The organism is Pseudomonas sp. IAC-BECa141 (assembly GCF_020544405.1).
In the GTDB taxonomy this organism is placed as follows: domain Bacteria; phylum Pseudomonadota; class Gammaproteobacteria; order Pseudomonadales; family Pseudomonadaceae; genus Aquipseudomonas.
Map to the genome: position 1 here is coordinate 2,352,474 of NZ_CP065410.1, position 55,640 is coordinate 2,408,113.

Genomic DNA, 55,640 nt, shown 5'->3' on the forward strand with positions numbered 1-55,640 from the left:
TGGTCGAGGCCCCTATGGGAAGATCGGGAGGAAAAGGACTTTCACTGGCCAGGAGGCTCTATACATCGCGAACCCTCGGGCTGGTCCTGGGGCTATTGTGCGTGAGCGTCGCGATGTACCCACTCGTCCCGCCGACCTGGGTCTGGGCGCTGATGCTGTTCAACGGCCTGGTCTGGCCGCACCTCGCATATCAATGGGCCCGCCGGGCCAAGGTTCCCTATCACGCCGAACACCGTAACCTGTTGATCGACGCTTTCCTCGGTGGCTTCTGGGTCGCCGCCATGCACTTCAATCCCTTGCCCAGTGCCATGACCATTTCGATGATGGCGATGAACAACGTCGCCATCGGCGGCCTGCGTTTTCTGGTGGCAGGGGCGGCGGCACAGTTGCTTGGCGTCGGTGTCGGGCTGGTGGTATTTGCGCCCGCGTTCGTCCCGATGACCACACCGGCGCAACTCTATGCCTGTCTGCCGCTGCTGATGCTGTATCCGCTGGCGCTGGGCTGGATCTGCTTTCGCCAGGCCTACACCCTCGGCCTGCATAAACGTGAACTGCTGACCCTGAGCCGCACCGACAGCCTCACCGGTCTGCTCAATCACGGCGCCTGGAAGGATCAACTGGAAATCCAGTTTGAACGCTGCAAACGTCAGCAGACCGGCGCGACGATTGCGCTGATCGACATCGATCACTTCAAGGCGATCAATGACACCTACGGCCATGTGGCCGGCGATCTCGTCCTGCGTCAGTTGAGCAAGATGCTCAAGCAGAACCTGCGCATGGCCGATGTGGCGGGGCGCTACGGCGGCGACGAGTTTTGCGTGATCCTGCCGGACTTGCCGCTGTTTAACGCGGCGCAGGCGATGGAAGCGTTGCGTGAGCGTTTTTCCTTTCTGGTGTACGAACAGAACCCGGCGCTGAAAGTCAGCCTGAGCATCGGTCTGGCGGCGCTCGATCCCGCCCACGGTGATGCGACACGATGGCTGGATGACGCCGATCAGGCGCTGTACGAGGCCAAGGCCGGCGGGCGTAACCGGGTGATTTGCTGCAGCGACGACAAGCCACTGCGCCAGGTATTCGATTCGGTCTGAACGGATCGGGTGTCGCATCCGGGATAGAGCCTTGGGGGGATGTGAGGTACGGTTCAGTACCCGACACGAAACAAGGATTGATTCATGACGTTCAAATTCCCCCGTTCCCTGCTGGCCGCCGGTCTCGGTCTGACCCTCTCTTTCACCACCGCAGGCGCCTTCGCCGAACCGCACAAACAAGTATTGGCCGACGCCGAGCAATACAAATCCGAAGCCCTGAAACTGCTGGAACGCCTGGTCAATATCGACTCCGGTTCCGGCGATGAAAAAGGCCTCAAACAAGTCAGCGAAATCGCCATCGATGAGCTGAAAAAGCTCGGCGCCACCATCGAACTGGTGCCCAACTCCCCGGAAAAGACCAACCATGTACTCGCCTCGCTCAAAGGCACCGGCAAGGCGAAGATCCTGCTGATGGCGCATATGGACACGGTGTTCAAGGAGGGCTCCGCTGCCGAGCGACCGTTCCACATCAAGGACGGTCGCGCTTACGGGCCGGGGGTGATGGACGACAAGGGCGGGATCGTCGCCGGCATCTACGCGCTGAAAATCCTCAAGAACCTCGACTTCAAGGATTACGCGCAAATCACTTTTCTGCTCGATGCCAGCGAAGAAACCGGCTCGGACGTCGCCACTGACCTGATCAAGAAAACCGCCAGGCTGCACGACGTGACGCTCAATCTCGAGCCGGGCCGTCCGGCAGATGGGCTGGTGGTGTGGCGCAAGGGCAGCGCCACCGCACTGGTCGAGGTCAAGGGCAAGGCTGCCCACGCCGGTGTGGCGCCGGAACTGGGACGCAATGCGGCGATGGAAGCGGCGCATCAGATCCTGCAACTGGGCAAGCTCGGCGATGAAGCCAGGAAAACCACCATCAACTTCACCGTGCTCAAGGCGGGTGATCGCACCAACGTGATCCCGGATCAGGCCACGGCCAAGGCTGACGTGCGGGCGGCAGTGCCGGAAGAGTTCGACCGGATCGAGAAGGATCTGGCGCGGGTGTCTCAGGACAAGCTGATTCCTGACACCGAAGTGAAGACTTCATTGCAACGCGGCCTGCCACCGATGCCGCAGACGGCGGAGTCGGATCGTTTGATGGCGATGGCTCAGGGGATCTACGGCGAGATCGGCCGCAAGTTGACTGAAGAAGGCAGCGGCGGGGCGGCGGATGCGAGCCTGTCGGCCGGGGTGGGTACGCCGACGCTGGATGGGTTCGGGATTGTTGGCGGCAACATTCACACGCCGGAGGAATATGCGGAGGTGGAAAGCGTTGCGCCGCGGATTTATCTGTTGTCGCGGATGATTATGGAGTTGGCGAAACAGTAACGGCAGCCAGCGGTTTTGCGGCGGGCGCCATGCGAGTGGGACTCGTAATGGCGTCGGGCCGCTCTGCCTCTTTGTCGCGTGTTGCGAGGTTACTCTTTGACGCTCATGTATTCCTTGGCCCAGAGGATGTATTCCTCAGGCTGGGTGTAGGTGTGGGTCAGCTCGGTGGCGCTCAGGTCCGAGGCCTGGGTGAAGATCTGGCGTTGTTCGCGCAGGCTGTCGTAAGTCGCCTTGATCGCCGCGAAGTAGGCACCGTGGCCGTCGATGGTCACTCGCACACCCAGTTCGGCCAGGCGTTTGTCGTCGCGCAGCGCCGGGTTGCCGTAGGTCACCAGCATCAGCGGCACGGTCAGGTGTTCGGCGATCTGCTCGAGCTGATCGAAGTCCTGAATCCCGACCATGCAGATACCATCAGCGCCAGCGGCCTGGTACTGCTTGGTGCGGCTGATGATTTCCTGATTCGGCAGGATGCCGGCGTTGGTTCGGGCGATGATCGCCATTTCCGAATCGACCCGGGCTTCCAGTGCCGCACGGATCTTGCCGACGCCTTCGGCGACGGTGATCAGGTCGGTGGATTTACGGCCAAATTGTGCTGGCAGCAGGGTGTCTTCAATGGTCAGCGCAGCGACGCCGGCGCGTTCCAGTTCGACGATGGTGCGCATCACGTTCAGCGCGTTGCCGTAACCGTGGTCGGCGTCGGCGATCACCGGCAATTGGGCGACGCGGCCGATGCGGGTGGCCTGTTCAGCGAATTCGCTGAGGGTGATCAGGGCAAAGTCCGGAGCGCCCAGAACCTGCAACGAGGCGACCGAGCCGCCGAGAATCCCTACTTCAAAACCCAGGTCAGCGGCGATGCGGGCGGACATCGGATCGAACACCGAGGCGGTGTGATAGCAGGTGTCGGAAGCCAGCAACTGACGGAAGTTACGGCGCAAATCTTGATGAGAAAGCCTGGTCATACGAGTTCCACCAATACAAAGGAATGGAAAGGCTTGAGCAAAGGTGTCAACGCCGAAGGTGAAAAGGCTATCACGCCAATGGGTCAAGGATCATGACGAATTAACGAGGAAGTTAACCAGGAAAAACCTGTTCAGGCTTTCTTGCTGCAGGCAGAGGCGCTCAGGCCGCCACTGCCTGCTGCTGTTGATTGGGCAGCGGCACCGCCCGTACGGAGTTGCCCGGCTGCAATTGCAGGCGTTTGGCGGTGAGGCGGTCAACCACCAGATTGCTGCCGACCCGGCGTCCCGGAGCGACGGTAATGCGGCAGTTTTCCAGACGCCGGTTGTGGATCAGCCACAGCGGTGCCTGTTCGTCCGGCGTGCCGATGCTCAGGGTCAGTTCCAGGCTGTCACGCACGGTGCGGATGCTGCCGATCGGTGCTTCGATCACCGGGCCGCCGTCGAAGATGTCGATGTAGCCTTTGTGGGCGAAGCCCTCGGACTGGAGGATTTTCAGTGCCGGTTCGGTGTTGGGGTGGGCCTGTCCGATCACGGCCTGGGCCTGTTCGGTGAGCAGGCAGGTGTACAGCGGCTGACGCGGCATCAGTTCGGCGATGAAGGCCTTGTTGCCCAGCCCGGACAGGTGGTCGGCATGGCTGAAGTCCATCTGGAAGAAGTGCCGCCCAAGGCTGTCCCAGAACGGCGAACAGCCTCGTTCGTCGGCAGTGCCGCGCAGTTCGGCGATCATTTTCTCGCCGAACAGGTGCGGGAATTCGGCGACAAACAGCAAGCGCCCCAGCGACAGCAGACGTCCATTGCTGCCGTGGCGCTGGTCGTGGCGCAGAAACAGCGAGCACAGCTCCGATTGGCCGGTCAGTTCATTGTTGAGGAACAGCGTCGGGATCTGCCGCTGAATGCCCAGGTCCGGCGCCGAGCTGACCGTCAGCCCGACCCGATAGTTGTACCAGGGCTCGCGCAGGCCGACAGCCCCGGCCAGGGCACTGACACCGACCACTCGCTGTTCGTCGTCTTCAAGCACGAACAGGTAATCGGCATCGGCCCGCTCGACCTGCTCGGCGAAGGTGCGCTGTGCCCAGCGTACCCGGTGGGCCAGGCGATCTTCATTGGCGGGCAGGGTGGTGAACCCCGGCCCGGCCTGTAGCACCAGTGTCATCAATGCAGGCAGGTCGCTGACTTGAACCGGACGGACAATCATGCTGCAACTCCTTTTGCGCGCCTGCTCGGGCACTGTCGTTGGGTAGAGGCGCGGTTCACAGGGCGATCACCCGGATCGTGCCGCCAGCGCGGACGTTGAGTGCCGCGCACAGGGCTGGGTCCAGTGCCAGGGGCTGATCGGGCTGGTAATCCAGCTCGGCGACCACCGCCCGAAAGCCATGCAGAGCATCGTTGCTCACCAGATAGTGGCCGCGTGCATCGATCAGGGGAGCTTCCTGAACCGTAGCGGTCTGGCTTTGCGCGATCGAACGGATGTTGGCGGTGCGTGCATACAAGGTCGGGCCCGCATCGAACAGATCGATGTAGCTGTTGGTTTCAAAACCCTCGCGCTCAAGAATGTCGAAGGCTTCCTGGCCGTCCGGGTGGACGCGGCCGATGCAGTCCTGCGCCGCCTGCGGCAGCATCGGCACGTAGATCGGGTATTGCGGCATCAGTTCGGCGAGAAACGTACGGCTCTGCAAGCCGCACAGGCGTTCGGCCTCGACGTAGGGCAGGTCGAAGAAATGTTTGCCCAGCGCATCCCAGAACGGTGAATGCCCTTGCTCGTCGCTGTAGCCGACGATTTCGGTAATCACCGCTTCGGCAAATCGCGGCGCGTGGGCGGCGATGAACAGCAGGCGTGCCCGCGACAGCAATTCGGAAAACGGCGTGCGGACCAGCGCTTCATCGATGTGAAAACCGCGCAGCAGCGTATGTCCGCTCAGGTCGTGGCACAGTGACAGTGCCGGCACGCCGTGCTCGATGTTCAGCTCTCGCGAAGCACTGGTGAAGTGGCGGTTGCGCAGGCTGTAGAACGGTTCGTCGTGGCCGGCGGTGGCGAGAATTTCGGAGCAGCCGACCAGGCGGCGGCTGTCCAGGTCTTCCAGCACGAAGAAGTAATTCTCCGGGCCCTGGACCGCCGCATCGCTGTCAAACGAGGCGCAGGACGCTGCGATTTTTTCGCCCAGACGCTCGCTGTCGTCCGGCAGGGAGGTGACGCCCACCAGGCTGTCGCGCGCCAATTGTTGCAATTGAGGCAGGTCGTTTGGCTCGACTGGACGTAAGACCAGCATGGATGCACTCCTGTATCAAAAAGGTTCGGCCCATTCGCCGAACCTGACTATCACTGTCGGTTTCCACGCGTTAAAGCGGCGGTCGCCTGATTTGTTGTCAGACGCCGCCCTTTTTCTTGTCAGCCATTGCTCGGGTCAGGCAGCGCGGTACTGGCGCCGAGTTTGTTCAGGAAGAACAGGTACACCAGACCCAGGGCGATCCAGATCAGGCCGAGTTTTTGTGCATCGACGCCCATGTTGTACATGATGGCCGCGACGATGATGAAGCCGATCACCGGGCAGATCAGGTGACGAATCACCTGGCCGGACTTCTGCCGGCGCCAGTAGTAATTGATCACGGTCAGGTGCAGCAGCATGAAGCCGCTCAGGGCGCCGAAGTTGACCAGCGAAGTCAGGGTGTCCACCGAATTGATGAACAGGTGGCAGATCACCAGCGACAGCACCGCCACCAGATAAATGCTCAGGTAAGGCGTGTTGTGTTTCGGGTGGACCTTGGCCAGCACCTTCGGCAACTTGCCGTCGCGGGCCATGCCGAACAGCAGGCGCGAGACCGCCGCTTGCGAAGTGATCGCTACCGCCACGCCCCAGGCCAGGGCCGTGGCCACGCCGGTCAAAGTCGCCAGCCAGCTGCCTGCGGCGATTTCGGCGATTTCATAGAACGCGGTGTCGGCGGACTTGAAGCCCATGCCGGCGGCCAGATCGGTGGCGATCCAGGTCTGTACGACGAAAATTGCGCCCATCACTACCAGAGTAATCAACGCTGCTTTGCCGACGCTGCGGCCCGGATCGCCCTTGATCTCTTCGGCGAGGGTGGAGATTGCATCGAAGCCGAGGAACGACAGCACCGCAATCGACACCGCTTTCATCAGCAAGGCGAAGTTGAAGGTTTCCGGGTGATACAGCGGCGCGAGGGTCAACTGACCGTTGCCGCCACCGTTGTGCAGGGCGTTCCAGGCGTAGAACAGGAAAATCCCCAGCACCACGAGCTGCGCCAGCAGGAACAGGATGTTCATGCGGGCGGTGAAGGTAATGCCGCGCAGGTTGACGAAGGTTGCGCTGACCAGGAACGCCAGAATGAAACCGACTTTAGGGATGTCCGGGTACAGGTGGTTGAGCGCCATTGCCGCGTAGACGTAAAGCAGCGGCGGAATCAGGAGGTAATCGAGCAGCATCAGCCAGCCGGCGATGAAGCCGACGTGTTGATTCAGGCCCCGTTGCGCGTAGGAGTACACCGATCCGGCAATCGGAAAGGCCCGCGCCATGCTGCCGTAGCTCAGCGCGGTGAAAACCATTGCCACCATGCCGATGATGTACGCCAGGGGCACCATCCCCGGTGCCTCGGCGTTGACGTAGCCATACACCCCGAACGGGGCAATGGGGATCATGAAGATCATCCCGTACACCACCAGGTCGGTGAGTGTCAGGCTACGTTTCAACTCCTGTTTGTAGCCAAACTCTTCTATTTCCATGAAGTGCAACTCCTTGTCAGCCAATCGTTCGTTTTAGTTGTTATGTCGGTCCGTCGTTTACAGCGTCAGCAGTGGTTACAACAATTCTTACAGCAATGGCGCCAGATAATTCGCCCAGCGGGTCACCGCTTCCGGGCTGCGCAGCAGGTCGTTGCGCACTTCGATCAACACCGATTCCAGGCCCCGCGCATCGCCGTGCACCGGCACGGTCATGTCGCCCAGCGGGTCGATCTTGTACGGCTGGTTACCGGCGACTTTCAGCGGGTGCTTGCCGAGACCGTCGAGCATCTGTCGGGCATAGGCCTTGGCCTGGCCGAACAGCACGCCGACTTCCAGCTCGCGCGGCTGGCCGTAGTACACCGGGGTGAAACTGTGAATGCCTACCACGCGTACCGGCCGACCTTCGGCCAGACGTGCATCGATCAGTTGCTGCAGCCGCGTGTGAAACGGCTTGAACAGGCACTGGCGACGGTATTCGCGGGTGGCCTCGTCAAGCTCGCGGTTACCCGGCACCTGATAGATCTCGCTCTGCGCCGGGATGCTGTCGGGTGCATGCCGGGGGCGGTTGAGGTCGATCAGCAGACGCGAATAGTTGGCGCTCAGCAGTGTGGCGCCAATTTTTTCCGACAGTTGCTCGGCCAGTTCCAGCGCACCGATGTCCCAGGCAATGTGTTCGCGCGCCGCGGTGTCATCCAGGCCCAGATTGTTCAGGGCCTCCGGGATGTAGCGGCTGGCGTGTTCGCACACCAGAATCAGCGGGTGCGTCGAATCTTCACGGCTCAGGTTGTAGACCGGTCGGGTGTACAACCCCAACTCGGCGGATTCAGTACAGGCGTGCATAGTGCTCACACAGGTCAGCGGGCGAGAGCTGTTCCGTCAGCGCCAGTTCCTCGGTTTTAAGGGCGAAAAAAGTCTCGAGCAACGCGCTTGGCAGCGCTTCGATCAGCGCTTCACTGCGACGCAGGCAATCCAGTGCCTGGGCCAGGGAGGCGGGCAGGGCAACGATGCCCCGGGCCTTGCGTTGTTCATGGTTGAGTGAATCGGGGATTTCATCGGTGATCGCGTTCAGTGCCAGACGCTGTTCGATGCCCAGGCGTCCGGCGATCAGCAGCGCGGCCGTTGCCAGATGCGGCGAGGCGGTGGCGTCCATGGCGCGGAATTCCAGGTTGTATTGCTTTGCCACGGGTTTGTTGCCCAGGCTCACGGTCGGGCAAATACGCAGCGCGGCTTCGCGATTTTGCTGGCCGAGGCAGGCGTACGACGCGCTCCAGTGGTGCGGCTGCAAACGCTCGTACGACACCGGCGTCGGTGCCGTGAACGCACACAGCGCCGGCAAATAATGCAGCACGCCCGCCGCCCAGTGCTGGCCGAGGGTCGACAGACCATTGCTGGTGCCGGCGTCGTAGAGCATCGGCTGACCGGCCGGATCGAGCAGGCTGACGTGCAAGTGAACGCCGTTACACACCGCGTCGGCGGCGGTCTTCGGCGCAAAGCTCAGATCCAGGCCCATTTGCCGGGCAATTTCGCGGGTGATCTCGCGCACGTTCACCGCGCGATCCGCCGCCGCCACACCAAGGGTCGGGCGGCAGGTGATTTCGTATTGGTGCTTGCCGTATTCGGGCAGGAACATCTCCGGCTCGACACCTCCGGCGCGCAGCGCGCTGAGCAACCATCCACCGAATTCGGCGCCCTGGCGCTGGGCTTCGAGCGAGAACGCCAGATGTTCGGCAAACCCGGCGTGCAGATTGAATTCGTGTTCGAACGCGGCGTTGACCTGCAAGCCGAGTTCATCGCGATAGCGCTCGACCTCGTTGCGCAACAGAGTGCGCGGGCAGGCTGCCCATGGTCGGCCGTCGGTCTCGCGGATGTCACCGTGAATGAAGTCCAGCGCCGGGGCGGCGGCGTCCGGGCCGTTGCCGACGGTGACGCGGCTGGCCAGATCGGGAATCAGCCGCAAATCGCCATAAGCGCCCCACGGACTGGTCGAAGCGATGATGTCCTGCGGCGTCAGCGCGCTGTTGGCAGGCACCCAGCCACAACCGGCCGCCTGATAGTGCTCCAGCTCATCGGTGGGAAACGAACGGCCTCGAGTGACGCCGATCAGATCGGTGGTGACGATGGTGGTCATCGGCAACGGCGACAGGCGTTCGCTCATGGCTGCATCTCCTGCAACCGGCCAAGCACGGTGTCGGTGTCGGTGATCCAGCAGTAGCCCTTGATCGCATTCAGGCAAGCGTCGTGGCGCGCTTCGGTGTAGGTCGCGCAGGCGTCGGCCACCAGGGTGACGAGGTAGCCACGGTCGGCGGCGTCGCGCACGGCCATGTCCACGCACTGGTCGGTGACGATGCCGGCGATGATCAAGTGGCGGGTTTCGAGGTTGCGCAGCACGTAGTCGATGTTGGTCGAGTTGAAGACCCCGGACGAGGTTTTCGGCAGCACGATTTCGTTTTCCGTCGGGGTCAGTTCAGCGATGACCTGTGCCTGCGGGCTGCCCTTGGGCAGATGCATGTCCGACAGTTTGTGATCCAGCGAGCGGTCGCGGCCATCGGCGGTCAGGCTTTCGATCAGGGTATGCAGTACGTTCTGCCGGGTGTCGCGGAAGGCGTTGAGCAGCCGAACCTGATTGGGCACCACTTGCGAGCGCGTGCGGTTGAGGAAGTACGCGGCGTCCGGGCCTTCGAGGTGCGGGTCGAACTGGGGCTCCAGCCAGGCTCGCTGCATGTCCACCAGCAACAGCGCGGTGTGGTCGGTGACAAACGGCAGGTCCCGTGGCGAGCGATGGGGAAGACTGAACATCCTTATTTATCCTCCAGCAAGTGGGTGTCGAAGTCGTTGCGCAGGGCATCGATACCTTCCAGGCGATCGGCCAGGTCCGGGCAGCGCAGGGTCAGGCAAGCGATCAGCGCTTCAACCTGAGCGAGCGCCGGAACCATGGTGTCGAACGGCGAAGCCGACTCCACCGGAGCGCTGATGATCATGTCGGCCAGTTCGCGCAGCGGCGAGGCATAGATGTCGGTGAACAGCACGACGCGGGCGTTGCCGTTTTTCGCGGCGCTGGCCACGCGCAAGGCCTGGGTCTGGTAGCGGCGATAGTCGAACACCAGCACCACGTCCTGGCGTTGCAGGTCGAACAGGCGATCCGGCAGCTGCGCGTTGTCCTCCAGCGCAAAACAGCCGGGGCGCAGCAGTCGCAAATGGTTGAGCAGGTAGGTCGCCATCAGACTGCTGAAGCGCCCGCCGAAGCAGTAGACCTGATGGCGGGTGTCGAGCAGCCAGTCGGCGAGGATCCGCACGTCTTCCGGTTGGGTCAGGGCCTGGGTTTCAGCCAGCAGGTTATGGCTGTGAGCCAGATAATGGCTCCAGGCATCGTCCTTGTTCTGATGCGAACGCGGCTGCAACAGCGTGCGCGGTGAGCGCAGTCGATGGTCCATATCGCTGAGCAGGGCGTCCTGGAATTCGGCGTATCCGCCGAAGCCGAGCTTTTTAACCAGCCGCACGATGGTCGGATCGCTGACGCCGGCATGTTCGGCCAGGCGCGCCATCGGGCCAAGCCCGTTGCGTGGATACTGATCGAGCAAGGCGCGAACGACTTTGCGCTCCGACGGCGTCAGATCAAGGCCGGGGTCGGTGATCAGGTCTCTTAGAGGGGGCATCCGGGCTCCTGCTGGATGGGGGGGTGTTGAATTCGCTTCATAATCCTTTAAAACAGTATTTATGTAACTGGCGCTACATGTCTAGCGAATTTTTTGGTGTTTAGACCGAGCCCCAAAATGGGGCGGGATGCCCGTAACGCAAGGGTTACACCGCTGTCGATCAGTCTTGTAGTCCATTGCCCATAGTGGTGTCAGACAATTGCACTTTCACACTTCAGGCCATCCGGTCGACTTGCTTGGAGCCTCCTGTTTTACGGCACAATTGCCGCTCCATCCGCGATTGCGTTGATGGTTGTCCTGTCTTCCAGCCGAGTGACTCCCCGTGCAGACCACCCGTTTGACATTGATCTGCCATGCCAGAACCGTCGCACAAAAATTGGCGTGTTTTCCTACGAACGAACCTGTTGAAGAAACGGAGTTGGCGTCCTGTTCGCTGGCTTCGCGTTTCGCCATGGCATCTCGTCTGATTTGTGGCCCGGAGCTGCGCAGCCGTCAGACGGCAGCGTGGTTTGGCCATGAAGCGCACGTCGATGAGGCCCTGCGTGATTGCGACTGGGGCCGGTGGCAAGGTCAATCGCTCAAGGACTTGCAACGAAACGAACCCGAGGCATTGCAAGCGTGGCTCGACGATCCGCACGCCGCACCCCATGGCGGTGAGTCGGTGGCACAGCTGCGTGAAAGGGTGGCCGCGTGGCTGGTTGCACTGCAAGCCACGCCGGGGCACGTGGTGGCGGTCACTCATCCGTTCGTGATTCGCGCTGCATTGATTCAGGTCGTGCAGGGCGAGGCGTTTCACAGCCTCGATGTCGAACCGCTGGCGGCGGTCGAGCTACGGTTTGCCGGGCGCTGGCGACTACGCTTGTCCGGCATGAACCTGGAAGGAGCAGAGCAATGAAGCGATTGCTGGTGATCGGCATCGGTGCCGGCAACCCGGACTACATCACGATGCAGGCGGTGAAGGCGCTGAACCGGGTGGACGTGTTTTTCCTGATGGACAAGGGCCAGAGCAAGGACAAGTTGATCGACCTGCGGCGAGAAATCTGCGAGCGCTATATCACCGATCGTACGTACCGTTTCGCCGAAGCCCACAGCCCTGAGCGCGAGCGCGGCGATGTGGACTACAACGCCAGTGTCGATGAGCTGAACCGTGCCAAGCAGCAAACCTTCGAACACCTGATCAATGACGAATTGCCTGACGGGCAGTGCGGCGGTTTTCTGGTGTGGGGCGATCCGGCGCTGTACGACAGCACGATTCGCATCCTGCAGGCGATTCTGGCCTCGGGGCGATGTGCGTTTGAATTCGAAGTCATTCCCGGCATTACCAGCGTTCAGGCCTTGGCGGCACAGCACAAGGTGCCGTTGAACACCATCGGTCGTTCGATTGAAATCACTACCGGCCGGCGCCTGGCAGCGGGGCAGGTGAGTGACACGGACAGTCTGGTGGTGATGCTCGATGCCGAAGATTCCTACCACCACGTGGCGGATCGGGAGACAGAGATTTACTGGGGCGCCTACCTCGGCACGCCGGATGAAATCCTTATCAAAGGCAAGCTCGGCGCTGTTGCCGATGAAATCGAACGGGTGCGCAAGGCTGCCCGGGCCGAGCATGGCTGGATCATGGACACCTATCTGTTGCGCAAGCCTTGACCTCCCGACCGAAGCGCTCGCGATACACCGACGGTGGCACCCCGACCACGCTGCGAAACGCCACACGAAAGCTTTCCACCGAGCGATAACCACAGCGCAGGGCGATCTGCTCGGTGTTCTGCGGCGTGCCTTCCAGCAACTCACGGGCCCGGGCCAGACGCTCGTGTTGCAACCAGGCCTTGGGTGACTGGCCGCTGGCCTCCGTGAATTTGCGCAGGAAGGTGCGTTCGCTCATCGCCGCTTCGCTGGCCAGATCGCGCACCTCCAGCGGTTCATGCAGGCGCTCGCGGGCCCACTGCATCACGCGCGACAGGTCGCTGCGCGGCGTCGGGCTGACTGGGGTGGGAATGAATTGCGCCTGGCCGCCGGTGCGCTGCGGCGACATCACCAGCCGTCGTGCCACCGCGTTTGCGATCTGGGTGCCGAAGTCCCGCGCCACCAGATGCAGGCAGGCGTCGATCCCGGCTGCACTGCCGGCCGAAGTAATCAACTGGCCGGAATCGACGTAAAGCACATCCGGGTCGACATCAATGGCCGGAAAGCGCTCGGCCAGTTCTGTGGTGTAGCGCCAGTGAGTGGTGGCGCCATGACCGTCGAGCAGGCCGCTGGCTGCCAGCACAAAGACGCCCGAGCAGATCGACAGCAACCGGGCGCCGCGTGAATGCGCATCACGCAAGGCTTCGAGCAAGGCCTCCGGCACTGGCGCACTGCGGTCGCGCCAGCCGGGAATGATGATGGTGCGCGCCTCTGCCAACAGCTCAAAACCGCCATCGGCCAGCACCTGAATACCGCCCATGGCGCGCATCGGGCCTTGATCGACCGCCGCAATGCAGTGCTCGTACCACGGGAAATCGAACTCCGGCCTGGCCAGGCCGAAGATCTCCACGGCGATACCGAACTCGAATGTGCAGAGGCCGTCGTAGGCCAGAATTGCGACCAATCCAGGTGAATCAGGCATTTGGCGGAAAATTCCCGGTGAGTGTCTTGTGCGCCACTGTAGCGGCAAGCGACGGCTCGATAAAGTCTGTTCATCCCCACAGACGAAGGAGTGATTCAACATGCCCAGCCTGGTTCGCGAAATTCCTGCAGCGCCTTCGGCCGTTGCCCTGATGCATTTCAGCAACCGTCTGACTTTCGAAACCGACTGTTCCGACGTCTTCAGCAGCCAGCAGGCTGGCGAGGTCGATTTTGTCCTGGTAGACGTGCGCGGGCCGCTGGCCTTCGAGCGTGGGCATGTGCCGGGGGCAATCAATATTCCCGGGCGTTTGCTGACGGCGGAGGGGCTGGTGGCCTACTCGAAAAACACGCTTTTCGTGGTCTATTGCGCCGGTCCCCATTGCAATGGCGCCAATAAGGCCGCGGTGAAGTTGGCGGCGTTGGGTTATCCGGTCAAGGAGATGATCGGCGGGGTGACCGGATGGCTGGATGAAGGCTTCCAGTTGAGTGTTGCGACACCACGCGCCGCCACCGCCCCGATCGCTTGCGATTGCTGATAATCGGAAAGTTGCCGCTTTGGCGGCAGCTTTTGTCGGCTTTGTCCTACAAGGCTTGCACCGCTCTGGCGCACGCTTTTCCCATGTGACGGCAGTCGCCGATTTTCTGTAAGTATTTGTCGCTTAAAAACAATTTGCCCCGTGCGCGCCGCCATAGACTGCCGGCCACTTCGGTTTCTTTGCGCGACACAGCCCAAGGCCGAACCTGACAATCGAAAGCTGCCAATAAAAGCCTCCGCACACGGGAGTAATAAATGAAAAAGCTGGTTATGTTCGGTGCCCTGGCACTGTCGATGTTGTCCCTGACCGCCGTGGCCGAAGACGCCAAACCGATCCGTATCGGTATCGAAGCCGGTTACCCGCCATTCTCGATGAAAACCCCTGACGGCAAACTGGCCGGTTTCGACGTGGACATCGGCGATGCGCTGTGTGAGCAGATGAAAGTCAAATGCACCTGGGTCGAGCAAGAGTTCGACGGCCTGATCCCGGCGCTGAAAGTGAAGAAGATCGACGCGATCCTGTCCTCGATGACCATCACTGACGACCGCAAGAAAAACGTCGATTTCACCATCAAGTACTACCACACCCCGGCGCGCTTCGTGATGAAGGAAGGCTCTGGCGTGAAAGACCCGCTGGTCGAACTCAAAGGCAAGAAAGTCGGCGTGCTGCGCGCCAGTACCCACGACCGTTACGCCACCGAAGTGCTGGTGCCGGCCGGCATCGAGCTGGTGCGTTATGGCTCGCAGCAGGAAGCCAACCTGGACATGGTCTCCGGTCGTATCGACGCGATGCTGGCCGACTCGGTCAACCTGAGCGACGGCTTCCTGAAAACCGATGCCGGCAAAGGCTTTGAATTCGTCGGCCCGACCTACGAAGACGCCAAGTACTTTGGTGGTGGCGCCGGTATCGCAGTGCGTAAAGGCGATACCGAGCTGGCAGAGAAATTCAACACGGCCATCAATGAAATCCGCGCCAACGGCAAGTACAAGCAAGTGCAGGACAAGTACTTCGACTTTGACGTGTACGGCCATTAATACGCCGTAGAAAAAGTGGCCCCGTTGACGCGGTGGCCACTTTTTTTTCGCCCGTGATTTATCCTGTCAGCACATTTTCAATGTGATCACTGCGTTGGCAGCGACCACAGAATTTCCGGAGTTCCCCATGCAACGCATCGACCATCTTCTGCCCTGGAGCCACCTGGGCAGCGAACGTTCCCTGAGCGTGTTCCGTTACGGCGCCGGCCCGCGCAAGGTCTACATCCAGGCCAGCCTGCACGCCGATGAACTGCCGGGCATGCGCACCGCATGGGAGCTGAAAAAGCGCCTGGCCGAACTGGAAAGCAACGGCCAGTTGCAAGGCGTGGTCGAACTGGTGCCGGTGGCCAACCCGATCGGCCTCGATCAGCATCTGCAAGGAAGCCACATGGGGCGCTTCGAGCTGGGCAGCGGCAAGAACTTCAACCGCTCCTTCGTCGAACTCAGTGCGCCGGTGGCCGAGCGTATCGGCGAGCAGTTGGGCGGTGATGCCCAGGCCAACATTGCGTTGATCCGCCAGACCATGGGCCAGATCCTCGACGAACTGCCAGCGCCAGCCTCGCAACTGGAAGCGCTGCACCGTCTGTTGCTGCGCCACGCCTGTGAGGCCGACATCACCCTCGATCTGCATTGCGATTTCGACGCGGCTATTCACATCTACGCATTGCCGCAACACTGGCCGCAGTGGCAATCCCTCGCCGCACGCCTGAAGGCTGGCGTGGCACTGTTGTGTGAAGATTCCGGCGGCAGTTCGTTCGACGAGTCCTGCTCCTCGCCGTGGTTGCGCCTGGCCCGGGCCTTCCCGAACGCTGCGATTCCACCGGCCAACCTCGCCACCACCCTGGAACTGGGCAGCATGGGCGACACCCGCGTCGATCAGGCTCAGGCCAATTGCGAGGCGATCCTGGGCTTTTTGGCCGAGCAGGGCTTCATCAGCGGCGAATGGCCGAAGGCGCCGCAAGCCTGCTGCGAAGGCATGCCGTTCGAAGGCACCGAATACCTGTTCGCCCCGCACCACGGCGTGGTGAGTTTCCTGCGCGATGCCGGTGAATGGGTCGAGCGCGGCGATGCGCTGTTCGAAGTGGTCGACCCGTTGAACGACCGCGTGACCACCGTGCGCGCCGGCACCAGCGGCGTGTTGTTCGCCATCGATCGCGGTCGCTACACCCAGCCGGGTATCTGGCAGGCGAAAGTGGCGGGGCGCGAGCCGATCCGGGCGGGCAAGCTGATCAACGACTGATACCCCGTCATCCGGATCACAGTGTTAGGCTCTGCCCCGAACCCTGCACTGTGTGAAGGAAGGCTTATGTTGAAGGTGTTTGCGCTGTTGACGCTGCTGGCGTCCACTGCTGTTCAGGCTCAGACCTCGCTGCAAAACGATCTGCCGCTCAACTACCTGGCCCAGGTGCACCCGGACGCCGAACAGCGTCCGCTGGTGATTTTCCTGCACGGCTATGGCAGCAACGAAGCGGACTTGATCGGCATGAAATTCCAGTTGCCCAAGCAGTTCAACTACCTGTCGGTGCAGGCACCGATGGCATTGGGAGAAGGGCGTTTCCAGTGGTTTCGCAAGAAAGGCGAAGGCGCCTACAACGGCGAGACCGATGATCTGAAGGCCAGCAGCCAGAAACTGCGGGCCTTTATCGCCGCTGCGGCGCAGAAATATCACGCGCTACCGGACAAGGTGTACCTGATCGGCTTCAGCCAGGGCGCGATGATGACCTACGAGGTCGGGCTGCGGCAGCCGGCGGTGGTGGCCGGCATCGCCGCGTTGAGCGGGCGAGTGTTGCCGGTGCTCAAGGGTGAGCTGAAGTCAGAGCAACAGCATCCGCCGCTGGCGATCTTCATTGGCCATGGCACGGCGGATGACCGCGTGCCTTACAGTGGCGCCACAGCGGCCAAAGAGCTGCTGGAGACGCTGGATTACAAACCGCAACTTCATGCCTACCCCGGCGTTGGCCACAGTATCAGTGCGGCCGAACTGCGGGATCTGAACGACTGGCTGCAGCAACTCAATCCCTGAGCATCACTTTTCCTTGAGGATGGTTTTCACCAGCGCCTCGTGACCGCTCTTGTCGCTGACCCGGGAAATTACCTGGACCAGCGCCATGCGCGTGCCGGAGCCGGCCAGCAATGTGGTGTTGAGAGTCTGGCCGCCGCCCTGGGTGGCGGTGCTGTCGACCTGACGCAAGCCCAGGCCATTGCCTTTGCGGGTCAGGCTCTTTTCGCTGAGTTTGTTGAAGTCGGGCATCGCCTTGTGCTGGGCATCGATGAAATCGGACACCGTGCCGTCGAGGAACGCGCTGTCGTTGTCCTTGACGTTTTTGCCTTCGGGAATCTGGTTTTCGGCGACGATGACCACAGTCTTGGTGGCGTCGTTGCTGTACATGGTGCCCTTGGCACCGGTCGGCCCGGCTGGCAGCGGGTCGCCGACGAAACCTTTGGGCAGAACAAAACTGAACTTGCCGTCGAGCATCGAGACTTTCTCGGTGACAGCCTTCTCTTTGGCCTTGGCTGCCTGAGCATTGACGGCGCCGAAACCGGCCACCGCCGCCAGCAACAGGACGACGGCTTTCTTGCTAAGCAATGACATTCGAATCTCCGAGGGATGGTCGCGCTTGGGCGGCGATCATCCCATGGAGCGTGCCCGGCACTCCAGCGCGGTTTGTCCGGTCGGGGTCAGTTCGGTGACGGTGCCGGCGCCGGTCTGGCCAACAGTTGCCGGGTGACGCCCAGCATCGCCACCGAAACGGCCACCGCCACCACGAAACCGCCGAAACCCAGGCTTGGAACCGTCAGCGCCAACACCAGACAAAACGCCGAAAACGAATACATCCCCGTCGCCGTCGCTCGCAACAATGCGGCGGTAAATGCCGGGCCCCGGGTCTGCTGGGAAAACACCGCCATCACGCTGCCCAACACCGGGAACACCGCGAGCAGACCGCTCCAGCGCTCGCCGACGGTACTGGCCAGCATCGTCACTACCAGCGTCAATGCCGCCCCGGCGATCATCCGCCAGACCAGTTTGTCCGACTTCGGCGCCGGACCGCCGACCACCGGTTGCACCTTGGGAAACAGGTAAGGCGCAGCAAGAAGGGCGGTCGCAGCGGCAGCGATGGAGAAGGGCAGCGACGCCGGAATCAGCGACAGGATCAGCGCCAACACGGCCCAGACCGATAAAGAAACAACCAATGCCAACGGCCAGTTGGCGCGCTGAGCAACCTGCGCGTAAGTGACACAAAACGCGATCATCGCAAACATGGCCGACAGCGCCGCAATCGCCGATTGCGCGGCGAACGCCGGTCCTTGCTCGATGGCGAGGAAAAACAGAATCGGCCCGACCACCACCGGCAATCCCGACAGCCACCCGGCGACACTGGGGCCCCAACGCTTGCCGGCGAGGGAAATCATCAGCAGGAAACCGGGAATCAGCAGCAGTTTGAGGATCAGCACGCAGGTCGCTCCATCGGGTCAATGGGGGCCACGTTAGCACTGTCGTTGGTGGATTGCTGCAAATGCATGCAATAAATGTATACAAAGTGTCGGGCGTAATCGCCGACTATGCTCTGACTATCAGGGTTTACCGGAGTCATTACCGCGATGAGCAGAACACCGAAGGTGTTGAGTGGATGTTGCGGAATCGGCTTGTGGGCGCTGTTGCTGACGCCGACCTGGGCCAGTTGGCAGGATGCGGTGCCGGGTGCGCAGATCATCGGCACCGGGGATTTCAGTGTGTTCGGTTTCGACATTTATAACGCTCGGCTGTGGAGTGCCGCGCGTCCACTGGCCGACGGTCAGCCCTTTGCCCTGGAATTGATCTACCGGCGCAACGTGTCCCGCGATGATCTGGTCAAGGCCAGTGTCGATGAGATCAAACGCCTGGCCGGTTCTTCCATCAGCCCGGCGCAATTGGCGCTCTGGCAGGCCCAGATGCAGCAATCGTTCGTCGACGTCCAGGCCGGCACGCGGATCACCGGGGTGTATCTGCCGGGGCAGGGCGCGCGGTTTTTTGTCGGTCAACAGTTGCAGCATGAAATCGATGATCCGCAGTTTGCCCGGGCGTTTTTCGACATCTGGCTCGACCCGCGCACGCGCAGTCCCCAGTTGCGCCAGCAGTTGCTTGGCAATGCGAAACCCTGAGCGCAGCACATCTGCTCTTGGGCACGCCGACTGAAACGTCTAAGCTGCGTCTTTCGACTTGTTTCTGGATGTGTGCGTGAAATTCAGCTTGCCCAAAATCGCCACGGCGCCGTTCTGCCCGCCGGAGGTGGCCGGCAGTGTCCCGGTCGACCCCAATGCCTCGTTCTTCAAGCGCGTGTTGCGTTTTGCCGGCCCCGGTCTGCTGGTGTCGATCGGCTACATGGACCCGGGCAACTGGGCCACCGCGATCGAGGCCGGTTCGCGTTTCGGTTACAGCCTGTTGTTCGTGGTGTTGCTGGCGAGCCTGTCGGGCATGGTCGTGCAATGTCTGTGTTCGCGGCTGGGTATTGCCACAGGGCGTGACCTGGCGCAGCTGTCCCGCGAGCGTTACAGCACTCCGACTGCGCGGCTGCAATGGGTGCTGGCGGAAATCTCGATCATCGCGACAGACCTGGCAGAAGTACTCGGCTGCGCGCTGGCGTTTCACTTGCTGCTGGGTTGTTCGCTGACATTCGGTATCGCGCTGACAGCGTTCGATACGTTGCTGGTGCTGGCCCTGCAAAACCGTGGCTTCCGCCGACTGGAAGCGATCATGCTGGTGCTCGTGGGCACCATCGGCGCGTGTTTCTTCGTTGAATTGCTGCTGATCAAACCGTACTGGCCAGACGTCGCCCGAGGTTTCAAACCGTCACTGTCGGCGATCAGCGATGCGGCGCCGTTGTATCTGGCCATCGGCATCCTCGGCGCCACCGTCATGCCGCACAACCTGTACCTGCACACTTCGATCGTGCAGACGCGGCTGATCGGCAAGGACCTTGCCAGCAAGCAGGACGCGGTAAAACTGGCGCGCATCGACACCATCGGTTCGCTGGCGCTGGCGTTGCTGGTCAACGCGGCGATCCTGATTCTCGCGGCGGCAGCCTTCCATCAGTCCGGGCACACCGATGTAGTCGATATTCAGGACGCCTATCACTTGCTCGACCCGCTGGTGGGCGGCGCGCTGGCCAGCGTGCTGTTCGGTGTGGCGTTGCTGGCTTCGGGGCAGAGTTCGACCTTCACCGGCACCATCGCCGGACAAGTGATCATGGAAGGCTATCTGAACCTGCGCATTCCCTGCTGGCAGCGACGCCTGATCACCCGCGGACTGGCGCTGATTCCGGCGTTCATCGGCGTATGGCTGATGGGGGACGGCGCGGTGGGCAAGTTGCTGGTGCTGAGCCAGGTGGTGTTAAGCCTGCAATTGCCGTTTGCGCTGTATCCGCTGATTCGCATGACCAATGACAAACAGCTGATGGGGCCGTTTGTGAACCGGTTGCCTACCAAGGTTCTGGCGTGGGGATTGTTTGCGGTGATCAGCGGAGCCAATGCGTGGCTGATTCTGCAAATGGCCGTCTGATTCGCTGAACCGCAGGCGAAAAAATACCCGGTGCGACGTGAGCCGTACCGGGTTTGTTGCCAACGGGCAGTGGATGTCGTGGATCCGCCGCCCGCTGTTGAACCTGTTTTGCGCTTACGCGCGTTCCAGCGCCAGGGCCACGCCTTGACCACCACCGATGCACAGGGTCGCCAGACCTTTTTTCGCATCACGCTTGATCATTTCGTGCAGCAGAGTCACCAGCACACGGCAGCCCGATGCACCGATCGGGTGACCGAGGGCGATGGCGCCGCCGTTGACGTTGACCTTGTCCAGATCCCATTGCAGATCCTTGGCCACCGCCAGCGATTGCGCGGCGAAGGCTTCGTTGGCTTCGATCAGGTCGAGTTGGCCGATGCTCCAGCCAGCCTTGTCCAGGCAGCGGCGAGTGGCGGAAACCGGGCCGATGCCCATGATCGCCGGGTCGACGCCCGCATTGGCGTAGGCGGCGATTTTCGCCAGCACCGGCAGGCCCAGGGCCTTGGCTTTTTCGGCGCTCATCAGAATGACCGCAGCCGCGCCGTCGTTCAGCGACGAAGCGTTGCCGGCGGTGACGCTGCCGTCCTTCTTGAACGCTGGACGCAGTTTGGCCAGGGATTCAGCGGTAGTGTCGCCGCGGGGCTGTTCGTCAACCTTGAACGCCACCGGATCGCCTTTGCGCTGCGGGATCAGGATTGGGGTGATTTCATCGACAAAACGACCGGTCTCGATGGCCGCGGCGGCTTTCTGTTGCGATGCGGCAGCGAAGGCGTCCTGCTGCTCGCGGCTGATCTCGTATTTCTCGACCAGGTTCTCGGCAGTGATGCCCATGTGGTAATCGTTGAACGCATCCCACAGACCATCGCTGATCATGGTGTCGACGATTTGCGCGTGACCCATGCGCAGACCGGTTCGTGCGCCCGGCATCACATAGTTGGCCAGGCTCATGTTTTCCTGGCCGCCGGCAATGATCACGTCCGCGTCGCCGCAACGGATCGCCTGTGCGCCGAGGTGCAGGGCCTTGAGGCCCGAGCCGCAGACCTTGTTCAGGGTCATGGCCGGAACGGCGTGGGGCAGGCCGGCCTTGATCGCCGACTGGCGCGCCGGGTTCTGGCCGGCGCCGGCGGTCAACACCTGGCCCATGATGACTTCATCGACCTGAGCACCGTCCAGACCGGTCTGCTCAAGCAACTGGCGGATGACCGCTGCGCCCAGATCCACGGCGGAGACGGTGGCCAGCGAACCCTGGAAACTGCCGATCGCGGTACGCGTGGCGGCAACAATGACGACGTCTTGCATTTTCGAATTCCTCACTCGGCAGCGAACTGCATTTCCGGTACGTGATCCGGGACGACAAGCTTACCAGCGGTTTTAGCGACGATTTCCTCGACGCTGACGCCAGGTGCGCGTTCCTTGAGGACAAAAGCGCCATTTTCGATTTCCAGGTACGCCAGGTCGGTCAGTACACGCTTGATGCAACCGGCGCCGGTCAGCGGCAGGCTGCACTGGCTCAGCAACTTGGACTCACCGTCCTTGGACGCGTGGGTCATGATCACGATGATGTTGTCGGCGCCGGCCACCAGGTCCATCGCACCGCCCATGCCCTTGACCAGTTTGCCGGGGATCATCCACGAGGCGATGTTGCCTTGTACGTCCACTTCGAACGCGCCGAGTACGGTCAGGTCGACGTGGCCGCCGCGGATCATCGCGAAGGATTCGGCGGAGTTGAAGATCGATGCGCCGATACGCGCGGTCACCGTTTGTTTGCCGGCGTTGATCATGTCGGCGTCGATGGTTTCTTCAGTCGGGAAAGGGCCCATGCCGAGCAGACCGTTTTCCGATTGCAGCATGACTTCCATGCCTTCGGGGATGTAGTTGGCGACCAGGGTCGGAATGCCGATGCCGAGGTTCACATAGAAGCCGTCCTGCATTTCGCGGGCGACGCGTTGAGCCATTTGTTCGCGGGTAAGTGCCATGTTCTTGTTCTCCGTCAGCCTGGATTATTTGCGGATGGTGCGTTGTTCGATGCGTTTTTCGAACGTGCCGCAAATGACCCGGTCGACGTAGATGCCGGGCGTGTGGATGTGTGCCGGATCCAGTTCGCCGGGTTCGACGATTTCTTCGACTTCGACCACGGTGATCTTGCCGGCGGTGGCGGCCAGCGGGTTGAAGTTCTGGGCGGTGTGGCGGTAGATGACGTTGCCGAAGTGGTCGGCTTTCCAGCCTTTGACGATGGCGAAGTCGCCGGTGATGGACTCTTCCATCAGGTACTTGCGACCGTGGAATTCACGCACTTCCTTGCCTTCGGCGACCGGGGTGCCGACGCCGGTGGCGGTGAAGAAGGCCGGGATGCCGGCGCCGCCTGCGCGCATTTTTTCGGCAAGGGTGCCTTGCGGGGTCAGGACGACTTCGATGTCGCCCTTGAGCAGTTGCTCTTCGAACAGTTTGTTTTCGCCGACGTAGGAAGCGACCACCTTGCGGATCTGACGGTCGGTCAGCAGCACGCCGAGGCCGAAGCCATCGACGCCGCAGTTGTTGGAAACGACGGTGAGGTCACGGGTGCCCTTGCGCTTGATCTCGGCGATCAGGTTTTCCGGAATGCCGCACAGGCCGAAGCCGCCGGCGATCACGGTCATGCCGTCTTCAAGACCTGCCATGGCTTCCTCGTAGGAATACACGCGCTTGTCGAAACCTGCCATATGCACCTCTTTTATTGTTTGTCGGGCGGCTGGCTAGCCGAATGGTTGGAGTGTCGCGCTGGAGGATATATTTGTTAAGTTGATTTTTAAGGTTGATTGATTGATAAAGCTCAATATTGGCCTCGTTGATCGTTCCCACGCTCTGCGTGGGAATGCCTCCGGGGACGCTCCGCGTCCCAGTGACGCGGAGCGTCACGGGCTGCGTTACCACGCAGAGCGTGGGAACGATCAATGAGGTGTTCAGCTTAGTCCCTTGAGTGAATCGTTCATGACCATCAAGCAGATCCGCGCCTTTCTCGCCGTGGCCCAGAGCCTGAGCTTCGCCGTGGCTTGCGAGCGCCTGCACCTGTCGCAATCGGCGTTGAGCCTGACCATCAAGGCGCTGGAAGAGGGGCTGGGCGGGCGTCTGTTCAGCCGCAACACCCGCAACGTGGCGCTGACCCCTGAAGGGGAATCGCTGTTGCCGCTGGCCCGGCGCCTGATCGCCGACTGGGACAACGCCGAAGACGAAATGCGCCAGCGCTTCAGCCTGCAGCGCGGGCGCGTCACGCTGGCGGCGATGCCGTCGTTTGCCGGCAACCTGCTGCCGCCGATCCTCAAGACCTTCCGCGCGCGTTATCCGAACGTCAACGTCACGGTCAACGACGTGATCAATGAGCAAGTGCTGGAAATGGTCCGTGATCGTCAGGTCGAACTTGGCGTGGCGTTTGAGCCGATGCAGAACACTTCGCTGAGCTTCACGCCGCTTTACCGGGATCGTTTCGTCGCGGTGGTGCCGCAGGATTCGCCGCTGGCGGGGCGCAGTGACATTGACTGGCAGACGTTGCTGCAGGAACCGTTCATCACCCTGCAACGACCGTCCACGGTGCGGGTGATGCTGGAAGAACACTTGCAGGCCCGAGGGATGAAACTGCCGGTGGAGTTTGAAAGCCATCAACTGGCGACGGTGGGGCGGATGGTGGCGAGCGGACTGGGCGTCAGTGCGGTGCCGGCATTGTGTGCCGGGCAGATGCGCGAACTGGGCGCGCATTGCCTGACCTTGCACGAGCCGGTGGTGGAGCGGGCGATTGGCGTGCTGACGGATTCGGGTAATGAATTGTCGGCAGCGGCTCAGGCGTTGTTCGACATCCTTAAGGCTGAGCATTGAGGCGTTGTGCCAATAGCGGCAGCAACTGTTCGCACGACCCCTCAATCTTCAAATCCAGCAACTCATCCGCCCGGGTCTTCCCCAGATTGATCGCAATCAGCGGTTTGCCCCGATCCGCAATCACCCGGCACAGGCGAAACGCCGAATAGGCCATCAGCGACGAGCCGACCACGAGCATCCCGGCGGCATTTTCCGCCAGCGCCATGGCCCGCGCCGCCGTCGGTTGCGCCACGTTTTCACCAAAAAACACCACGTCCGGCTTCATCCGTTCGCCTGCGCAATGCGGACAATGCGGCACCTGGAACCGCGCCTCGAAGGCCGGGTCGAGCAAGGTATCGCCGTCCGGTGCCTGCACGGCATCGACACCCGCCAGGTAAGGGTTCTGCGTTTCCATCAATTGCTGAATCGAGTCCCGCTCGCTGCGCTGGCCGCAATCCAGACATAACACCCGATGCAGGCTGCCGTGCAGTTCGATGACATCGTGACTGCCGGCCTGATCGTGCAGGGTGTCGACATTCTGGGTGATCAATCCGCCAATCCGCCCCTGGCTTTGCAGGCTGGCCAGCGCGTCATGGGCAGCGTTCGGCCGTGCCTGGCGCACGCGCGGCCAGCCGAGCATGGCCCGGGCCCAATAGCGCCGGCGCGATTGCGGGGCGGCGAGGAATTCCTGGTACATCATCGGCTGCCGGCCACGGCGCACACCGTCGGTGTCGCGGTAGTCCGGGATGCCCGACGGCGTGCTGATACCGGCGCCGGTCAGCACAATGAAGTCGCCGTCGGCCATGGCCTGTTGCAGATAATCGAGTGGGTCGACGAAGGGACGGTCGAGCATGATCAGCGCTCCGCAGGCTGTAAGTGCCTTGCAGGTTAGCACCGACGGACGCCTCTTTTCAGAGGCGTCCGCTGCCCGAGGTTACTTTCTCGCCTCCAGAATCAGGTTGAACGGCGTCTGCGTTGCCCGCCGGAAGTGTTTGAAGCCGGCTTCGGTGAACACTTTGCGCAAGCGCGACTCGCCCGCCTGCGCACCGAGGCCGAGGCCCACTTCCTGGGACAGCGAGTTTGGCGTGCAGATGAACGTTGAGGCGGCGTAGAACAAACGCCCGACCGGCGTGATGTTTTCGTCCAGGGTGTCGTTGGCAAACGGCTCGACCAGCAGCACCGTGCCGTCGTCCTTCAAACAATCGTAGGCATGCTTCGCCGCACCGACCGGGTCGCCCATGTCGTGCAGGCAGTCGAAATAACAGATCAGGTCATAGTCATCGCCGGGATAGCTTTTCGCCGTGCCCTGGAAGAACCGCGCGCGACTGCTGACCCCGCCTTCTTCGGCCCGTTGGGTGGCGACGGTGATCGAAGGCGCGTGATAGTCGAAGCCAACGAACCGCGAGTTGGGATACGCCTGAGCCATGATCACCGTGGACGCTCCGTGCCCACAGCCCACATCGGCGACCTTGGCGCCTTCTTCAAGTTTGGCCACCACGCCGTTCAGCGACGGCAACCATTCGGCAATCAAATGCCCCTTGTAGCCTGGCCGGAAGAAGCGCTCGGTGCCGGTGAACATGCACGGATGGTGATCGCCCCAGGGCAGGGCGCCGTTGCCGCGCATGGCTTTGACCAGTTTGTCCTTGTCATGGAAAAACGACGCCACCACGCCGAGCCCGCCGGCCACGTACACCGGCGAATCTTCCTTGGCCAGGGCCAGCGCCTGTTCTTCCGGCAGACGGAATTTGCCGTCGTGGTGTTCCATATAGCCGGACGCCGCGTGGGCGCTCAGCCATTCGCGTACCAGTCGCGGATTGCAGGTGGTTTTTGCAGCGAGGGACTCGGGACTGATCGGCTGACTGTCGGCCATTGCCCGGTAGAGGCCGAGTTCTTCGCCGACAATGACATTGGCCAGCATCGCCGCGCCACCCATGTCGTTGACCAGTTTGCCCATGAATTCGTTGAGTCTGGCCTCGTCCATTTCATGTGCTCCTTTGACAGGATCACAGTCCGGTGGCGGTGGGGTGTCGAGGCATTCACCACCGGGCGGTGGTCGTGGAAACGGGCAGGGCGACACTGCTGTCCTGCGGCCCCCTCGACTGGGTACTGATTGAGTCTAGCCGCTGTTGGAATCCGTGGTGGTCATGTATCGCTGTGTATCTCTGTGGCTGTTGGATACACAAGGTGCCAATTGTGCCGGCGGTCGAACACAGCAGCGACACAGTGGGCGCATTAACTGCAATGGTCAGTCGCTGATCTGGCGGCTCCCAAGCAGAGTACTTGCCCATGCAGATTCCCCATCCCACCTTGCAGGCCAGCGTCGGGCTCGGCCTGCGTCGCGGCCTGATGAAAGACCTGCAAGCCGCGCGCACCGGCGATTTTGACTTTCTTGAGGTCGCCCCGGAAAACTGGATCGGCGTCGGCGGAGCCCATGGCGCTGCACTGCGCGAGCTGGCCGAGCGATATCCGTTGTCCTGCCACGGGCTGTCGTTGTCGCTCGGTGGTTCGGCGCCGCTGGACGTCGGTTTCCTCCGGGAAGTGCGGGCCTTTCTCGATCATCACAAAGTGCCGTTGTACAGCGAACACCTGAGCTATTGCAGCGACGACGGTCATCTCTATGATCTGCTGCCGTTGCCGTTCACCGAAGAGGCGGTGCACCACGTCGCCGCGCGGATCCGCCAGGCCCAGGACATTCTCGGCCGGCGACTGGCGGTGGAAAATGTTTCCTACTACGCCGCCCCCCGGCAGGACATGAACGAAGTGACCTTCACCAACGCCGTGCTGCGTGAGGCCGATTGCGACCTGCTGCTGGACGTCAACAACGTCTACGTCAATTCGATCAACCATGGTTTCGACCCGCAGGCATTTCTGGCCGCCATTGAACCGGGCCGGGTCGTCGGCATGCACGTGGCGGGGCACTTTGATGAGTCCGACACGCTGAAAATCGACACCCATGGCGCCTCGGTCAAACCGGTGGTCTGGTCGTTGCTGGCCGACGCTTATGCCCGATTTGGCGCGCAGCCGACGCTGTTGGAGCGGGATTTCAATTTCCCGGCGTTTTCTGAACTGGTGGCCGAACTGCAAACCATCCGCCGCCTGCAAACCGAAGGAGCCCCGCGTGGATAATCTTCTGCTGCAACAACAGGCCCTGACCCGCTATCTGCGCGATCCAGAGCACGAAGCGCCGCCGGCCGGCATGAACGCGGCGCGGGTCGATGTCTATCGCGACCTGGTGTTCAACAACGTCTCGCAACTGCTGGGCAGCACGTTTCCGGTGCTGATCCGGATCATCGGCCAGGAGCGCTGGCGCACATTGATTCGTGGCTTCCTGCGGGACTACCGCGCGCAGACACCGAAATTCGGCGAGATCGCCGAGGAGTTCGTCAGCTATCTCGCCTCGGAACCTGCCGTGTTGAACGCGGGCGGGTGGCCGGCGTTTCTGGTGGAACTGGCGCATTACGAATGGGTGGAAATGGTGTTGCAGCAGTCCGACGCCGAAGCCTTGCCTGCGAGTGATCCGGCGCATTTGCTGGAGCGGTCGTTGCAGGTGTCGGCGCTGGCCTGGCCGTTGGCTTACACCTGGCCGGTGCAGATGCTCGGGCCGGACTATCAACCGGCCACGCCGCCGGCTCAACCGACGCTTTTGCTGGTGCGGCGCACGACGGACTGGAGCGTGAAATTTTCCGAGTTGAGCCCGCTGGCCTGGCGGTTGTTGCAGCGGATCGAGGAGTTCCCGTTGCTGAGCGGTCGCGAGCAACTGCAAGGGTTGGCGCTGGAGGCGGGATTGCCGGGAACGGTGTCGTTCATGGACAGCGGCCTGGCGTTGTTGCGGCAGCTGCATGAAGACCGGGTGATCGGCATTGTCTGAGTCAGTCGCGAGGTTGCAGCCAGCGCGGCGGATCGGGATGAAGGCGATAGAAGTGACGAAGTTGTGCCATGTCCTTCTCGAACCAGTCGCCCAGCCATTGGCTGTATTGCCTCTGAGCTGACGATTGCACGGAGGGCCGCCCGACGCAGTCGTACACCGCCTGCGCGGCTTGCATTCCGGTCATCAAGGCCTTGAGTACGCCATGGGAAGAGGCCGGGTCGAGCTGACTGGCCGCGTCGCCGACCGTAAAGTAGCCGTCACCGGCTGCTGCCGTGCTGATGCGCCACGTCACATCGGCGCCGTGGAGGGGGCCGTGCATGGGCAAGTGTTGCAGCGGTTGGGGAACGGCCGTGGAGTGCACGTCTGGCGCGTCGAATGTCAGATGCGTCCAGTGCGTCAAATGCGCTTGCACTTTTGCTATCCACGTCCATCCATTGGGATCCGCCGATAGGTGCGGCGCGTTCTGATAAACGGACGGACAACCCCGGACATAACCGTAGCGCGCAATCAGACGTGGCGAACAGTGGCGGATGGTCAACCCCAGTTGTCGATGAAGCCAGGCGGATGCGCCGCTGGCATCGATCACATAGTCGGCGTGCAACGGGCCTGAATCGGTTCGCACGCCGGTCACGCGATGCTTTTCGCTGAGGACTGCGAGTGCGCGACACGGCTGAAGCACCCTCACTCCAAGCGTTGCGGCCTGCTTCAATAACGTCGTGTCCAGCGTTTCACGGGGAATCTGAAAGCCCTGCCATGGACCATTGTCGTCACTACCAAAACCGTTGAAGCGCAGCGGTTCGTGCCATTGCACCCAGTACCCGCTGAAACGCAACGCATCCTGCGCACACAGTTGTCCGGCAACGCCCAGCTGCTGCAACACAGGTTCGACACCTGGATGCAGGCTTTCTCCGGGGCGAAATCGCGGGAACTCATCACGCTCGATCAATGCCGTTCGCAGGCCACGCTGGGCGCAGCTGATCGCCGCCGCAGAGCCTGCCGGACCGCCGCCGATCACCACGACGTCAAAGGGCTTCATCGGCGAGTCGCCACGCAGCATCTTCGTGTTTGACCAGTATCGCTTCGGCGCTGACAAACAGTCGCACTTGTCGCTTGACCTGCACATCCCTCCATCTGAAGTCCTCGGCAGGCGTGCTTACGGTGCCGCGTTCGTACATCAGGAAGCGAAAGACCCACCCGCGCAACGTTACGCCGACCTGCTGTTGCGCTGAATCAAGTTCCGGATCGGGGCGCTGCACGTGGATGAAGGACAGCAACGGCCACGCATGACGCAGAAGCTTGTCGGTACCTGCGCCGAGTACGTTGTATACGCGGTACATCGAGAGTATCCGGTTCTGGTATTGCTGCTGAGTGATTGCGCCGGTCTGTTGCAGGGAGAACCTGTTTTCAAGGGCGACTTGTGTGTAATCGCTGTATTCGTAGGCGCGGTACCGGACGAATGTGCTGCCGTGGTCCTGTATCAGTTGCGGGGATGGCTGGTTGTCCCAGGCAACGTTGCCGATTCCGGTTTCCGCATCGGTCAACGGGATGATGGTGTGCAGGCTGGAGCGTGGTTCGAAGGTGCGGGCGGAGTCCGGCGCAACGCCTGGCCAGAAGGAACCGAGTGCTGCACAGATACGCTTGTCTTCACAGAAGGGGCTCGCCATCTGATAACCGGCCAGCATATGAATCCAGTTTCCATCCATATCTTGCTGACGGACCTGACCGACCTCCCAGCCCGGACCAAAAATTCCGGCGGCAGCGTCCGGTAACGAAGACGGGCGAGGGGGCGAGGGACTCCGGGTTCCGGAGGCTGGACCCGGCGCCGACTTGTGCGGCAGCGTCACGATGGCGGTGATCCCGCGATCCTCAGACGTGAAGGGCTGATCTTTCAAACCAAGGTTTGCGCAGTTACGCACATTAGATAAGGCTTCCAGCCGCGCATGCCAGATATCGGGGCTGGAGAAGGCAGGTTCTTCTTTCACCCAGTGCAGGAGCCGGCGCTGAACACAAAACGGAAAGTAATCCGTGGCGCCGATGATCGAGTAGGCAGCCTTCGATGGCAGTTCGTCCGTAAGGGGCGGACAGATTGCCCGGACATAACCGTCTGCGGTGCCATCCTGATAGTGCAGGGCACGGTAACCACCTTGCCTGACCAGCTCGGCAACATCTTCACGATCATTCAGGTCCTCGATCTGGCCATCGACTCCCACTTTATGTCGGCCATGGACCATCCCCCGGTGTTCGCCGGCATCGTGAACGACAGTGGTTGCCCCTTGTAGTGAGCCAGCTCGACCAGATGTGGCCTGGGCTCGGGAGACAGAACTCCCGGCCCCAGATCCGGCTGCGCTGCCCAACCCGCCAGGTCTTCGGTGATGATGAACGGATATTCGGAAATCTCTGGTTCCTGCCAGCCAGTGCCGCTGTGGCGCAAGTGCACATGACGGATCTTCTCGTTGATGTGATGGATACCCAGCGTCAGGTTCAGATCCAGCCCAGACAGACACTCCACGCCATTGAAGAGCTTGTGCAATGGCACCTGGAAATCCAGCCCGTCATCCAGTCCCGCCTGAAAGTCCATGGGCCCGAAACGCTCGCCATCCCCCTTCAATTGCACCGCGATATAGGCGCTGTAATGCACCGGCATCACCCGTATCCCGTGGGCATCACCGTCAACGAAGGGCAGGAAGCATCGCAGGCGTTCGTCATAGCGGGCAGCTGCAGTCCCTGTGCGAGCTATCCCGGTGCGGGAGAAACACAAATCGGCATGCTGGCCGTGGACCGTGTCGTCGGCACAGCGGTATTCGCTGGCGAATACCGCCACCGACAGTGGTGCATATTGAGCCTGTTGCATCAGGTCGTTGAGTGTGGGTGGCTGGATGCCGAACACGTAGTTCAGAACCGTTTCGATTTCAGCATGGGTGGGGAAAACCCGCAGTTGCCGTCCAGTCTCGTCAGCCGTGACTCGCGGTGAAGCGAGCGCGTGGTAGAGCAGGCTATGTGCGGGACGGGTCGGCTCTATGGCGCGGTAACCGTCAGGGCAGAAATCCTCGAAACCTTCGAGAGTCCGGTTGATGGTCAGTGGCTTGAGCAGTTCTGCCTTCAATGAAGGCGCCAGAATATCCAGGCCGTGCGCGAGCATCAGCGAACGCCAGCCACCCGCAGCCAATCGCTGACAGGTTCGGGTTACGGATTCGAGCAGATTCATGCGTGCTCCACGATACGGTTGTATGAGGTGCCATCGCATACCGATCAGTTGACGATTGCGACTGACAGAACTGACAGTCGCGACCAACGGAGCTAAACGCGGCGGCGGTGACCCACGATAGAGCCACGCACCGGATCAAAAAAATCGCCAATTTCCGAGAGAGGTGTAGCCGCCGGCTTCATATGACGTCATCCCTGACGTCCGGTGGTCGGTGTTGTTTAAACAGAGATCACGAATGCAGCGGCAACCTGAGCTCCGCACACAACCCGCCACCGTCGCGATTGCTCAGCGTCAGCGACCCGCCCAGCGCCATCGCCAGTTGCTGGGCAATCGCCAGCCCCAGCCCGGTGCCGCCGGTGCTGCGGTTGCGCGAGTTTTCCACGCGGTAGAACGGCTCCATCACCTGGGCCAGTTCTTCTTCGGCGATGCCCGGGCCGCGATCCATGACCTTGATCGACAGGCCGGTCCCGTCGCGCTGAATCAGCAGCTCGGCAGCGCCGGCGAATTTCAGCGCGTTGTCAGTCAGGTTGACCAGCACCCGGCGCAAGGCGTGGGGGCGGGTGTCGATGACCGCCTCACTCTTGCCGCTCAACTGCACTTCCTTGCCCATGTCCTGATAGTCGAACACCAGGCTGTCGAGGAACGAATCCAGGTTGGTACGCCGGCTTTCCTCGGTCGAGCCATGGATGCTGCGGGCGTAGGCCACGCCTTCGCGCACCAGATGTTCCATTTCGCCGAGGTCGTTCCACAGTTTGTCTTTCTCGGCCGAATCGTCCATGAACTCCGCCCGCAGTTTCATGCGGGTGATCGGGGTTTGCAGGTCGTGGGAGATCGCCGCGAGCAGTTGCATGCGCTCTTTCAGGTACGCGGCAATGCGCGCCTGCATTGAATTGAAAGCGCGGGCGGCGTAAGCCACTTCGTTCGGGCCTTTTTCGTCGAGGTTGATCGGGTGGGCGTTGGGGTCGAGGGTTTCCACGGCGTTGGCGAGGCGGGTGAGGGGGCGGATGGCGATACGCACCGCCAGCCAGGTACAAGCGAGCATCAGCGCCAGTTGCCCGAGCAATACCACCGGCAGCCACGGCGACAGCGGTACCATCGACGGGCGCACATCGATGGTCACCGGGCTGCCGTCGCTCAGGCGCAGGTGGCCCTGAAAGTGTTTTATCGGGCCGGGAATATCGGTGAACGTCAGCGGATAGGCCTCGCCAATTGCGTCGGTAATCGAGGTGACGGCAATCGGCACGTCCTGCGGATCCAGCGGTGTGCCCGGTTCGCCTTCGCTCAGCAGATAGCCGTAATTCTTGCGAGCCAGGCGTTTGAGCCACATCGGGCGCTCTTCGGCGGGCAGGCGGTCGAGGATGGCAATCGAGGTCGAGACGTCGGTTTCGAGGTTGCCGAGCATGGTGTTCTTCGCGCTTTCGTAGCGCTCGTAATATTGCGCGCCGAACGACAGCGCCTGAGCGAGGATCAGGCCGATCAGGAAAATCAGCGACAAGCGGGAGGCGAGGGTGCGCGGCCAGCGCAGGGCGACATTCATGCAGGGGCTCCGAGGACTTCGACCGGCAACGAGAACACGTAGCCTTCGCTGCGCACGGTCTTGATGTAGGCCGGTTCACGGGCGTCATCCAGCAGGCGCTGGCGCAGACGGCTGACCAGCAGATCGATGGAGCGGTCGAACAGATCGGCATCGCGGCCCTGGGTCAGGTTGAGCAATTGATCGCGGCTGAGCACCCGTTGCGGATGGTCGAGGAATACCCGCAGCAAACGGTATTCCGCGCCGCTGAGCGCGACCATGGTGCCGTCGGTGTCCAGCAGATGCCGGGCCGAAGTGTCGAGTTGCCAGCGACCGAATGCCAGCAGCCGACCGCTTTCAGTCACCACCAGATTCGGCGGCAGCATCCGTGTGCGGCGCAGCACGGCATTGATCCGCGCCAGCAGTTCGCGGGCGGCGAACGGTTTGGTCAGGTAATCGTCGGCGCCCATTTCCAGGCCGAGGATGCGGTCGGTTTCATCGTTGCGCGCGGTGAGCATCAGGATCGGCGTGGCCTTGTGTTTGCCCGAGCGCAGTTCGCGGCACAGCAGCAGGCCATCGTCGCCGGGCATCATGATGTCGAGCACGATCAGGTCGACGGTGTTGGCCTCCAGGAAACTGCGCATCTGGCGGCCATCGGCAACCACTGTGGTGCGCAGGCCGTTTTTCTTCAGGTAATTGCCGACCAGTTCGCGAATCTCGCGGTCGTCGTCGACGATCAGGATGTGATCGACATGTTCCATGGGGCCAAACCTCAATAAAAGGGGATTGCCGGGCAGTTTATCGAGCCTGCGCGAGGCCGCCTGCCTGTCTTTGTATTGCAGTGTATCCAGCGCTGCGACGGATACACGCCGACGCAAAAAGCGGATTTTCACAGGGTTTTGTATCGCTGTGTATCCCGCACGCGCGCGGATACGTAGCGATTTATACACGGCATTTGCCGACACATGCGCGATACCTCGCGAGCTTTAAATGAGCTCCATCGAGGCACACACAGAACGCCTCGGCCCACTCAACGATTCAACCATTGAAGCCCCGAGGAAAACGCCATGAACACCAAGACCAAATCGATCGCTGCCGCTTGCCTGTTTGCCGCTTTGAACATCTGCACCCTGTCGGCCCGCGCCGAAGCCGATGTCACCCCGCAAACCTACTCCTACGGCAGTCACCTGGACATCCAGAAAGTGGTGTCGCTGACCCAGGACAACTCGATGACCTGCGGCATCGTCGACGCCCGCCTGACTTACCTCGACTCGGCCGGCAAGACCCGGGTGCTCGACTACCGCAAATTCGCCGACGGCTGCAACCAGGACAACTGATTACCCCCTCTCTATAAAAGGAACATCGCCATGAACAACGTATCGCGCTATCTGACCGCTGTTGCCTTCTCCCTCGCCGGCGTTGCGGCCCACGCCAACGCTGCCGTCGAACAGCACAACTGTGGCAGCAGCACCTGCTTTCAACTGGCCCCGGTGGCCAAACCGGGCAGCGACGCTCTGATCGCCGCCGACGGCGCCAGCCGCACACCGCAGGGGCAGATGGTGGCCGCCGACGGTTCCAGCCATACGCCGCAAGGCCAGATGGTGGCGGAAAACGGTGCCAGCCGTACGCCGCAAAGCCAGTGGCTGGAAAGCCGGACGGCTTGAGGATTGAAGGGGGCTGCCTGTAACAGACGGCCCCCGATCCAGTCGACAGAACACCCTTCATTCAAAAGGTGAACCTCATGTTTCTCATCGCTTTCCTGGGCGGTCTGTTGACTGTCCTCAGTCCGTGCATCCTGCCGGTGGTGCCGTTTCTGTTTGCCGGTGCCGACCGCACCCGTTCGTCGATTCTGCTGACCCTCGGCGGGATGGCCCTGACTTTCGCCATTGTCTCCAGCCTGGCGGTGGTCAGCAGCGAGTGGGTCATTCAGGCCAGCAATACCGGTCGCCACATCGCGCTGGTGGTGATGGTGCTGTTTGCGCTGTCACTGATTTCCGCGCGCATCGGTGACTGGCTGGCGCGGCCCTTCGTGCTGCTGGGCAATCGTCTCGATCCGGACAGCCGGAAAAAGACCGGCCCCATGGCCTCGATCATGATCGGCGTGGCCACCGGTCTGTTGTGGGCGCCGTGCGCCGGCCCGATTCTCGGTGTGATTCTCACCGGTGCCATGCTGCAAGGCGCCAACGCCCAGACCAGCCTGTTGCTGCTGGCCTACGGCGCCGGCAGTGCGCTGTCGCTGGGGACGCTGATTTTCGCCGGTCGCGGCCTGGTCAACCGGCTGAAACCGTCGATTCCGTTCACTGGCTGGTTCCGCCGTGGTGCGGGTGTTGCGGTGTTGGCGACAGCGGCGGTGATCGCCACCGGTGCGGACAATTTGCTGCTGGCCAACACTTCGTCCCAAGGCGTGGCCACGGTCGAAAAAAGCGTGCTGGAAAACGTGCCGAAGGTGGTGGACTACTTCGTCAGCAAAGTCCGTGCGGACTCGACCGAAGACGAGGCCGGCAGAGGTGCGATGCCGTCGCTGTCCGGCGCGGTGCAATGGCTGAACTCGCCGGAACTGACGGCCGAGTCCTTGCGCGGCAAAGTGGTGCTGGTGGACTTCTGGACGTATGACTGCATCAACTGCCAGCACACCCTGCCGTACGTGAAGGAGTGGGAGAAGAAGTACGGCAAGGACGGTCTGGTAGTGATCGGCGTGCACACCCCGGAATACGGTTACGAGCGGATCATCGACAACGTCAAGGATCAAGTGAAGAAGCTCGGCATCACCTACCCGGTGGCCATCGACAACAATTACACAATCTGGCGCAACTTCGATAACCAGTACTGGCCGGCGCATTACCTGGTCGACGCCAAGGGGCAGGTGCGTTACACCCACTTTGGCGAAGGCAGTTACCAGGCGCAGGAGCAGATGATTCAGCAACTGCTCAAAGAGGCCAAGGCGCCGGCTGCGTAAACCGCAAAACTCAATGGCTCACAGGTCTCGCACCATGAGCCATTGTTCGTTGTCCCCGACAGTGTTTCGGGGCCTTTACAAAATCCCGCCATTCATCGGCCAGCGCCCGTTTTTACGGGCTCTCCGGACGATTGGCAGGGACGCCGCACGGCGCCAGCGCGATAGTGGGGGAGCAGGGCCGTCGATGGCTCTGACACCCATAAAAAGAAAGCGAGGTTGCCATGCCGAAATTCGTGATTGAACGCGAGATTCCAGGAGCCGGAAAGCTATCGGAGCAAGAACTCAAGGCCGTATCGCAAACGTCCTGCAACGTGCTGCGTGAACTCGGGCCAGAGGTGCAGTGGCTGCACAGTTATGTGACTGCCGACAAGATCTATTGCGTGTACATCGCACCCAACGAAGAACAGGTGCGTGAACACGCAAAGCGTGGGGGATTTCCGGCCAACAGCGTGTCCCGGGTGACGAGCATTATCGATCCGACGACTGCCGAATGATCCCTGTGCTGTGGAGCATCCATTCATGAGTACCCCCATTGATCTCACTGCCCTGAAGGAACGCCAGAAAGTCGCCTGGGCCAGTGGTGACTACGCCGTGATCGGCACCACGTTGCAGATCGTCGGCGAAACACTCGCCGAGGCCTGTGACCTGCGCTGCGATGAAGAAGTGCTGGACGTCGCCGCCGGCAATGGCAATGCCACGCTGGCGGCGGCGCGCCGGGGTTGTCTGGTGACGTCCACCGACTATGTCGCGGCGCTGCTGGAGCGTGGCCAGGACCGGGCGCGCGCCGAGCATCTGGACGTGACCTTTCAGGTTGCCGATGCCGAAGCGTTGCCGTTCGCCGATTCCAGTTTTGACGCAGTGCTGTCGACCTTCGGCGTGATGTTTGCCCCGGATCAGGCCAAGGCGGCCAGGGAGCTGGGTCGGGTCTGTCGCCGTGGCGGACGGATCGGCCTGGCCAACTGGACGCCGGAAGGCTTCGTCGGCCAGATGTTCAAGATCCTCGGCCGCTACCTGCCACCGCCCCCCGTTGCGCAACCTCCTTCAAACTGGGGCGCGGAAGCCTGGTTGCATTCGCACTTCGACGATCGCCAATTCCAGGTGCAAGTGACTCGCCGTCACTTCAACTTCCGCTATCGCTCGGCGGCGCATTTCATTGATGTGTTTCGCCACTGGTACGGCCCGGTGCACAAGGCGTTCGCGGCATTGCCGCCGGAGAGCGGGCAGGCGCTGGAAGGAGATCTGACGCAACTGATCGACGGACTGAATCGGGCGGGGGCGGGATCGATGGTGGTACCGAGTGAGTATCTGGAGGTAGTGATTACCAAACGCTGAAGCCATTGTGGGAGCGAGCTTGCTCGCGAATGCAGACTGACATTCAACATCTCTGTTGGCTGACACGCCGCATTCGCGAGCAAGCTCGCTCCCACAGGGATCCCGACAGGGCTTCTATTTCAGATGCGCACCGTCAAACCACTCCAGCGCTGTGCGCCAGATGCAGATGCCGAGGAAGTAAGCCGACGCCAGCAGCCACAGGCCCATCACCAGCGGGTTGATCACCGGGTGGTTCAGCACCAGCGACAGACTGCACAGCAGCCAGATTGCCGTCACCGCAATGTTGATCGGCATGAACCGGCGTACCCGGAATGGGTGCAGGAATTTCATGCGGGTCACGGTCAGCAGCGCCAGGCCGATCACCGTCAGGAAAGTGAGCCACGGCCCCGGATCGATGATGTACAGACACAAGGCAACCACGTTCCACGCGGCGGGGAAGCCGACGAAATAGTTGTCCTTGCTCTTCATGTTGACGTTGCAGAAGCAGAACAGCGACGACACCAGAATCAGTGACACGGTCAGCAGCAGCGTGTAGTCGGGCAGGGGAATGTAGCGATAGATGAACAGTGCCGGGATGAACACGTAGGTCAGGTAATCGATCACCAGATCGAGGATCGATCCGTCGAAACTCGGCAGCACCGACTGCACGTTGACCTTGCGCGCCAGCGCCCCGTCGAGGCCGTCGACGATCAGCGCCACGCCCAGCCACATCAGGCAGTGGATCGGCTGGTTTTCCAGCAGGGCAAGGGTGGCCAGAAAAGCGGTGACCACGCCGGTCGCGGTGAAACCATGGGCGCCCCAGGCCTTGAGCCTGGCGATGTGGACGGTCGATATCACGAAGGCGTTCTCCAGAAAGTGCAGCAAGCCGCGTAAACCTTTGCGCAGCAAGGGTGGCGACTAACCGGGTCGGGTTGCAGGTATCGACCGGTCGGGCCGGGTCAAGGTTCACCCGTTCATGAAGATTAGCTGGCCGGGGAAAAAAATCTCTGCAGAATCACTCGCCCGTGGCCACGTCAGCCCAACGGTGCTGGCACATCGCATCAAGCGGACTATCGTTGCCTGACGCAGTCATGCACCTTTGCCTGAGGACGACGTCATGAACACCAGTGATCTGCTCGAACAACTGCTGCGAGGCCAGGCCTCGGCGGGACAACAAGGTGGCGCGTCGAACGGCGGCGGACTGGGCGGATTGCTCGGTGGTCTGCTGGGCGGTGGCGGTACCAGCGGCGGCGGTTCTCCTGCCGGCGGGCTGGGTGGCCTGGGCGGGTTGCTCGGTGGACTGCTTGGAGGCGGCGGGGCGCTGGGCGGCGGAGCGCAGCGTCGTTCCGGCGGCACCAATTATGCGGCTCTGGCCTCGCTGGGCATGATGGCGTTCCAGGCGTATCAGGCCTGGCAACGCAGTCAGGCTTCTGCTGCGCCGCAGCAAACCCCGCAAACCGCGGACCTGTTGTCCGGCCCGCAAGTCGAAGAACACAGCCACGCTGTGTTGCGTGCGTTGATCGCTGCAGCCAAGGCTGACGGGCGGATCGACGAGTCGGAAAAGCACCTGATCAGCAGCGAAATCGGCCGCCATACCGACGACCCGAACTTGCAGCAATGGCTCGACGACGAAGTCGCCAAACCCCTGAATGCCACCGAAGTCGCCCAGGCGGCGCAGAACGATCCGGCCATGGCCGCCGAAATGTACCTGGCCAGCGTGATGCTGGTTGACGATCAGCAGGACGCCGAGCGCAATTATCTGGATGAACTGGCGGCGGCGTTGCAGATCGATCCCGCGTTGCAGGTTCACCTGGAGCAGCAGGCCAAGGGCGAGGCCTGACCATCCCGTCCCACAGCCTTCGACCGTTCTGTTCAAGCAAGGAGCGAGTCGAAGGCTCCGTCCGTCAGGGCAATTTTCAAGCCGATTGAATTTTTGACGCGCCAGGCCTCTCTGCTGCAGTAGAGGCGAGTGACTGAGCGTCCTGCCAATCGATCGAGAATATTGCCATGACTGTCCTGACACGCCTGCAAGATGAATCTGCCCAATCGCAACCGCTCGACTCACTGGGTGAGTGGCGGCGTATCCATGAAGCGCTGTTGTCCGATGAAGATACTCAGCCCCTGGCGCAGGCCTTTTTGCAGCACCATCTGAAAAGCGCCGCGCAATTGAAGGAAGAACTGCCGACCGATCCGGCGCTCTGGCATGCCTGGGTGGCGCAGCACTGTGCCGATGTTGCCCGGCAATATGCCGACTACCTGCAACAACGCAAAGCGGGAGGAGCGCGGCAGTTTTTCAGTTGCAAGGCTCATGCGCTGTATTTTCTGCAAGCGGTGGCGCCGACCAAACTGGTCGACGGCGCCTGGCTTTACGGCTTGCTGGGACAGTGGCGCGATCCGCGATTCAGCACTCTGATCAGCACCTATCTTGAAGAATTGGGCGAGGGCAATCCGGCGCAGAATCACGTGGTGATCTACCGGCAATTGCTCGCCGAACACGGTCTGGAACCTGGCAGCCCGCTGCCTGACGAACGTTACCTGCAAGGCGCGCTGCAATTGGCCCTCGGCGCCTGCGGCATGGATTTTCTGCCAGAGGTGATCGGTTACAACCTTGGCTACGAGCAATTGCCACTTCACCTGTTGATCAGCAGCTACGAACTGAGTGAACTGGGGATCGATCCTTACTATTTCACCCTGCACGTCACCATCGACAACGCCAGTACCGGCCATGCGCAGAAAGCCGTTCAGGCCGTGCTTGATCTGCTGCCTCTGGAGGCTGATCGCAGCGATTTCCTGCGTCGGGTCTCGCTGGGCTATCGACTCAATGACCTGGGTCAGGGCAGCCGCGCAATCATCGAGGGGTTCGACCTGGAGCGCGAGTTGTTGGCGATGCTTGAGCGCAAGTGTCCGTTTGCTCAGCACATGCACTCCGACTATTGCCGCTTCGAAGGCAAGACCGTCAATCAATGGCTGGCCGACCCGCAGCAGTTGTCCGGCTTCCTGCAAGCCATGCAGAACAAGGGCTGGATCAAGCGTCACGAAGATCCACAGGGCAGTCGCTTCTGGCAGTTGATCGATGGCGATGGTGCGGCGATGTTCGGCGTGTTCAGCGCTTATGAAAAACAACTGGTACACGACTGGATTGCCGGTGACTGGATTTCTGCGGACAAACCCGTCGCGTTCCGCCGCCGCCCCTCGGCCCCTGCGCATATCGAGGTGCCTGAACAGGACCCCGATGTGCAGCGACTGAATGCGGCACTGCCGGGACAGGACGCGCACACCCAAATCGCGACGTTGATCCCCTGGCTTGCGCCGGCCCGGCACGCACATCCGGCCGGGCTGCTCGCTACTCGTCGTTTCATCCAACTCAAATCCGGCCAGCGTTAAGGAATCATCAATGAATCAGGAAGAACAACTGACCGCCAACGACCTTGTGCTGCTGCAACTGGGTAGGCGCCTGCAGGCCGACGGCTATCGTTTCATCACCCCGACGCCGCTGACCCATCAACGGGTCAACCAGCGCGACGAAGGGCAGGCCGCCGATTGCCTGCGGGATGTATTCGGATGGTCGCGCCCGTTCGAACCGGGCCTGCTGTCTGCCGATGAACAGCGGCAATTGCAGGACGCCCAAGTGATCGATCAGTTCGACGGGCGCTTGAAGAGCCGCGTGCGCTGGTCGAGCCTGGATGACCTGCTTTTCGTGCATTCCGGATTTCCAACCGATGCCGCCGATTCGGTGTTCTTCGGCCCGGACACCTATCGCTTTGCTCAACTGATCCACAGCCATTTGCAGCAGAACTTTGCGCCCATCCACCGTGCGGTGGATATCGGTTGCGGCGCCGGAGTCGGCGCGATCCTGATTGGCCGAGCCCGGCGAGAAGCGCAAGTGCTGGCCGTCGATATCAATCCCGCCGCGTTGCGCCTGACCACGATCAACGCGGCGCTGGCCGAAGTGGCCAATGTCGAAGTGCGTACCAGCGATGTGCTGCAAGGCGTCGACGGCGAATTCGACCTGATCGTCGCCAACCCGCCCTACATGGCCGATCCGGCCGGGCGAGCTTACCGCCACGGTGGCGGGACACTGGGGGCGGGTCTGTCACTGCGGATCGTCGAACAGGCGCTCAATCGCCTGAGCCCCGGCGGCTCGTTGCTGCTGTATACCGGTGTGGCGATGGTCGATGGCCGCGATCCCTTCCTCGATACGGTATTGCCACGGCTGGATGAAAAACGCTTCGCCTGGACCTATCGCGAACTCGATCCCGATGTGTTTGGTGAAGAATTGCTCAATCCAGGCTATCAGCGCGTCGACCGGATTGCCGTGGTAGCACTGACTGTGACTCGAACTGGCTGAAACAAGGCAGGTGCAGGATGAGCAGGAATCTCGACGACTACAACCGGATGCGCGACTTTTCGGCGACCTCTGAACCGTCGGCCGACCGCCGCCGGGGCAAGCAATCGGCCGGCGATCATGCCCTGCAATTCTGCATTCAAAAGCACGACGCCTCGCACCTGCATTACGACTTTCGCCTGGAACTCGACGGCGCACTCAAGAGCTGGGCGGTGCCCAAGGGGCCGTCGCTGGATCCCAAGGTCAAGCGGCTGGCGGTGCACGTCGAGGATCATCCGCTGGACTATGCGACCTTCGAGGGCAGCATTCCCGAGGGGCATTACGGCGCCGGCGATGTGATCGTCTGGGATCGCGGCGTTTGGATTCCGCTGGAAGACCCCGAGAAGGCCTACGCCAAGGGCAAGCTCAAATTCGAACTGCAAGGCGAGAAGCTCGCCGGGGTGTGGAATCTGGTGCGCACCCACATGCCGGGCAAGAAAGAGCAGTGGTTTCTGATCAAGCATCAGGACAGTGCCGCGCGCCCGCAAAGCGACTACGACGTGCTGGTCGCCGAGCCCGACAGCGTGCTCAGTGAACGCACGATCGTCGACAAACCCCGCCTCAGTGCAAAACAGGTCAAGCCACTGAAGGCTTCGGCGAAAGCTGCGCGCAAACCGGCCTCGGACAAACTCGCCGGAGCGCACAAGGCCAATATCCCCGCGCAGCTCAAACCGCAACTGGCCACGCTGGTGGAGAGTGCTCCGCAAGGGGATTGGCAATACGAGATCAAGTTCGACGGCTACCGGATCATGGCGCGCATCGATCATGGAGAGGTGCAGTTGTTCACTCGCAATGGGCATGACTGGACGCACAAATTGCCGAAACAGGCGCAAGCCCTTGCGGCGCTGGGCCTGGAATCGGCGTGGCTTGACGGTGAGATGGTCGTTGCCGACGCAGACGGCGTGCCGGATTTTCAGGCCCTGCAAAACGCGTTCGATTCCGGACGCAGCGAAAACATCCTCTATTACCTGTTCGATGTGCCGTATCTCAACGGCGTCGATCTGCGTGAAGTGCCGGTGCAGGAACGACGCGCAGCGCTGGCCACGGTGCTGAAAGCCCATGAAGATCCGCTGCTGCGCTTTTCCGAAGCGTTCGACGAAACCCCGCAGGCATTGCTTAACAGCGCTTGCCAGATGCGCATGGAAGGCTTGATCGGTAAACGTCTAGGCTCACCTTACGTGTCGCGCCGCAGCAGTGACTGGATCAAGCTCAAGTGCAAGCACCGCCAGGAATTCGTGATCGTCGGTTACACCGATCCGAAAGGCGCGCGCAGTGCGTTCGGCGCATTGCTGCTGGGTCTGCATGATCGTGACAGCGGCGAGTTGCGGTACGCCGGCAAGGTCGGCACCGGATTCAATGAAACCACCCTCAAGAGCATCCTTGCCCGGCTCAAACCGCTGCGGGTGAAGAAACCGGCGGTGGCCAATCCGCCCACGGGTTTCGAAGCCAAGGGGGTGCACTGGCTCAAGCCGAGTCTGCTGGCGGAAGTGGCGTTTGCCGAAATGACTCAGGACGGCTCGGTGCGCCACGCCGTGTTCCATGGCTTGCGCGAGGACAAACCGGCCAAGGACATCACCGAGGAGCGCGCCAGACCGATGAAGACGTCAAAGGCCCAATCAACCGCGCCGTCCCAATCCGGCCTGGCCGACGGCAAGGTGCGGATCACTCACCCCGACCGGGTGATCGACGCCAGCAGCGGCACCACCAAAATGCAGCTGGCCGAGTATTACGCCAGCGTCGCCGAATGGATTCTGCCGCAGCTCAAGGATCGCCCGGTGGCGCTGGTGCGTGCGCCGGACGGTATCGGCGGTGAGCTGTTCTTCCAGAAGAACGCCGAAAACCTGGCGATCCCCGGCATCCGCACGCTGGACAAGGAGCTGACCGGCCAGCCGGTGATGCTGATCAACAACGCCGAAGCCTTGATTGGCGCGGTGCAGATGAGCACGGTCGAACTGCACACCTGGAACGCCACCACGGTGGATCTGGACAAGCCCGACCGCTTTGTCCTGGACCTCGACCCGGACCCGGCGCTGCCGTGGAAAAGCATGGTCGAAGCCACGGCGCTGACCTTGACCGTGCTCGATGAACTGGGCCTCAAGGCGTTCCTCAAGACCAGTGGCGGCAAGGGCATCCATTTGGTAGTGCCGCTGACCCGCAAGCATGGCTGGGACGAGGTCAAGGATTTCAGCCACGCCATCGTCACTCACATGGCGAAGTTGTTGCCGGAGCGTTTTTCTGCGGTGTCCGGGCCGAAAAATCGGGTGGGGCGGATCTTTATCGATTACCTGCGCAACGGTCTGGGCGCCACCACCATTTGCGCCTACGCGGCGCGTACTCGCAAAGGGTTGCCGGTGTCGGTGCCGCTGTTTCGTGACGAAGTGGGCGAGATCAAGGGCGCCGATCAATGGAACGTGCGCAACGTTCACGAACGGCTCGCGGAGGTGGGCGATGAGCCTTGGGCGCAGATGAAGAAAACCCGGCAGAGCATCACGGCCGAGATGCGCAAGCGGGTGGGCATGAAAAAGTGATCAAGTGCCGCGCAGCAAGTCGTGAGCGTTGAGCAGATCGAACGCCACTTGCGGATTGTTTTCCAGGCCACGGCGGATGGCGGCCGGAATGGTTTTGCGGGTTTTTCGGCAGAGCCCCGCCAGCTCTTCGACCTCGATCTCGATGCCGCCTCGCACCGTCCGCACTTCACCGAACTTCGGTGCGATCAGCACGCGAATCCCCAGCTGATCGAACATCTTGCCTTGCAGACGCTCAAGATCGGCGAGGTCTTTGAGGTTTTCCAGACGCTCTAGCAGACGCTTCTCCTCCTCGCGGGTCAGCAGCAGGATGCGCACATCCGCGCCGGGTGTATCCAGCAACGGATCGCGCCCGCAGATGCATAGACCCGGCGGGCAAGGAGAGCGGAGGGAGGCGGAAATCGTCATGGCCTCCATCATAGAGGCCCTCAGACGGTTTTGCCCATGGTGGTTCGACAGCCGTCCATCGGCAGTGCAGACCATCGGCAGGAAACAACGGTGGCGGATCCGTCAGCCACGATCATCGGACGTGCCGTGGTTACTGCGACAGACCTTCGTAGTGAACCAGGATGGCATTGGCCAGCTCTTCATCGCTGGCGTTCAGGCCAGGATTGTCCTGACGCACCTGTTGCAGCACCGATTCCAGGTACACGCCACGGATTGTTCCGCCGCTGGCGACGAATGCGGACAAGTCGTCACGGGCCGGAATCACCATTTTGTGATCCTTGAAGGTCGAATACAGCGAAGCTGAAACCCCCGCCGAAGTGGCGACATCCCCTGCGTCCACGCGAGCAAGGGCCGAGCCGAACGGCAGGCACAGCATGAGAGACGAAACGAGTAATAAACGGCGCATGACGGTGTTCCTCCAGCAGCGTAAAGCGAAAAGGAAGTACCACATAATGTGAGAGGTGCCGGACAGCTCGGGAGTTCCGTACGCCGGGCCCGGCGGTAGCGAGCGTGAACGAGAAGTGCTGCACAGTCCTCGTTTTTACCGGATGTCACGACACACCCTGCGACGCTCTAAAGCGGCGGATTCACGCAAATAGGCTTAACTGAAGCGTTGAAAGGCGCCGCGTGGCGCGACCAGAGAGGAAATCACGGTGTCGATCAAACTGCGTTTGGTGTTGCTGATTGCGACCAGCCTGCTGACGGCGTTGATCGTGAGCCTGGTCAGTTACGTCGGCAATCAGCGGATGGCGTCGGCGGTCAGTGACAACGCGGTCAGCATGAGCGCGCTGCGCAACCACATGGAAGCCGACATGATGCACGACGCCCTGCGTGCCGATGTGTATTCGGCGATGCTGGTGGGGCTGGGCAAAAGCACGAGTTCGGCGGACGAGGTGCGCCGTTCGGTTGAGGAGCATGCGGCGCATTTTCGCGAGGTGCTGGGTGACAACCTCAAGCTGCCGCTCAATCCGACGATCAGGTCCGGGCTGGAGCAGATCAAGCCCAGCCTTGATACTTACATCAGCGCCGGCGAGCAGATCGTCGGCCTTGCACTGGAAAACCCGGACAGCGCCCAGCAGCATCTGGGCACCTTCAGCACCGTATTCAGCCAGCTCGAAGAACAGATGGCCTCCCTCAGCGAACTGATCGAAACCAATACCCGGCAGACCAGCGAAGGCACCGGGGCGGCGATCCGCAACGCCAATGTCGCACTCGCTATCGTCCTGATCGCCAGCCTGGTGCTGCTGTTGGCCCAGGGTCGCTGGGTGATCCTGAGCATCATGGGGCCGTTGAAATCCGCCAGCCGCATCGCCGAAAGCATCGCCCACGGCAACCTCAGCGAACCGATCGCCGAACCGTCCGGCAAGGACGAAGCCAGTGCGCTGATCCGCACGCTGGCCACCATGCAGCACGACCTGCGGGACATGATTGACGTGGTGCGACGCAACGCCCACGGCGTCAGCGGCATGAGTGAACAACTGAGCCACGGCTGCCACCAGGTGGCCGACAGCAGTCAGCAGCAAAGTACCGCCGCCGGCACCATGGCGGCCGCCGCGAGCCAGATGACCGCCAGCATCGAGGAAATCACCCGTCACGCAGAGCGCGCACTGGACATGGCCAGCCAGGCCGAATCACTGGCGAAAAACGGCGGGCAGGTGATTCATCAGGTGGTCAGCGACATGGACGACATTGCGCGATCCGCCCAGCAATCGGCGCAGGTGATCCGCACCCTGGATCAGGAATCCGAAGGGATCTTCAACATCATCCAGGTGATCAAGAGCATCGCCGACCAGACCAACCTGCTGGCACTCAATGCGGCGATCGAGGCGGCCCGGGCGGGCGAACAGGGCAGGGGCTTTGCGGTGGTGGCCGATGAGGTGCGCAGTCTGGCTGCACGCACCAGCGCCTCGACCCAGGAAATCGCCGCGATGGTCGCGCGCATCCAGAACAGCACCCGCGAGGCCGTCAGCAGCATGGAGGCCGGCGTTGCACAGGTCGACAAGGGTATGGCCGTCACCGCCGACGTCGAACGCGCCATCCGCGAAATCCTCGATGCCACCCTGAGCACCACGCAACTGGTCAACGACATCACTCGCACCATCGGCGAACAGAGCCAGGCGAGCAACGAGATTGCCCATCAGGTGGAAATGATTGCGGGCATGTCGGAGGGCAACAGCAAGGTGATCGGTCAGACGGCCACTACCACGGATGAGCTGTCGAGCCTGGCGGGGCAGTTGGCGCAGTCGGTGGATCGGTTTCGGTTGTGAGGAGTTTCGGACTGCACAACTGAGTGGTGCAGAGACCCGATTTGTAACAGGTGAAAGTCCGGGTGCCGGATTGGAAGAGCCTGTCAACCAGCTGAAAGGCTTAAGCCAGAGCCGCTGACGGGGTCATGTTCGGGCGCTGTCTGCCGATAAGTCCTTGAACGGATAAAGACTATCGAGTCGCGAACAGACGCGCGGGTTTGCCATGACGTGATATTCTTCGCGCCACTTGTTTTGACCCCATTCAGTCGGGCGCGCTATTCGGCGGGCCAGGCAGAACCCCTGTCGCTCAAGTAGCTGAAGCCAATAATGATAAAAAGTCAGTTCAGAAGGGACATATAACTGAGGTCGACGCAGCCAGTCGGCCTTGTGTGCCCACCCGTCAAAATTGAAGTGTGTCGGAACCCGCGACGCTGGCCTGAGTGTCGCGAAAAAGGGGGAACGCATACGCACAACAGCGGCGGGCGGAAGGCGTTTTATCATAGGTGCAACAGATGTTTAAAAAAGTGAACACAGCCTTGCTGGGGCTGGCTTTGGCGATGGGGATGTCGTCCGCCAATGCCGAAGAAGCAAAGAAAGTCGACGTCCTGTTGATCGGCGGCGGCATCATGAGCACCACCCTGGGTGTGTGGATCAATGAGCTGGAACCGACCTGGTCGATGGAGATGGTCGAGCGCCTCGACGGCGTCGCCCTCGAAAGCTCCAACGGCTGGAACAACGCCGGTACCGGTCACTCCGCACTCGCCGAGCTGAACTACACCCCGGAAGACGACAAGGGCAACGTCACGATCCCGAAAGCTGTCGAGATCAACGAAGCGTTCCAGGTCTCCCGCCAGTTCTGGGCCTGGCAGGTTCGTCAAGGCGTCCTGAAAGACCCTCGTTCGTTCATCAACACCACTCCGCACATGAGCTTCGTGTGGGGCGATGACAACATCAAGTTCCTGAAAAAGCGCTACGAAGCCCTGCAAGCGAGCCCGCTGTTCGCCGGCATGCAGTACTCCGAAGACCCGGCTGTGATCAAGAAGTGGGTTCCGCTGATGATGGAAGGGCGTGACCCGAACCAGAAAATCGCGGCCACCTGGAGCCCGCTGGGCACCGACATGAACTTCGGCGAAATCACCCGCCAGTTCGCCGGTTACCTGCAGACCAAGCCTAACTTCAGCATGAAGCTGTCGAGCGAAGTCCAGGACATCACCAAGAACGCCGATGGCACCTGGCGCGTCAGCTACAAAAACCTGAAAGACGGTACCAAGACTGAAACCGACGCCAAGTTCGTGTTCATCGGCGCCGGCGGCGGTGCACTGCACCTGCTGCAGAAGTCCGGTATCGAAGAAGCCAAGGAATACGCTGGCTTCCCGGTAGGCGGCTCGTTCCTGGTGACCGATAACCCGGCCATCGCCGAACAGCACCTGGCCAAGGCCTACGGTAAAGCTTCGGTTGGCGCGCCTCCGATGTCCGTTCCGCACCTGGACACCCGTGTCCTGGACGGCAAGCGCGTCATCCTGTTTGGCCCGTTCGCGACGTTCAGCACCAAGTTCCTGAAGGAAGGTTCGTACCTGGACCTGCTGACCAGCACCACCACCCACAACATCTGGCCCATGACCAAGGTCGGCATCAAGGAATACCCGCTGGTCGAGTACCTGGCCGGTCAACTGATGCTGTCGGATGAAGACCGTCTGAACGCGCTGAAGGAATACTTCCCGAACGCCAAGGCTGAAGACTGGCGCCTGTGGCAAGCCGGCCAGCGCGTGCAAATCATCAAGCGTGATGAAGCCGCTGGCGGCGTGCTGAAACTGGGCACCGAAATCGTTGCTTCCAAGGACGGCTCAATTGCCGGTCTGCTGGGCGCATCCCCAGGCGCGTCGACCGCTGCACCGATCATGCTGAGCGTGCTGCAGAAAGTCTTCAAAGACAAAGTCGCCAGCCCTGAGTGGCAAGCCAAGCTGCACCAGATCGTTCCAAGCTACGGCACCCAGCTGAACAACGATCCGGCCAAAGTGGCTGAAGAGTGGGCCTACACCGCCAAGATCCTGCAACTGCCAACCCCTCCGGTGATTGGTCAGGCTGCAGCTCCAGCGGCGGACGCCTCGGCTGAAAAAGCCCCGGCTCCAAAAGAAAGCGCTGCACGTGACATGGCTCTGTAACCAGACGCCTGACACACGAAGCCCACTGAACCGGTGACGGTCAGTGGGCTTTTTTGTGTCCGGGGATCAGGCTTTGGCGGCAGCCAGGTACGCCCCCAGACGCCGTCCCATCTCTTCGCCCAAGGCTTGCAGCCCACTCAACGGCCGCACCATCACCTCGAACTCGACAATCTTGCCCTGTTCATCGAAACGGATCATGTCGATGCCCTTGAGCTCCTTCGCGCCGACTTTGGCGCTGAACTCCAGCACCACATTCAGGCCATCGGCCGTCGCCAGTTCACGGTGGTATTTGAAGTCTTCAAACACTTCGAACACGGTATTGAGGATCATCGAGACCACCGGTGCGCCGGGGTAGGGCGTATGGGCCATCGGCGAACGGAATACCGCTTCGGGGTCGAGCAGCTCCGGCAGGGCCTTGAGGTTGCCGGTGCGGATCATCTCGTGCCAGCGGTGCAGGGATTCGGCAACGTGGGGGTGCAGGTTCAGATCGGACATGGTTTCACTCCTGTATTTTTTGTTGTTCTTGGCGCGGCGCCCATGACTCTAGATCAAAGCGGCACAATGGAAACCCTCTGTACTGATCTGAATATCGACTCATGCGCCAGCCCGATCCATCTGATCCGCTTTTTCCTGTCGGATCTGCGTCTGTAACCATCTCAGCCACGGGCCCAGAATAGCCCTGCCGTTCGGCCACACGCGACGCGCTTCATTCCGGAGCGCCCGGTGCGCCGGACATTCAGTAATCAGGAGGCCTTCATGGCTAAGATGGCGATTTTCCTCGGCGGCTTTCTTGTGTTGACCATCATGATCGGCGTTCTTGCCACGATTTCTCCGGTTTGACGATCAGTCGTCGAAGTGCGACTTGCAGCGCTGTTCGAGGTTTGCGGATGACACCGGATCAAGGCGCGCCGAACAGCATCGTCCAGTAAACCCCTTCATCACTGCGCGCCTCACTGGCAAACCCGGCGCCGACCTGGGTGAACATCGGGTTCATCAGGTTGGCGCAGTGTCCGGGGCTGGCCAGCCAGCCGGCCATGGCCTTGCCCGGTGAGCTTTGCCCGGCGGCGATGTTTTCGCCGATCTGCCGGCCACGGTAACCGGCCGCCCGGGCGCGATCTGCCGGGCCGTCGCCGTCCGGGTCGCGGTGCGCGAAGTAGTTGCCGTAGGCCATGGCCTTGCTGTGGCCCTGGGCGGCGGCGCCGAGCGCCGGGTTCCAGCTCAAGGGCCGGGCGGCGGCGAAGCGCTGGCGACCGCACATGCGCGGGCGGGCGCGGGCGGCGTTGACCTCGGCCAGCAAGGCCTTGCCGACGTTGCGGTTGTCGCCGACGCGACTGTCGAGCACTGGCCGGGCCAGCACCACTTGCCATTCACTGCGGGCGCGGCTGATGCCGATGTCGGCGTATTGACCGTCGAGCAACGCGCCACAGTAATCGTCTTGCAGCATTTCGAATGCCTCTTCGGCGTCCTGCGCACCGACGATCCGGATGCTGCGCACCGCCACGGCCGCGTAGCCGGAATCCTTCAATCGTTCGCGCAGTCCACCGCCGTAGCCATAGCCGACCGGCAACGCCAGGTTTGACTTCAGCGTCAGCGGCGCGAGCCGTTGGGCCGGGCGTCGGTCACAACGTTGCGGATGGGCGCGGTAGTCGTTGATGGCGGCCACCAATTGGCGCTCGGCGCCGGCGTGGGCAGGGGGAGAAAGCAGGGGAGAAAGAATCAACAGGCACAGAGAAACGAAGCGAGACGAACGTACGGCGTGGCGCATGGGACGCAAAGCTCTGAAAAGGACAACGCTGAAGGAAAGTCAACCGCAGAACACGGCGCGGGTAGGACTGGCCTTTTTGCACTTGGTTCACCCGTCAGCAGCGGGTTTCAACGGCTGCCGACGAAGTGCTCAGCGATTCAACACATCCTCGATCCATTGCAGGTATTGCGGCCGTTCGGAAATCGAATTGTGTGCCGAATCCGCCACCACTTTGAGCGTGGCCACACCGTCGGGAAAACTGTGCAGCAGGCGTTCGGTGCTGGCCCGTGGAATCACCTCGTCATCGCTCGCTGCCAGCAACAGCGTTGGCACGCGGATGTGCGCCGCGTACTGGCCTGACCGGAAACGATCCTTGAGCAACCACTGCACCGGTACCCACGGGTATTGGCGGGCGGCGATTTCTTCGAGGCTGTTGTAGGGCGTGACCAGAATCAGCCGCTCCACCGGCCGCTGGCTGGCCAGCCGTACCGCGACCCCGGAACCGAGGCTGCGCCCCAGCAGCGCGATCTGTGAATGACTGGCATACACCTGATCGAACAGCGCCAGCGCGTCCCCGGCGATCGCCTCTTCGGAGGGCGAACCGCCGCTGCCGCCAAAACCCCGGTAATGCAGCAAATACAACGAATAGTCAGGGAACGCCTCGGAAAACTCCGGCAGGTTGCGCGAAACGTCCTCGGCATTTCCGCCGAAGTAGATCAGCGCTTTGGCTCCGGAGCGCTCGCGCACAGCCACGCGGATCTCGGCGTCGGGCATGTTCAGCGTCAACCGTGAATCCGGTGACTCCACGCTGGCGGGCTGGGGGAAATAGATCAGCGCCCGCTGAAATACGAACAGCGCCGCGCACAGGATCAAGTACACGGCGACGATCAATGCGACGAGTGACAACAAGGTTCTGGACATTCGACTAACTTTAACCGGGCGCGCAGGTTGGCTGTCGCAGTGTAGTCCAACGGTTTTGCGGGCTGCGTCAAAACACAAGGTGCAACAGATCCACAGGGCAAGGGCGCCAGCATGAACCACACTGAGGGATATTCCCGCCGCCGGTTGCTGACGCTGGCAGCCGGGGTGTCAGCGGTTTTCACCTTTGACCGGGCGCTGGCCGCCATTACGTCGCCGAACGCCACAGGAGCCCAGACCATGCAGACACGTCCCATCCCTTCGAGCTCCGAGCCGCTACCGCTGGTGGGGTTGGGCACGTATCGCGGTTTCGACGTCGCTCCCGGCGATCCGGTCTACAAACAATTGCCAGGGGTGCTCGGCGAGCTGTTCAAAAAGGGCGGCACGGTGATCGACAGCTCGCCCATGTACGGCCGCGCCGAGGAAACCACCGGTGAATTGCTCTCGATCCACGAACCGCGTTCGCCGGCATTCCTGGCGACCAAGGTCTGGATTCGTGGCCGCGAAGAGGGCATCGCGCAGATGGAACAGTCGTTCAGCCTGCTGCGCACCGAGCGCATCGACCTGATGCAGATCCATAATCTGCTCGACTGGCAAACCCACCTGCCGACCCTGCGCGAATGGAAAGAGCAGGGCCGCATCCGCTACATCGGCATAACCCACTACACGCCGTCGGCCTATGACGAGGTCGAAGCGGTGCTCAAGGCGGAGTCGCTGGATTTCCTGCAAATCAATTACGCCCTGGATGATCGCGGGGTCGAGAAACGCATCCTGCCGCTGTGCCGCGAACTCGGAGTGGCGGTGATCTGCAACCGGCCCTTCGGCGGCGGCGACCTGCTCGCGCGGCTCAAGGGCAAACCGCTGCCGGGCTGGGCGGCGCAAGTCGGGGTCAAAAGCTGGCCGCAACTGGCGTTGAAATTCCTGCTGGCGCATCCGGCGGTGACCTGCGTGATTCCCGGCACCAGCAATCCGCTGTACATGGCCGACAATGCCGGCGCCGGATTCGGGCTGATGCTGACCGATGCGCAGAGGCAGCAGTTGATTGCGCTGGTGAGTTAGTCATCTCTCGGGAATGAGTCGCGCACTAGCACCCGATGCTGGTGCGCGAGGGGTTTCAGATCATCGGCGGCAACGCATCCAGAATCTTGTCCAGGGTAATCGGATACTCCCGCACCCGCGCGCCCGTGGCGTTGTAGATGGCATTCGCCACCGCCGCGCTGACCCCGCAAATCCCCAGTTCACCGACACCCTTGGCTTTCATCGGCGATGAAATCGGGTCGGTTTCATCGAGGAAAATCACCTCCTGATGCGGAATGTCGGCATGCACCGGCACTTCGTAGCCCGCCAGGTCATGGTTGACGAAAAATCCCTGGCGTTTGTCCACCGCGAGTTCTTCCATCAATGCTGCGCCGACGCCCATGGTCATCGCGCCGATCACCTGGCTGCGGGCCGATTTCGGATTGAGAATCCGCCCCGCAGAGCAGACCGCGAGCATGCGCCGTACACGAACTTCGCCAGTGGCGGCATCGACGGCGACTTCGACGAAGTGCGCGCCGAAGGTCGATTGCTGGTACTGCTTGGCGAGGTCGGCGAATTCGATGCTGTCCTCTACTTCGACCGGGGCATGTTGCGCGGCCTCGCGTAACGGCACGTTCTTGTTGCCCAGTCGCACGTGTCCATCGGCAAACTGCGCTTCACCCGCGCTCATGCCAAGTTTGGCGGTGACCGCTTCGCGCAGTTTCATGCACGCTGCGTAGACCCCGGCGGTCGAACAGTTGGCGCCGAACTGGCCGCCGGAGCCGGACGACACCGGAAAATTCGAGTCGCCCAAGTGCACAGTCACATCGTCGAGACGCACGCCCATCACTTCGGCGGCAGTCTGGGCAATGATCGTGTAGCTGCCGGTGCCGATGTCCGTCATATCGGTTTCAACGGTGATTTTGCCGTCGCGCTCCAGCCGCACGCGTGCGCCGGACTTCACCAGCAGGTTGTTGCGAATGGCCGCCGCGACGCCCATGCCGATCAGCCAGCGACCTTCGCGACGGCTGCCAGGCGTCGCATTGCGTTTATCCCAGCCAAAGCGTTCGGCGCCGGTTTGCAGGCATTCGATCAGACGCCGCCGGGAAAACGGCCGCTCGGTTTTCACCGGATCGACCTGCGTGTCGTTGAGGATGCGGAACTGGATCGGATCGAGTTTGAGCTTTTCCGCCATCTCGTCCATGGCGATCTCCAGCGCCATCAGCCCCGGCGTTTCACCGGGCGCGCGCATGGCGTTGCCTTCCGGCAGATCCAGCGGGGCCAGGCGCATGCTCACCAGACGATTTTCTGCGGCGTAGAGCAACTGACTGGGCTGCGCCGCGACTTCGACCTTGCCGTCTTCAAGATTGCCCGACCAGCCCTCATGGGCGATAGCGGTGAGTTTGCCGTCTGCCGTGGCGCCCATGCGGATGCGCTGGACGGTGGCGGGGCGGTGGGTGGTGTTGTTGGCGATCTGCGGACGGGCGAGCGCGACCTTCACTGGCCGGTTCGCCAGACGCGCGCCGAGGGCGGCGAGGATCGCGTCGGCACGAATGAACAGCTTGCCGCCAAATCCGCCGCCAATGTACGGCGAGATCAACCGCACGTTTTCCTTCGGCAGGCCGAGGGTGGTGGCGATGTCGCCGACGCTCCAGGCGATCATCTGGTTGGAGGTCCAGAGCGTCACCTGATCGCCTTTCCAGGCGGCGAGGGTCGCGTGGGGCTCCATCATTGCGTGGGACTGATCCGGCGTGGTGTAGGTCTGGTCGAACTGCACCGGGGCGGCGGCGAAGGCGCTGGCGAAATCGCCATGGGTGACGTCCGGCAGTTCGTCTTTCGGCTCCACACCCTGATCACGCACACTGGCCAGATCAAATTGACCTTTGTCGGCTGCGTATTCGACGTTGACCAATTGCGCGGCGGCCCGCGCCTGTTCGAAGGTTTCGGCGACCACCAGCGCCACGGCCTGGTGATAGTGCTGCACTTGCGGCCCGGCCAGCAGGTGCGCGGCGTTGTATTTGCCTTTGCCGAGCTTGCCGGCGTTGGCGGCGGTGACGATCGTCAGCACCCCCGGCGCGGCGCGGGCGGCATCCAGATCGATGCGGGTGATGCGGCCCTTGGCAATGGCCGAACCGACCATCACGCCGTAGGCCTGATTTTTCACGGCTTCATGTTGCTCGTAGGCGTAAGGTGCCTGGCCGCTGGTTTTCAGCGGGCCTTCGATGCGGTCGGTGGGTTTGCCGATGACGTTCAACTGGTCGATCGGGTTGCTCTTGGCGGGCGTGTCGAATTTCATGCTTCATCCCTCGCTTGGGCCAGCACCGAGGCAATGGTGCGCTCGACCAGCGTCACTTTGAACTGGTTGTCAGAGGTAGGCGTGGCGCCGTCGAGCAGGCGCGCGCTGACGGCCTTCGCGCCTTGCGGCAACAGCGCTTCCGCCGCTTCGACCCGCCAGGGTTTCGGCGCGATGCCGCCGACCGCAACGCGACCGCTGCCATCCTTCTGCAGGATCATGCCGACGGACACCAGGGCGAAGGCGTAAGACGAACGGTCGCGCACCTTGTGATAGACATGGGTGCCGCCCACTGGCGCGGGCAAGGTTACGCCGGTGATCAGTTCGCCCGGTGTCAGGCTGGTTTCGACATTCGGGGTAGTGCCTGGCAATTGATGGAAGTCCGCCATGGCGATGCGCCGGGTGCTGCCATCGGCCTTGATCGTTTCGACCTGAGCATCGAGCGCGCGCATCGCAATCGCCATGTCACTCGGATGGGTCGCGATGCACGCGTCGCTGACACCGATGATGCCGAGTTGTCGACTGACCCCGCCAATCGCCGCGCAGCCACTGCCGGGATTGCGTTTGTTGCAGGCCTGATTGGTGTCGTAGAAATACGGGCAGCGGGTGCGCTGAAGCAGATTGCCGGCAGTGGTCGCCATGTTGCGCAACTGGCCCGAGGCGCCGGCGAGCAAGGCGCGGGACAGCAGCGCGTAGTCTTTCCGGACCCGACTGTCGGCGGCCAGATCGGTGTTGCGCACCAGTGCGCCGATGCGCAAGCCGC

At 61.8% G+C, this 55,640-nt stretch carries 55 protein-coding genes and 1 pseudogene (1 of these 56 only partly in view); 26 read left to right on the forward strand and 30 right to left on the reverse strand.

From position 1 onward, the window contains the following. Positions 1-14: 14 nt before the first annotated feature. Entirely contained in the window at positions 15-1,088 is a 1,074-nt protein-coding gene (locus I5961_RS10655; protein ID WP_227235170.1) for a diguanylate cyclase, read from the forward strand. A gap of 84 nt (positions 1,089-1,172) precedes the next feature. Continuing rightward, on the forward strand, positions 1,173-2,408 hold the full coding sequence (locus I5961_RS10660; RefSeq protein ID WP_227235172.1) for a M20/M25/M40 family metallo-hydrolase: 1,236 nt from the start codon (positions 1,173-1,175) through the stop codon (positions 2,406-2,408). 89 nt (positions 2,409-2,497) lie between these two features. On the opposite strand, the gene I5961_RS10665 is transcribed toward I5961_RS10660, so the two are convergent. The 9 genes from I5961_RS10665 to I5961_RS10705 all read right to left on the reverse strand — a co-directional run bounded on the left by I5961_RS10665 (position 2,498) and on the right by I5961_RS10705 (position 11,209). Further along, complete coding sequence (locus I5961_RS10665) at positions 2,498-3,367, reverse strand: isocitrate lyase/PEP mutase family protein (RefSeq protein ID WP_007956238.1); 870 nt, start codon at positions 3,365-3,367, stop codon at positions 2,498-2,500. A 160-nt stretch (positions 3,368-3,527) separates the two neighbouring features. Next, on the reverse strand, positions 3,528-4,562 hold the full coding sequence (astA, locus tag I5961_RS10670) for an arginine N-succinyltransferase (RefSeq protein WP_085704066.1): 1,035 nt from the start codon (positions 4,560-4,562) through the stop codon (positions 3,528-3,530). A gap of 55 nt (positions 4,563-4,617) precedes the next feature. Further along, the gene (locus I5961_RS10675) at positions 4,618-5,634 is read right to left on the reverse strand and encodes an arginine N-succinyltransferase (RefSeq protein ID WP_085698645.1); all 1,017 of its coding nucleotides are present in this window, start codon (positions 5,632-5,634) and stop codon (positions 4,618-4,620) included. Positions 5,635-5,753: 119 nt separating this feature from the next. Beyond that, the gene (locus tag I5961_RS10680) at positions 5,754-7,103 is read right to left on the reverse strand and encodes an APC family permease (RefSeq protein ID WP_227235173.1); all 1,350 of its coding nucleotides are present in this window, start codon (positions 7,101-7,103) and stop codon (positions 5,754-5,756) included. Positions 7,104-7,190: 87 nt separating this feature from the next. Then, entirely contained in the window at positions 7,191-7,943 is a 753-nt protein-coding gene (locus tag I5961_RS10685; protein WP_085698647.1) for an N-formylglutamate amidohydrolase, read from the reverse strand. Further along, positions 7,927-9,258, reverse strand: a complete 1,332-nt coding sequence (locus I5961_RS10690) for a glutamine synthetase (protein WP_227235175.1) — start codon at positions 9,256-9,258, stop codon at positions 7,927-7,929. The genes I5961_RS10685 and I5961_RS10690 overlap by 17 nt, the downstream gene beginning before the upstream one ends. Next, positions 9,255-9,899 (reverse strand): isochorismatase family cysteine hydrolase, encoded by a 645-nt coding sequence (locus tag I5961_RS10695; protein ID WP_085704080.1) that lies wholly within the window; start codon positions 9,897-9,899, stop codon positions 9,255-9,257. Before I5961_RS10695 ends, I5961_RS10690 begins: the two co-directional genes overlap by 4 nt. A 2-nt stretch (positions 9,900-9,901) precedes the next feature. After that, the gene (locus tag I5961_RS10700) at positions 9,902-10,756 is read right to left on the reverse strand and encodes a MurR/RpiR family transcriptional regulator (protein ID WP_085698650.1); all 855 of its coding nucleotides are present in this window, start codon (positions 10,754-10,756) and stop codon (positions 9,902-9,904) included. A 207-nt stretch (positions 10,757-10,963) separates the two neighbouring features. Continuing rightward, positions 10,964-11,209 (reverse strand): hypothetical protein, encoded by a 246-nt coding sequence (locus I5961_RS10705; protein WP_227235644.1) that lies wholly within the window; start codon positions 11,207-11,209, stop codon positions 10,964-10,966. On the opposite strand from I5961_RS10705, the gene I5961_RS10710 reads away from it, so the two are divergent. Together I5961_RS10710 and cobF are read left to right on the forward strand one after the other, a co-directional pair. Further along, the gene (locus I5961_RS10710) at positions 11,094-11,651 is read left to right on the forward strand and encodes a histidine phosphatase family protein (RefSeq protein ID WP_227235578.1); all 558 of its coding nucleotides are present in this window, start codon (positions 11,094-11,096) and stop codon (positions 11,649-11,651) included. The two genes, I5961_RS10705 and I5961_RS10710, sit on opposite strands and share 116 nt — an antisense overlap. Further along, a complete protein-coding gene (gene cobF, locus I5961_RS10715; RefSeq protein ID WP_227235176.1) occupies positions 11,648-12,403 on the forward strand; it encodes a precorrin-6A synthase (deacetylating) in 756 nt (251 codons plus the stop codon). The genes I5961_RS10710 and cobF overlap by 4 nt, the downstream gene beginning before the upstream one ends. Here cobF and ftrA read toward each other — a convergent pair. After that, the gene (gene ftrA / locus I5961_RS10720) at positions 12,372-13,361 is read right to left on the reverse strand and encodes a transcriptional regulator FtrA (protein ID WP_227235178.1); all 990 of its coding nucleotides are present in this window, start codon (positions 13,359-13,361) and stop codon (positions 12,372-12,374) included. The two genes, cobF and ftrA, sit on opposite strands and share 32 nt — an antisense overlap. 100 nt (positions 13,362-13,461) lie before the next feature. On the opposite strand from ftrA, the gene I5961_RS10725 reads away from it, so the two are divergent. From I5961_RS10725 to I5961_RS10740, 4 genes are all read left to right on the forward strand, one after another. Next, entirely contained in the window at positions 13,462-13,896 is a 435-nt protein-coding gene (locus I5961_RS10725) for a rhodanese-like domain-containing protein (protein WP_085698654.1), read from the forward strand. A gap of 254 nt (positions 13,897-14,150) precedes the next feature. After that, a complete protein-coding gene (locus tag I5961_RS10730) occupies positions 14,151-14,930 on the forward strand; it encodes an ABC transporter substrate-binding protein (RefSeq protein WP_085686295.1) in 780 nt (259 codons plus the stop codon). 127 nt (positions 14,931-15,057) lie between these two features. Further along, on the forward strand, positions 15,058-16,170 hold the full coding sequence (locus I5961_RS10735; protein WP_227235180.1) for a succinylglutamate desuccinylase/aspartoacylase family protein: 1,113 nt from the start codon (positions 15,058-15,060) through the stop codon (positions 16,168-16,170). Positions 16,171-16,236: 66 nt separating this feature from the next. Continuing rightward, entirely contained in the window at positions 16,237-16,953 is a 717-nt protein-coding gene (locus tag I5961_RS10740; RefSeq protein WP_227235181.1) for an alpha/beta hydrolase, read from the forward strand. Positions 16,954-16,956: 3 nt separating this feature from the next. On the opposite strand, the gene I5961_RS10745 is transcribed toward I5961_RS10740, so the two are convergent. Then, complete coding sequence (locus I5961_RS10745) at positions 16,957-17,523, reverse strand: hypothetical protein (protein ID WP_227235183.1); 567 nt, start codon at positions 17,521-17,523, stop codon at positions 16,957-16,959. Between the two features lie 86 nt (positions 17,524-17,609). Beyond that, on the reverse strand, positions 17,610-18,383 hold the full coding sequence (locus I5961_RS10750) for a hypothetical protein (RefSeq protein ID WP_227235185.1): 774 nt from the start codon (positions 18,381-18,383) through the stop codon (positions 17,610-17,612). Between the two features lie 147 nt (positions 18,384-18,530). Here I5961_RS10750 and I5961_RS10755 point away from each other — a divergent pair, with 147 nt between their 5' ends. Beyond that, positions 18,531-19,070 (forward strand): chalcone isomerase family protein, encoded by a 540-nt coding sequence (locus I5961_RS10755; protein ID WP_227235186.1) that lies wholly within the window; start codon positions 18,531-18,533, stop codon positions 19,068-19,070. Positions 19,071-19,197: 127 nt separating this feature from the next. Continuing rightward, positions 19,198-20,466 carry an Nramp family divalent metal transporter gene (locus I5961_RS10760; RefSeq protein WP_413541597.1) on the forward strand — a complete coding sequence of 423 codons (1,269 nt, stop codon included), beginning with the start codon at positions 19,198-19,200 and terminating at the stop codon, positions 20,464-20,466. A 114-nt stretch (positions 20,467-20,580) separates the two neighbouring features. On the opposite strand, the gene I5961_RS10765 is transcribed toward I5961_RS10760, so the two are convergent. From I5961_RS10765 to I5961_RS10775, 3 genes are read right to left on the reverse strand one after another with little or no spacing between them, the layout of a single operon-like run. Beyond that, positions 20,581-21,762 (reverse strand): acetyl-CoA C-acetyltransferase, encoded by a 1,182-nt coding sequence (locus I5961_RS10765; protein WP_227235189.1) that lies wholly within the window; start codon positions 21,760-21,762, stop codon positions 20,581-20,583. An 11-nt stretch (positions 21,763-21,773) separates the two neighbouring features. Beyond that, positions 21,774-22,439, reverse strand: a complete 666-nt coding sequence (locus I5961_RS10770) for a CoA transferase subunit B (RefSeq protein ID WP_085704101.1) — start codon at positions 22,437-22,439, stop codon at positions 21,774-21,776. Between the two features lie 24 nt (positions 22,440-22,463). After that, entirely contained in the window at positions 22,464-23,162 is a 699-nt protein-coding gene (locus I5961_RS10775; protein ID WP_085698663.1) for a CoA transferase subunit A, read from the reverse strand. Positions 23,163-23,430: 268 nt separating this feature from the next. Here I5961_RS10775 and I5961_RS10780 point away from each other — a divergent pair, with 268 nt between their 5' ends. Next, entirely contained in the window at positions 23,431-24,309 is an 879-nt protein-coding gene (locus tag I5961_RS10780) for a LysR family transcriptional regulator (protein WP_085704107.1), read from the forward strand. On the opposite strand, the gene I5961_RS10785 is transcribed toward I5961_RS10780, so the two are convergent. Both I5961_RS10785 and I5961_RS10790 read right to left on the reverse strand, forming a co-directional pair. After that, positions 24,293-25,141 (reverse strand): NAD-dependent protein deacetylase, encoded by an 849-nt coding sequence (locus I5961_RS10785; protein WP_227235191.1) that lies wholly within the window; start codon positions 25,139-25,141, stop codon positions 24,293-24,295. The genes I5961_RS10780 and I5961_RS10785 overlap by 17 nt on opposite strands. Before the next feature lie 81 nt (positions 25,142-25,222). Continuing rightward, positions 25,223-26,269, reverse strand: coding sequence for a class I SAM-dependent methyltransferase (locus tag I5961_RS10790; protein WP_085698666.1), 1,047 nt, complete (start codon positions 26,267-26,269; stop codon positions 25,223-25,225). Positions 26,270-26,574: 305 nt separating this feature from the next. Here I5961_RS10790 and I5961_RS10795 point away from each other — a divergent pair, with 305 nt between their 5' ends. Beyond that, the gene (locus tag I5961_RS10795) at positions 26,575-27,414 is read left to right on the forward strand and encodes a DUF692 domain-containing protein (RefSeq protein WP_085698667.1); all 840 of its coding nucleotides are present in this window, start codon (positions 26,575-26,577) and stop codon (positions 27,412-27,414) included. After that, positions 27,407-28,156, forward strand: coding sequence for a DUF2063 domain-containing protein (locus I5961_RS10800; protein ID WP_227235192.1), 750 nt, complete (start codon positions 27,407-27,409; stop codon positions 28,154-28,156). The genes I5961_RS10795 and I5961_RS10800 overlap by 8 nt, the downstream gene beginning before the upstream one ends. A gap of 1 nt (position 28,157) precedes the next feature. Here I5961_RS10800 and I5961_RS10805 read toward each other — a convergent pair whose 3' ends face one another. From I5961_RS10805 to I5961_RS10825, 5 genes are all read right to left on the reverse strand, one after another. Further along, positions 28,158-29,192, reverse strand: a complete 1,035-nt coding sequence (locus I5961_RS10805) for an NAD(P)/FAD-dependent oxidoreductase (protein ID WP_227235194.1) — start codon at positions 29,190-29,192, stop codon at positions 28,158-28,160. After that, positions 29,179-30,366 carry a hypothetical protein gene (locus I5961_RS10810; RefSeq protein ID WP_227235196.1) on the reverse strand — a complete coding sequence of 396 codons (1,188 nt, stop codon included), beginning with the start codon at positions 30,364-30,366 and terminating at the stop codon, positions 29,179-29,181. Before I5961_RS10810 ends, I5961_RS10805 begins: the two co-directional genes overlap by 14 nt. After that, the gene (locus I5961_RS10815) at positions 30,336-31,361 is read right to left on the reverse strand and encodes a hypothetical protein (RefSeq protein ID WP_227235198.1); all 1,026 of its coding nucleotides are present in this window, start codon (positions 31,359-31,361) and stop codon (positions 30,336-30,338) included. The genes I5961_RS10810 and I5961_RS10815 overlap by 31 nt, the downstream gene beginning before the upstream one ends. Before the next feature lie 229 nt (positions 31,362-31,590). Then, positions 31,591-32,898 carry a sensor histidine kinase gene (locus tag I5961_RS10820; RefSeq protein WP_085698670.1) on the reverse strand — a complete coding sequence of 436 codons (1,308 nt, stop codon included), beginning with the start codon at positions 32,896-32,898 and terminating at the stop codon, positions 31,591-31,593. After that, positions 32,895-33,635, reverse strand: a complete 741-nt coding sequence (locus I5961_RS10825) for a response regulator (RefSeq protein ID WP_085698671.1) — start codon at positions 33,633-33,635, stop codon at positions 32,895-32,897. The genes I5961_RS10820 and I5961_RS10825 overlap by 4 nt, the downstream gene beginning before the upstream one ends. A gap of 306 nt (positions 33,636-33,941) precedes the next feature. Here I5961_RS10825 and I5961_RS10830 point away from each other — a divergent pair, with 306 nt between their 5' ends. The 5 genes from I5961_RS10830 (at position 33,942) to I5961_RS10850 (ending at position 37,162) form a co-directional block, all read left to right on the forward strand. Further along, the gene (locus I5961_RS10830) at positions 33,942-34,211 is read left to right on the forward strand and encodes a DUF2790 domain-containing protein (protein ID WP_085704124.1); all 270 of its coding nucleotides are present in this window, start codon (positions 33,942-33,944) and stop codon (positions 34,209-34,211) included. 30 nt (positions 34,212-34,241) lie between these two features. Continuing rightward, on the forward strand, positions 34,242-34,538 hold the full coding sequence (locus I5961_RS10835; RefSeq protein WP_085704127.1) for a hypothetical protein: 297 nt from the start codon (positions 34,242-34,244) through the stop codon (positions 34,536-34,538). Between the two features lie 77 nt (positions 34,539-34,615). Then, positions 34,616-35,830 (forward strand): cytochrome c biogenesis protein DipZ, encoded by a 1,215-nt coding sequence (locus I5961_RS10840; RefSeq protein WP_085698674.1) that lies wholly within the window; start codon positions 34,616-34,618, stop codon positions 35,828-35,830. A gap of 221 nt (positions 35,831-36,051) precedes the next feature. Beyond that, positions 36,052-36,324 carry a DUF4242 domain-containing protein gene (locus I5961_RS10845; RefSeq protein ID WP_085698675.1) on the forward strand — a complete coding sequence of 91 codons (273 nt, stop codon included), beginning with the start codon at positions 36,052-36,054 and terminating at the stop codon, positions 36,322-36,324. Positions 36,325-36,349: 25 nt separating this feature from the next. Continuing rightward, positions 36,350-37,162: a class I SAM-dependent methyltransferase gene (locus tag I5961_RS10850; RefSeq protein WP_227235200.1), complete on the forward strand. Its 813-nt coding sequence runs from the start codon at positions 36,350-36,352 to the stop codon at positions 37,160-37,162. Positions 37,163-37,276: 114 nt separating this feature from the next. Here the strand turns inward: I5961_RS10850 and pcsA are convergent, their stop codons facing one another. Further along, complete coding sequence (gene pcsA / locus I5961_RS10855) at positions 37,277-37,999, reverse strand: phosphatidylcholine synthase (protein WP_041475528.1); 723 nt, start codon at positions 37,997-37,999, stop codon at positions 37,277-37,279. Between the two features lie 259 nt (positions 38,000-38,258). Here pcsA and I5961_RS10860 point away from each other — a divergent pair, with 259 nt between their 5' ends. From I5961_RS10860 to ligD, 4 genes are all read left to right on the forward strand, one after another. Next, on the forward strand, positions 38,259-38,981 hold the full coding sequence (locus I5961_RS10860; RefSeq protein ID WP_085704133.1) for a tellurite resistance TerB family protein: 723 nt from the start codon (positions 38,259-38,261) through the stop codon (positions 38,979-38,981). 167 nt (positions 38,982-39,148) lie between these two features. Beyond that, positions 39,149-40,525, forward strand: coding sequence for an iron-containing redox enzyme family protein (locus I5961_RS10865; RefSeq protein WP_227235202.1), 1,377 nt, complete (start codon positions 39,149-39,151; stop codon positions 40,523-40,525). Between the two features lie 10 nt (positions 40,526-40,535). Next, positions 40,536-41,489 carry a methyltransferase gene (locus tag I5961_RS10870; RefSeq protein ID WP_085698683.1) on the forward strand — a complete coding sequence of 318 codons (954 nt, stop codon included), beginning with the start codon at positions 40,536-40,538 and terminating at the stop codon, positions 41,487-41,489. A gap of 17 nt (positions 41,490-41,506) precedes the next feature. Beyond that, entirely contained in the window at positions 41,507-44,053 is a 2,547-nt protein-coding gene (gene ligD, locus I5961_RS10875) for a DNA ligase D (protein ID WP_227235203.1), read from the forward strand. Here ligD and I5961_RS10880 read toward each other — a convergent pair whose 3' ends face one another. Further along, the gene (locus tag I5961_RS10880) at positions 44,054-44,458 is read right to left on the reverse strand and encodes a hypothetical protein (RefSeq protein ID WP_176247761.1); all 405 of its coding nucleotides are present in this window, start codon (positions 44,456-44,458) and stop codon (positions 44,054-44,056) included. Positions 44,459-44,588: 130 nt separating this feature from the next. After that, entirely contained in the window at positions 44,589-44,903 is a 315-nt protein-coding gene (locus I5961_RS10885) for a DUF2388 domain-containing protein (RefSeq protein WP_085698689.1), read from the reverse strand. Positions 44,904-45,150: 247 nt separating this feature from the next. Between I5961_RS10885 and I5961_RS28800 the strand changes: the two are divergent. The 3 genes and pseudogenes from I5961_RS28800 to mqo all read left to right on the forward strand — a co-directional run. Continuing rightward, positions 45,151-45,909, forward strand: a pseudogene (locus tag I5961_RS28800) (MCP four helix bundle domain-containing protein); the annotation flags it as partial. A gap of 129 nt (positions 45,910-46,038) precedes the next feature. Next, positions 46,039-46,764 carry a methyl-accepting chemotaxis protein gene (locus tag I5961_RS28805; RefSeq protein WP_371917932.1) on the forward strand — a complete coding sequence of 242 codons (726 nt, stop codon included), beginning with the start codon at positions 46,039-46,041 and terminating at the stop codon, positions 46,762-46,764. A 491-nt stretch (positions 46,765-47,255) separates the two neighbouring features. Continuing rightward, positions 47,256-48,905: a malate dehydrogenase (quinone) gene (mqo, locus tag I5961_RS10895; protein ID WP_007957153.1), complete on the forward strand. Its 1,650-nt coding sequence runs from the start codon at positions 47,256-47,258 to the stop codon at positions 48,903-48,905. A gap of 66 nt (positions 48,906-48,971) precedes the next feature. Here mqo and I5961_RS10900 read toward each other — a convergent pair whose 3' ends face one another. The 3 genes from I5961_RS10900 to I5961_RS10910 all read right to left on the reverse strand — a co-directional run bounded on the left by I5961_RS10900 (position 48,972) and on the right by I5961_RS10910 (position 51,570). Next, positions 48,972-49,400 (reverse strand): nuclear transport factor 2 family protein, encoded by a 429-nt coding sequence (locus I5961_RS10900; protein WP_085698694.1) that lies wholly within the window; start codon positions 49,398-49,400, stop codon positions 48,972-48,974. Positions 49,401-49,803: 403 nt separating this feature from the next. Continuing rightward, the gene (locus tag I5961_RS10905) at positions 49,804-50,670 is read right to left on the reverse strand and encodes a CAP domain-containing protein (protein ID WP_085704155.1); all 867 of its coding nucleotides are present in this window, start codon (positions 50,668-50,670) and stop codon (positions 49,804-49,806) included. Between the two features lie 129 nt (positions 50,671-50,799). Next, entirely contained in the window at positions 50,800-51,570 is a 771-nt protein-coding gene (locus I5961_RS10910) for an alpha/beta hydrolase (protein ID WP_227235207.1), read from the reverse strand. 111 nt (positions 51,571-51,681) lie between these two features. Between I5961_RS10910 and I5961_RS10915 the strand changes: the two genes are divergently transcribed. After that, the gene (locus I5961_RS10915) at positions 51,682-52,626 is read left to right on the forward strand and encodes an aldo/keto reductase (RefSeq protein WP_227235209.1); all 945 of its coding nucleotides are present in this window, start codon (positions 51,682-51,684) and stop codon (positions 52,624-52,626) included. A 55-nt stretch (positions 52,627-52,681) separates the two neighbouring features. Here the strand turns inward: I5961_RS10915 and paoC are convergent, their stop codons facing one another. Both paoC and I5961_RS10925 read right to left on the reverse strand, forming a co-directional pair. Continuing rightward, positions 52,682-54,880, reverse strand: a complete 2,199-nt coding sequence (paoC, locus tag I5961_RS10920) for an aldehyde oxidoreductase molybdenum-binding subunit PaoC (RefSeq protein WP_227235210.1) — start codon at positions 54,878-54,880, stop codon at positions 52,682-52,684. Further along, on the reverse strand, positions 54,877-55,640 hold the 3' portion of the coding sequence (locus I5961_RS10925; RefSeq protein WP_227235212.1) for an FAD binding domain-containing protein. It continues 193 nt past the right edge of the window; the window shows 764 of its 957 coding nt (coding positions 194-957); the start codon falls outside the window, past its right edge; the stop codon is at positions 54,877-54,879. The genes paoC and I5961_RS10925 overlap by 4 nt, the downstream gene beginning before the upstream one ends.

Bases quoted from the DNA above. Each gene is read 5' to 3' on its own strand.
- I5961_RS10655 (WP_227235170.1), top strand. From the start codon at position 15: ATGGGAAGATCGGGAGGAAAAGGACTTTCACTGGCCAGGAGGCTCTAT.
- I5961_RS10660 (WP_227235172.1), top strand. From the start codon at position 1,173: ATGACGTTCAAATTCCCCCGTTCCCTGCTGGCCGCCGGTCTCGGTCTG.
- I5961_RS10665 (WP_007956238.1), bottom strand. From the start codon at position 3,367: ATGACCAGGCTTTCTCATCAAGATTTGCGCCGTAACTTCCGTCAGTTG.
- astA (WP_085704066.1), bottom strand. From the start codon at position 4,562: ATGATTGTCCGTCCGGTTCAAGTCAGCGACCTGCCTGCATTGATGACA.
- I5961_RS10675 (WP_085698645.1), bottom strand. From the start codon at position 5,634: ATGCTGGTCTTACGTCCAGTCGAGCCAAACGACCTGCCTCAATTGCAA.
- I5961_RS10680 (WP_227235173.1), bottom strand. From the start codon at position 7,103: ATGGAAATAGAAGAGTTTGGCTACAAACAGGAGTTGAAACGTAGCCTG.
- I5961_RS10685 (WP_085698647.1), bottom strand. From the start codon at position 7,943: ATGCACGCCTGTACTGAATCCGCCGAGTTGGGGTTGTACACCCGACCG.
- I5961_RS10690 (WP_227235175.1), bottom strand. From the start codon at position 9,258: ATGAGCGAACGCCTGTCGCCGTTGCCGATGACCACCATCGTCACCACC.
- I5961_RS10695 (WP_085704080.1), bottom strand. From the start codon at position 9,899: ATGTTCAGTCTTCCCCATCGCTCGCCACGGGACCTGCCGTTTGTCACC.
- I5961_RS10700 (WP_085698650.1), bottom strand. From the start codon at position 10,756: ATGCCCCCTCTAAGAGACCTGATCACCGACCCCGGCCTTGATCTGACG.
- I5961_RS10705 (WP_227235644.1), bottom strand. From the start codon at position 11,209: ATGGCGAAACGCGAAGCCAGCGAACAGGACGCCAACTCCGTTTCTTCA.
- cobF (WP_227235176.1), top strand. From the start codon at position 11,648: ATGAAGCGATTGCTGGTGATCGGCATCGGTGCCGGCAACCCGGACTAC.
- ftrA (WP_227235178.1), bottom strand. From the start codon at position 13,361: ATGCCTGATTCACCTGGATTGGTCGCAATTCTGGCCTACGACGGCCTC.
- I5961_RS10725 (WP_085698654.1), top strand. From the start codon at position 13,462: ATGCCCAGCCTGGTTCGCGAAATTCCTGCAGCGCCTTCGGCCGTTGCC.
- I5961_RS10730 (WP_085686295.1), top strand. From the start codon at position 14,151: ATGAAAAAGCTGGTTATGTTCGGTGCCCTGGCACTGTCGATGTTGTCC.
- I5961_RS10735 (WP_227235180.1), top strand. From the start codon at position 15,058: ATGCAACGCATCGACCATCTTCTGCCCTGGAGCCACCTGGGCAGCGAA.
- I5961_RS10740 (WP_227235181.1), top strand. From the start codon at position 16,237: ATGTTGAAGGTGTTTGCGCTGTTGACGCTGCTGGCGTCCACTGCTGTT.
- I5961_RS10745 (WP_227235183.1), bottom strand. From the start codon at position 17,523: ATGTCATTGCTTAGCAAGAAAGCCGTCGTCCTGTTGCTGGCGGCGGTG.
- I5961_RS10755 (WP_227235186.1), top strand. From the start codon at position 18,531: ATGAGCAGAACACCGAAGGTGTTGAGTGGATGTTGCGGAATCGGCTTG.
- I5961_RS10765 (WP_227235189.1), bottom strand. From the start codon at position 21,762: ATGCAAGACGTCGTCATTGTTGCCGCCACGCGTACCGCGATCGGCAGT.
- I5961_RS10770 (WP_085704101.1), bottom strand. From the start codon at position 22,439: ATGGCACTTACCCGCGAACAAATGGCTCAACGCGTCGCCCGCGAAATG.
- I5961_RS10775 (WP_085698663.1), bottom strand. From the start codon at position 23,162: ATGGCAGGTTTCGACAAGCGCGTGTATTCCTACGAGGAAGCCATGGCA.
- I5961_RS10780 (WP_085704107.1), top strand. From the start codon at position 23,431: ATGACCATCAAGCAGATCCGCGCCTTTCTCGCCGTGGCCCAGAGCCTG.
- I5961_RS10785 (WP_227235191.1), bottom strand. From the start codon at position 25,141: ATGCTCGACCGTCCCTTCGTCGACCCACTCGATTATCTGCAACAGGCC.
- I5961_RS10790 (WP_085698666.1), bottom strand. From the start codon at position 26,269: ATGGACGAGGCCAGACTCAACGAATTCATGGGCAAACTGGTCAACGAC.
- I5961_RS10795 (WP_085698667.1), top strand. From the start codon at position 26,575: ATGCAGATTCCCCATCCCACCTTGCAGGCCAGCGTCGGGCTCGGCCTG.
- I5961_RS10805 (WP_227235194.1), bottom strand. From the start codon at position 29,192: ATGAAGCCCTTTGACGTCGTGGTGATCGGCGGCGGTCCGGCAGGCTCT.
- I5961_RS10815 (WP_227235198.1), bottom strand. From the start codon at position 31,361: ATGAATCTGCTCGAATCCGTAACCCGAACCTGTCAGCGATTGGCTGCG.
- I5961_RS10820 (WP_085698670.1), bottom strand. From the start codon at position 32,898: ATGAATGTCGCCCTGCGCTGGCCGCGCACCCTCGCCTCCCGCTTGTCG.
- I5961_RS10825 (WP_085698671.1), bottom strand. From the start codon at position 33,635: ATGGAACATGTCGATCACATCCTGATCGTCGACGACGACCGCGAGATT.
- I5961_RS10830 (WP_085704124.1), top strand. From the start codon at position 33,942: ATGAACACCAAGACCAAATCGATCGCTGCCGCTTGCCTGTTTGCCGCT.
- I5961_RS10835 (WP_085704127.1), top strand. From the start codon at position 34,242: ATGAACAACGTATCGCGCTATCTGACCGCTGTTGCCTTCTCCCTCGCC.
- I5961_RS10840 (WP_085698674.1), top strand. From the start codon at position 34,616: ATGTTTCTCATCGCTTTCCTGGGCGGTCTGTTGACTGTCCTCAGTCCG.
- I5961_RS10845 (WP_085698675.1), top strand. From the start codon at position 36,052: ATGCCGAAATTCGTGATTGAACGCGAGATTCCAGGAGCCGGAAAGCTA.
- I5961_RS10850 (WP_227235200.1), top strand. From the start codon at position 36,350: ATGAGTACCCCCATTGATCTCACTGCCCTGAAGGAACGCCAGAAAGTC.
- I5961_RS10860 (WP_085704133.1), top strand. From the start codon at position 38,259: ATGAACACCAGTGATCTGCTCGAACAACTGCTGCGAGGCCAGGCCTCG.
- I5961_RS10865 (WP_227235202.1), top strand. From the start codon at position 39,149: ATGACTGTCCTGACACGCCTGCAAGATGAATCTGCCCAATCGCAACCG.
- I5961_RS10870 (WP_085698683.1), top strand. From the start codon at position 40,536: ATGAATCAGGAAGAACAACTGACCGCCAACGACCTTGTGCTGCTGCAA.
- ligD (WP_227235203.1), top strand. From the start codon at position 41,507: ATGAGCAGGAATCTCGACGACTACAACCGGATGCGCGACTTTTCGGCG.
- I5961_RS10880 (WP_176247761.1), bottom strand. From the start codon at position 44,458: ATGACGATTTCCGCCTCCCTCCGCTCTCCTTGCCCGCCGGGTCTATGC.
- I5961_RS10885 (WP_085698689.1), bottom strand. From the start codon at position 44,903: ATGCGCCGTTTATTACTCGTTTCGTCTCTCATGCTGTGCCTGCCGTTC.
- I5961_RS28805 (WP_371917932.1), top strand. From the start codon at position 46,039: ATGGCGGCCGCCGCGAGCCAGATGACCGCCAGCATCGAGGAAATCACC.
- mqo (WP_007957153.1), top strand. From the start codon at position 47,256: ATGTTTAAAAAAGTGAACACAGCCTTGCTGGGGCTGGCTTTGGCGATG.
- I5961_RS10900 (WP_085698694.1), bottom strand. From the start codon at position 49,400: ATGTCCGATCTGAACCTGCACCCCCACGTTGCCGAATCCCTGCACCGC.
- I5961_RS10905 (WP_085704155.1), bottom strand. From the start codon at position 50,670: ATGCGCCACGCCGTACGTTCGTCTCGCTTCGTTTCTCTGTGCCTGTTG.
- I5961_RS10910 (WP_227235207.1), bottom strand. From the start codon at position 51,570: ATGTCCAGAACCTTGTTGTCACTCGTCGCATTGATCGTCGCCGTGTAC.
- I5961_RS10915 (WP_227235209.1), top strand. From the start codon at position 51,682: ATGAACCACACTGAGGGATATTCCCGCCGCCGGTTGCTGACGCTGGCA.
- paoC (WP_227235210.1), bottom strand. From the start codon at position 54,880: ATGAAATTCGACACGCCCGCCAAGAGCAACCCGATCGACCAGTTGAAC.